The following is a 56,856-nucleotide window of genomic DNA, read 5'->3' as shown; positions in this document are numbered from 1 at the left end:
ACGAACTCGTCCGGCTCGACCGGCTCGGCCAGGTAGCCGTCGGCGCCCCGGTGCAGGCCGAGCGCCCGGTCGGCGGCGGTGATGGCCGCGCCGGAGATCTGGATCACGGGGATCGAGGACGTCGCGGGATCGCTCTTGATGCGCTCGCACACCTCGTAGCCGGAGATGTCCGGCAGCCGTACGTCGAGCACCACCAGGTCGGGATGGAGCTCGGCGATGCGCTGCAGCGCCTCCAGGCCGCCGGTGGCCTCGACCACCGCGTACCCGGCCCGGCGCAGCCAGCTCGACAGGATGTAGAGCTTGGTGGGGGTGTCGTCGACGACGAGGATCGTCGCCTCCGGCGGCGTCGCGTCACTCATCACGGCTCCCCAGTGCCTGGCGGATGGCGTTCAGCAGCACGTCCCTGCGCAGTCCCTGCTTGCCGAGCACGGCCTCGGCCCGCTCGGGACGCCGGTGCGCCTGCGCCAGAGTGACGATGATCACGGGGACGTCCCGCAGCCGCTCGTCGCCCGCCATGCGCTGCAGGACGGCCGTGCCGTCGAGGCCGGGCATGAGCAGGTCCAGCAGGGCCAGGTCGGGCGGCGCGGCGGCCATCGCGGCGAGCGCGGCGGCGCCGTCGGGCGCCTCGTCGATGTGCGCGGCGAACCCGGTGAGCATGCGCCGCACCCCGGCGCGGAAGTTCTCGTCGTCGTCGGCGACGAGGATCCGCTGCGCGACGGGCACGTCGTGCGACTCGTACGGCAGCCGCAGCACCGCCGTGGTGCCCTCCCCCAGCGTGCTGGCCAGGGTCAGCGTGCCGCCCATCGCCTCGGCCAGCCGCCGCGCGTACGCCAGCCCGAGGCCGGTGCCCTTGGCCCGGGTCTGCGCCGGCCCCGGCACCTGGTAGAACTCCTCGAAGACCCGTTCCAGGTGCTCGGCGGGGATGCCGATGCCCGTGTCGGCGACGGTGAAGACCGTCTCGCCGGCGGCCGGGTCGTGGGCCACCTCCAGCACGACCTCGCCCTCCTGGGTGAACTTCAGGCTGTTGGCCAGCAGGTTGCGCAGGATCCTGGTGAGCATGGCCTCGTCGGCCTGCATGGTGAACGGCGGCGGCGGGACGTTGACGCGCAGCGTGACCCGATCGGTGCTCTGCGCCGGCCCCATCGTCATGCGCAGCCGTTCGGCCAGGGCGACGAGGTCGACGGTGGTGAGCTGCGGGTCGAGCCGCCCCGACTCGGCCTTGCCGATGTCGAGCAGCTCGCTGACCAGGGTGAGCAGGGTCTCGGCCGAGGAGCCGATCAGCTCGACCTGCCGCGCCTGCTCCTCGCCCAGCGGCTCCCCGCCGGGGCCGGTCAGCAGCCGGACCAGGCCGATGATCGAGTTGAGCGGCGTGCGCAGCTCGTGGCTGACCGTGGCCCAGAACCGGTTCTTGGCGTCGCTGGCCTCGCGCAGCTGCATCGACTTCTCGTCCAGCTCGGCGTAGAGCGCGACGACGCCCCGGTTGGTCTCCTCCAGCTCGGCGGAGAGCTGGTTGTACAGCGCCATGACGCCGTGGTTGGTCTCCTCCAGCTCGGCGTTGAGCTGGCGGACCGCCTCCAGGGTCGAGGCGAGCTCGTGGTTCTGCTGGCGCAGCTCGTCCAGCGCGCTGACCGGGGCCAGGGCGTTGACCTTGGCGCGGACCTGCGCGGCCGACAGCGCGGACGCGCTCGCCGGCAGCCGCTTGCGCAGCACCACCCGGCCGCGCTCGCCGGCGTCGACCGCGTCCATGAGCCGCCCGGCCATGGTCACGCCCTCGTCCACGTGACGGGCGGCGGCGTCGGGGAAGCTCACCTCCATCACGAGGTCGCCGAGGTCGAGGGCGAAGACGACCACCATGCCGGCCGCGCCCTCGATGACGATCTCCCTGCCCAGCTCGCTCAGCGCGGTCGCCACCCGGATCTGGTCCTGCTGGGACATGCCGAGCGCGGCGGCGACCTCGCGGCCCACCTGGCGCATGGCGAAGACGTCCGGCTCGCCGGCGACGGTGACCGTGGCCAGCTGGGCCGCTCTCACGGCGCCCTCCCCATGAGGTCGCGCGTCACGGGGCCGTCCCGACGGCGAGCACGGCGGCGTCGTCCCTGCGCGTGCCGGCGTCCCGCAGCAGGGTGGCGGCCACGACGACGGGGGAACGGGCGGCCAGGCCGGGGAAGGAGATCGGGTCCCACCGGTCGGTGAGCCCGTCCGAGTGCATGACGAGCACGCTGTGCGGCGGGACGGCGTACTCGTACTCGCGCAGGCGGCTGCGCTGGTGCCCGGCGATGCCCGGCACGGAGATCATGCCCTGCCGGCCCTCGGCGTGCACGATCCAGCCCGAGACGTTGCCGAGCCCGGCGTAGCGGACCACACCCCGCTCGCGGTCCAGCCGGGCGACGGCCACGGCCCCGCCCCTGGTGCCCGTCAGCGCCCGGTGGACGCGCTCCAGCAGCTCCAGCACGGGCAGGTGGTGGTGCTGCTCGAAGACCCGTACGGCCTCGCGGGAGGCGGCGGCCGCGGCGGGCCCGTGGCCGAGGCCGTCGCAGAGCAGGGCGATCGCCGTGCCGCCGCCCTCCACGTACGCGAAGGCATCGCCCGAGACGACCTCCTCCCCGATGGGGCGGGTCAGCCCGCTCACCTGGGAGACGGGGGCCGGCGCGTCGGCGGCGGTGAAGCACATGGTCACCACCGTGCCACGTCCGGGCAGGGAATAGACCTCGTGCGCTGTGGCCATCCTGGCGATCCCGCCGAGGCCGACGCCGAGCGTGCCCGCGGTGGAGTAACCGTCGCGTACGGCGCTGCGCACGTCGCGCATGCCAGGCCCCTTGTCCAGGGCGATCACCTCGACGGCGGTCGCCGCCTCGGGATGGGCCCGGATCAGCATCATGCCCTCGACCGCGTGCTTGACCAGGTTGGAGGCCGCCTCGCTGACGGCGACGCCCACCCGCCCGCGGTCGTGCTCGTCGAAGCCGCACGCCTCCGCCAGGTTCGCCGCGGCCCTGCGGGCCGCCCCGATCGCGCTGGCGTCCTCGATCCGGACCCAGGACTCGTCCCCGGAACGGATCATCTCGCCCACTTGATCACTGTGACCCGCGTCCCTTCGCCGGTTTTGGACTCCAGGTCGAACTCGTCCACCAACCGGCGTGATCCGCTCAGCCCGAGGCCGAGGCCGCCGCCCGTGGACCACCCGTCGGTCAGGGCCAGGTCCAGGTCGGGGATGCCGGGGCCCTCGTCGGTGAAGTCGAGGCGCAGCCCGTCGCGTACGCCGTTGTTGACGACCTCGATCCGCACCTGGCCGCCGCCGGCGTACATCAGGGCGTTGCGGGCGAGCTCGCTGGCCGCGGTGACCACTTTGGTCTGGTCGACCAGCGACAGGCCGACCTGCTGGGCGCTGTTGCGCACCTGCTGGCGCACGATGACCACGTCGCTGTTGCCCGCGATGACGAGCTCGACGGCGGACGTCACTCCGGCACCGCTACCGGGTCGGCTCCGCCGCGTTCCTTGAGCATCGCGACACCCTTCTCCAGGTTGAGCGCGGTGCGGACGCCGCCGAGCGACAGCCCGAGCTCGACCAGCGTGATCGCGACCGCGGGCCGCATGCCCACGACGATGGTCTCGGCGTCCAGCATGCGCGAGATCGACGCGATGGTCGAGAGCATGCGCCCGATGAAGGAGTCGACGATCTCCACGGCGGTGATGTCGATGATCACGCCGCGGGCCCGGCTCTCGACGATCGCGTCCGCCAGGTCCTCCTGCAGCATGAGCACGCTCTGGTCCTGCAGGTCGATCTGGATGGAGACGATGAGGAGGTCACCGAGTTTGAGAACGGGGACACGTTCCATCAAACCCGCTCCAACCCGACGACGACGTGCTTGTCGGCCCGCTGCGTGACCTGCACCCCGCTCTTGCGCAGCGTGTAGGCGAGGGCGTCGGCCAGCGAGGCCTTGGTGACGATGTCGCCGAACTCGATGCCGAGGGTGACGATGGTGTGCGCGATCTGGGGGCGGATGCCGGAGATGACGCACTCGGCGCCCATGAGCCGGGCCGCCACCACGGCCTTGAGCAGGTGCTGCGCCACCTGGGTGTCGACGGCCGGCACGCCGGTGATGTCGATCACGGCGTGCTCGGAGCCGGTCTCCACCAGCCCCTGGAGCAGCTTCTCCATGACCACCTGCGTACGGGCCGAGTCGAGCGTGCCCACCAGCGGCACCGCGAGGATGCCGTCCCACAGCTTGACCACCGGCGTGGACAGCTCCAGGAGCTGCTCGGCCTGGTCGGTGATGATCTTCTCGCGGGCGCTGACGAAGGTCTCGAACGTGAACAGGCCGAGGTCGTCGATCTGCCGCGCCAGCCAGATGTAGCCGCGCAGGGCCGTGACGTCGTCCTCCGACTCGATCAGCCCGTAGACCGCCTCCTTGAGGCTGAACACCACGGCGGCGGTCTCCGCCGGCGTGAAGCCCTCCCTGGCCTGCTTCCGCGACAGGTCGGCGAGCAGGCCGCGCAGGTCGGAGGCGTCCCCTCCCTCACCGATGAACTGCAGCAGTGCCTGGTAGACCTCGCGCAGCCGCCCGGCCAGCACGCTGCGGTCGGCCCTGCCTCCTACGGTGGCGCCCGCGAGGTCGATCCAGCGCTTGAGGACGGTCTCCTCCTTGGCCCGCAGGAGTTCGTCCATGCGGAGCTGGCCGGCGTCGCCGTGAGCTGTCAAAGTGTGCTCCCGAAGATGGGGTGTTTGTCGTGAATCGACACGAAGGCTACCGGGCTTTGTGCCCTGCCTCCATGCGTTCCCGTCGGCGGCCCGCATGGAAGCCGTTATTTCGCAAGCGACGATCAAGCGGCATGCAAACGACGTTGCCTAGAAAACACCAGGAAGGTCGGAGAACAGGAAGAACGGGGAAAGACAGTGAGCTCCGGAACATGGCTGCCCCTGGCGATCGCAGGTGTGACGATGCTCATCACGGCCGGGGTCTGGGTGCCCGTCGCCGTCGCCGCGCGGGGCGGGCGGCGGCTGCTCGCCACCGGCGTCCCCGCGCAGGCCGTCGTCGAGTCCGTGACCGACACCGGGATGTCGGTCGACGAACGGCCGGTGGCGCGCTTCGTGCTCGCCGTACGCGCCGCGGACGGCGAGATCTACCGGGTCACGCACCGGCAGTCGCTGCCGCGCGTCCCGATGGGGATCCTCGCGCCCGGCACGGTGCTGCCGGTCAAGGTGGACCGGCGGCGGCGCGAGCGCGTACGGATCGACTGGGCGGACTGGCGGCCCGCGCCCGCCGCGTACCCGGCCCCCTACCCCTACAACGTGCCCCGGTAGCCGCCGGGGCGGGCCGTCAGACCCGCTCCAGCTCGATGACCACCACAGAGGCGGGCTGGAGCGCGGGCGCGGGCAGCCCCAGCTCGGCCAGCGCCGCCCCCGGCAGCCGCACCGGCTCGCTCGCCCACCACGGCATGAGCGCGGAGCCGGGCACCGGACCGGCCACGCGCACCTCGTAGCGGGCGGCCGGGTCCAGGCCGGGCAGCCGCAGCGGCGCGGGCGCCGACTCGGGCCGCGAGCTCAGCTGCGCGTAGCCGTACACCGCCCGCTCCGGCAGCACCACCCCGTGCAGCAGCGCCGACGGGTCAGGATGGTCGGCGCGGACCACCCGCCCGGCGTGCAGCACCGGCCGCAGCCGCTTGTGCAGCGCGATCCAGACGGCCAGCTCCTCCAGCTCCGCCTCGCTCGCCGAGGTGAGGTCCCACTCCACGCCCATGTGCCCGAACAGTGCGGTGCCCGCGCGGAAGGCCAGCGGCAGCGACCGGCCGGTGATGTGGTCATGCGGCGCGCCGACGTGCGCGCCCATGCGCTCCGGCGGCACCAGCAGCCCGGTCCAGCGCTGGATGGCCTGCCGGTCGAGCGCGTCGTTGCTGTCGGAGGCCCACACCCGGTCGGTACGGGCCAGCACCCCGTAGTCGACGCGGGCGCCGCCCGACGAGCACGACTCGATCTCCAGCCCCGGATGGCGGGCGCGCAGCTCGTCCAGCAGGCGATAGGCCGCGAGGGTCTGCGCGTGCACGCCGGGCACCCCGTCATGGACGGGCTCGGCGATGTCGCGGTTGTGGTCCCACTTGAGGTAGTCGAGGGCGTACTCGTTGATCAGCGCGTCGATCCGCTCCAGCAGGTAGGCGTACGCCTCGGGCCTGGCCAGGTCGAGCGTCTGCTGGTTGCGGTGCGGCGGCGGCAGCCGCTCCGCCTGGCCGAGCACCCAGTCGGGGTGGGCGCGGGCCAGGTCGGAGTCGGGGTTGACCATCTCCGGCTCGAACCACAGGCCGAACTGCATGCCGAGCCCGCGCAGCCGCTCGGCCAGCGGGTGCAGGCCGCCCGGCCAGACGCCCTCGTCGACGTACCAGTCGCCGAGGCCGGCCCGGTCGTCGCGGCGGTGGCGGAACCAGCCGTCGTCGAGCACGAACCGCTCGACCCCGGCCGCCGCGGCCCGCTCGGCCAGCTCCAGCAGCCGGTCCAGGCCGTGGTCGAAGTAGGTCGCCTCCCAGTTGTTGAGCGTGACCGGCCGGACCGGCAGCGGCCGGGCGGCGCGCAGGTGGTCGTGCAGCCGGGCGCTCGCGCCGTCCAGTCCCTCCGCCGACCAGGTGAAGTAGACGAGCGGCGTGCTGTAGCTCTCGCCCTGCCGCAGGACGATCTCGCCGGGCTCGGGCAGCTCGCCCGCGCCCAGCAGCGCCGCGCCCTCCTGCAGCCGCTCGGCGTAGTGGACGTGGTCGCCGCTCCAGCCGGCGTGCACCGCCCACACCTCGCCGGAGCGGAAGCCGAAGCCCGCGGCGCCCGCCACGAGCAGGCCGGTCCCGTCGTGCCCCGTCCGGCCGCGCCGGTTCTCCCTGCTCCACACGCCGTGCGCGAACGCCCGCCGCTGCGGCACCTTCTCCAGCGCCCAGCGCCCGGTGAAGTCCAGCAGCTCGCCGGCGCGCGCCGGCACCGGCAGCGCGCACACCAGCCCCGCCAGCCGGTACGGCGAGGCCGCCGTGTTGGTGACCGTGTGCCGCAGCGTCACCACGCCATAGGCGTCCATGCCCAGCTCGCTCACCAGCGACAGGCCCGCCCGCTCGTCGGCGGCGGTGACCGCCACGGTGCCGCCCCTGCCCGGCTCCGCCGAGACGTCCGTGCCGCCCAGGGTCCAGCGGACCGGCCAGTGCTCGCCGTCGCGGGAGCCCGCCAGGCCGGGGCGGCCGTACCAGCCGTCGCCCTGGGCGGGCAGCAGCGGCGGCGCCGTCACCAGGGACGCCAGCAGGGGAAGCAGCTCGGCCCCGTCGTCCGTGCCGGGCGCGGCGCCGAAGTGGCGTACGCGGGGCAGGCCGGGACCGGAGGCGTCGATCAGGAGGGCGACATCCGCGGCGGACAGCATCAGGAAGGACAAGCCGGGCTCCTCACGCAACAGGCTCAGGGGGTGTGACGCGCGGAAAGACGCTATCGAACCCGGCCCCGCCGGGGCGAGGGAAGACCCCTCCGGCGGGCGGTCGCCGGAGGGGCCTCGATCAGGGCGGGAACGGCGTCAGACAGAGATCCGCCCGGCGCCCGCGCCCGCGGTCACGATGGACTTGACGTTGCAGGGGGTGTCCAGCGTGTAGGAGTAGGGGATGGAGGCGACGCTGCCGCCGGCCTGGCCGCTGCCGGAGTTGACGAAGCAGTTGTTGCGCGCCACCAGGTTGCCCGGGCCGGAGTCGCCCTCGCCCCGGTGGTACGGGTCGTCGGTGTTCTCGAAGTAGTTGCCCTCGACCAGCACGCCCGCCTCCTGGGTGGAGGCCACGCCGTAGCTGCCGATGTTGCCGTAGAAGTTGTTGTAGACGTGCACCGGGTTGCCGAAGCGCACCCGCGGGTGGCGCTGGTTGGTGCCGTCGAACCAGTTGTGGTGGTAGGTCACCCGCAGGTGGCCGCGGTCCTCCGAGCCGTTGCCGTCGTCGTGGCCGAGCAGCATCGTCTTGTCGTGGGAGCTGACCCGGTTCCAGGAGATGGTGACGTAGTCGCTGGCCCGCTTGACGTCGACGGCGCCGTCGTAGCCGTTGCTGAAGCTGTTGTGGTCGATCCACACCCGGGTCGAGTACTGGACGTTGATGGCGTCGTCGTTCCAGTTCCTGAAGGTGAGGTTGCGGACGATCACGTTGGACGCCTGGGAGATGTTGAGCCCGCAGCCCGAGATGACGGCGCCGGAGTTGCCGATGATCGTCTTGTTGGAGCCGACCTTCAGCATGCCCGAGCAGGAGATCGTGCCGGAGACCCGGATCACCCCGGCGCCGCTCGCGGACAGGGCGCTGGTCAGCGCCGAGGAGGAGGTGACGGTGGTCGGGCTCGTGCCGCCGCCGCCCGTGGTGCCGCCGCCCTGCGTGGCCCAGCCGACCAGGCCGTTCGGCGTGCCGCCGCCGGGGGGCGGCGTGGTGGGCGTGGTCGTCGGGGTCGGGCCGGTGGTGCCGCCGCTCGTGGGCGCGAGCCTCCACTGCTTGGTGGCCACCGAGTCGCAGGAGTTCACCTGCACCAGCGCTCCGGAGGAGGTGGAGTTGTCCTTGGTGTTGAGGCACTTGCCGCCGTTGGCGTTGGCGATCCTGACGGTGCCGCCGGACTCGGTCACCGTCCAGGTCTGGGACGAGCCGCCGGTGCAGCTCTCCTGCTGCACGGCCTTGCCCGCGGAGGTGCTCGCGCCCTCCACACCGGCGCACTTGCCGCTGTGCGCGGCCTTGACCGTGTAGCCGGAGCCGCCGGCGGCCAGGTTCCAGACCTGGCCTGAGCCGCCGCAGCCGCTCTGGGTGAGCTGCACGCCGTCGGACGAACTGGCGCCCGGCACGGTGAGGCAGAGGCCGCTCGCGTCGTTCACGAGCGTGTACGCCCCGGGCGCCGGAGCGGCGGCCGCCGCCGACGCCATGACGACGCCGGTCACCGCGGAGGCGGTGAGGGTGACGACGCCCGCGAGGACCGCGCCCGTCCTGCCGATGGATGTGTGTCGCACGATTCTGCTCCTTGCTGGCCCGAGCAGACCCGTCAGGTCCGCGAATGGTGTCCCCCCAGCGAGCATTCGTTCACATACATGATCGACGTACGTGAGAGCGAACACGCCACAACATAGGTAAGCGCTTTCCCGCTGTCAATCGCGGCTGAAACTTTCATCACAGAAGCTTGTCGGGGCCGGTGATCCAGGCTCTCACCTGCGGCGACTCCGATCCGTACGCCGGTCGCGGCGCTCCGTGCGGTGGCCGGCCCTCCGGCGATCGTTTAGGTTAGGCTCACCTAAATTTGCTGGAGGAGTCGGGGATGAGCTCGCCGTTTCACATGTTCCACGTCCAGGTAGACCGGCTTGAGCGGCTGAGCCCGTCGTTCCTGCGGGTCACGTTCACCGGGGACGACCTCTGCCATTTCGCCGACAACGGCTACGACCAGCGGATCAAGCTCGTCCTGCCGCTGCCCGGCTGCGGGTTGTCGTACCTGCCGACCGGCCCCGACTGGTACGCGCAATGGCGGCAGCTCGACGACGCCAGGCGCAACCCGATCCGCACCTACACCGCGCGCCAGGTGCGGGCGCACATCAGGGAGCTGGACGTGGACGTCGTCATGCACCCCGACGGCGGGCCCGTCGCCCAATGGGCGGAGCGGGTCCAGCCCGGCGACGAGGCCGCCATCCTCGGGCCCGACGCCCGCTACGACGGGGAGCACGGCGGGCTGGAGTTCCGGCTGCCCGCCGGCAGCGCAACCGTGCTGCTCGCCGGCGACGAGACCGCCGTGCCCGCCATCTGCTCCGTCCTGGAGCGCCTGCCCGCCGGGGTCACCGGCGAGGCCCTGATGGAGGTGCCCTTCGCCGACGACGCCCTGCCCGTCGAGACCTCCTGCTCGGTACGCGTCGGCTGGCTCCCCAGGAACGGCGGCGAGCGCGGCGCACAACTCGTCCCCGCCGTCCGGGCCGCCGCCGGACGGCTGCTGACGTCCCCCGGCCCCGGCCTGAACGGCTTCAGCGAGGTGGACGTGGACGCCGAGGAGCTGTGGGAGGTGCCGCAGGAGGACGCCGCGGAACCGCTCTACGCGTGGCTGGCGGGCGAGGCGGGCGTGATCAAGACGCTGCGGCGGCACCTGGTGGGCGAGCGGGGGATGGATCGGCGGGCGGTCGCGTTCATGGGGTACTGGCGCGAGGGCCGCGCCGAGGGCGGCGGCTGACGCCGGGCCACTGTCTGCCGGGTCAGGCCGGGGGTGGGGCGCAGGCCGTCGTCACCATCTGGCGCTCCTGCTCGGTCGGGGGGCGTACCCAGGTGAGGCCCGGCCCGCCGGCGGCGAGCATGCCGGGCACGATCTCGCGCAGCGCCTCCTCCGGCGTCGCGTCGGGCCGCTTCTCGCGCGCCTCCGCGTACAGGTCGAGCACCCGCCCCAGGTCCAGCATCAGCGTGTTCCGCCCGGCGGGCGGCTCGGTGACCGTGACGGAGACGATCAGGGAGGCGCCGTCCGCGAAGCCCTCGACGCCGGCCGCGTCCGGCGGGCAGACGACCGCGCGTACGGCCTCGGCGAAGGCCGTACGGTCCATCCCGTCCACCTCGTCCGCCGGCCACTCGGCCCGCAGGTGCAGCACCCCGGGCCGCTCGGCGGCGGCGTACTCGGCCATCAGGCCCGCGACCGCGCCCTGCGGGTCGTGCAGGGCGGCCTCCCCCAGAGCCGCGAACCCGTCGGCGAGCAGCCGCAGCGAGATCAGCCGCGGCGGCGTACCGTCCACCGCGAGCACGTCACGCCCCCAGTCCGGCCGCAGCGCCTCGCCCGTGGCGTCGTACGCGCCCAGCCCCTCCACGAACGCGGCGTCCGCCTCCGGCGTCAGGCCCGGCTCCCGCTCCGGCGCCCGCCCGGCCGCGAAGCCGGGGCCGTCGGTCTCCGTACCGGCGGGCCGGTCACGGCGCAGCCACCAGACCACGATCCCGACGACGACGGCGGCCGGCACCGCGACTGCGATCCACACGTTGTGCTCCCCCTCGTACCTACCGGGGCAGCAGCGTAATGTGAGCGATCACGTCAAAAGCGGGAATTTCATAAAAACCCCTGACTGACCCTCCTTAAAACGCCCCGATAGGTTGTGCGCGTGTCGATGATTCAGGTTCCAGAAGAGATCCCCCTGAAGCTGGAGGACGGGTTCGACCGCATCGGGCGCGAGCTGGCGCTGCCCGCCGGCTTCCCGCCCGTCGTGCTGGACGAGGCGGCGTGGGTGGCGCAGGTGCCGCGGCTCAGCGGCAAGGATCTCACCGACCTGCCGTTCGTCACCATCGACCCGCCCGGCTCCATGGACCTCGACCAGGCACTCCACCTGGAACGGCTGCACGCCGGCTACCGGGTCTGGTACGCCGTCGCCGACGTGGGCGCGTTCGTCCGCCCGGGCGGGATCATCGACGCCGAGGCCCGGGCCAGGGGCGAGACGGTCTACATGCCGCAGGGCAAGATCCCGCTGCATCCCAAGGTCCTGTCCGAGGACGCGGCCAGCCTGCTGCCCGGCCTGCCGCGCCCGGCCGCCGTGTGGCGGATCGACCTCGACGCCGACGGCCGGACGATCGGCGCCGACGTGCAGCGCGCCCTGGTCCGCAGCCGCGAACGCCTCGACTACGCGTACGTGCAGGCCGCCGTCGACACCGGCACCGCCGACGGCGTGCTCGGGCTGCTGGCCGAGATCGGACGGCTGCGGCTGGCACTGGAACGCGAGCGCGGCGGCGTCACCCTCCCGACGCCCGAGCAGGAGGTCGTGCCCACCGGCGACGGTTACCGGCTGGAGTACCGCGTGCCGCTGCCGGCCGAGGCGTGGAACGCGCAGATCTCGCTGCTCACCGGCATGGCCGCGGCGGCGATGATGCTCGACGCCGAGATCGGCATCCTGCGTGTGCTGCCCGCCTCCCGGCCGGACGACCTGGCCAAGGTCCGCCTGGTGGCGGGGGCGCTGGGCGTGCCGTGGCCGGACGGCGCCGGCTACGGCGAGGTGGTGCACGGCCTGGATCCGAAGAACCCGCGGCAGGCGGCGTTCCTGCACGAGTCGCGGGTCCTGCTGCGGGGCTCCGGCTACGAGGCGTTCGACGGGGCGCCGCCGAAGGAGGCGGGGCACGCGGCGGTCGCGGCGCCGTACGCGCACGTCACGGCCCCGCTGCGGCGGCTGGTCGACAGGTACGCGACCGAGGTGTGCCTGGCGGTCGCGGCCGGTGAGCCGGTGCCCGCCGACGTGCGGGCGGGTCTTTCCGGGCTGCCGGAGCTGATGGCCGTGTCCGGGCGGCGCGCTTCGGCGGTGGACCGGGCGTGCGTGGACCTGGTGGAGGCGTTCCTGCTGCGGGGGCGGGTCGGGGAGGCGTTCGAGGCGGTGGTGATCGACGTGGACGAGCGGCGCGGCGGCGGGCAGGTCCAGCTCGTCGAGCCCGCGGTGATCGCCCGCTGCGACGGCACGCTGCCGCTCGGCGCGCAGGTCACGGTCCGCCTGACCAAGGCCGATCCGGCCACCCGCGAGGTCCGCTTCGCCCTCGACGGCTCTTGAGAGGACACGACGGCTCTTGGGAGGACACGACGGCTCTTGAGGGGGCGCGACGGCTCAGCGCGGATGTGAGCGCATGCCGTCGCAGACCACCTCGGCCATCGCGACCTTCCCGCCCCTCGCCCGCGCCCGCCGCTCGGCGGTGAGGCAGCCGCGCAGCAGGTCCTGCACGTCCTCCGTACGGAGGTCGCCGCGCACCGCCCCGGCCCGCTGGGCGCGTTGCAGCAGCCGGCCCAGCGCGGCGGCGAAGTCGGCCTCCAGCGTCGTCCCGCGCCGGAACGCGGGGACCGTGCCGCCCTCCAGCATCTCGCACAGCGCCTGGTTGACCGAGGCCTGCTCGACCACCGTACGGAACCAGCCGAAGAACGCCCGGCCCGGGTCCTCGGCGGTGGCGAGCGCCCGCGCGTCGGCCACGAACCGTTCCATCCGGCCGAGCAGCACCGCCTCGAACAACGCCTCCCTGGTGGGGAAGTGCCGGTAGACGGTGCCGACGCCGAACCCGGCACGGCGGGCGATCTCGTCGAAGGAGATGGTCAGGCCGTCGCTGGCCAGGGCCTCCTGGGCGATCTGCAGCACCCGTTCCCTGTTGCGGCGGGCGTCCGCGCGGAGCGGCCTGGCCGTGCTGTGATCGTCGCCCATGCGCTCCACCCGCCTTCACCGGCAACCGGAGGGATCTCTCCGATTCTACCGGCGGACTTCCCGGACATACAGCCCCGATGACACGAGAACACCCGCCCTCGGGAAGGACGGGTGTTCCGTGCACGGCGCCACCGGATCACGGCCCGGCGTCGACGCCGCCCGGTTCGGGCACGAGCGGTTCACGTGGTTCTCGCGGTTCGCGTGGTTCCCGTGGTCCGCGTGGTTCCGGTGGTTCGCGCGGCAACGGCACCGGCACCGGCCCGGACGACCGCACGGCGTGGGCGGCCTCCTGGCGGCCGGTGCGCGAGGCCCCGTGTCCCGCGCCGGTCCGGTCCCTGGCCAGGCGCGGGACGCCGGCGCGCTTGAGCCGGATGCGCTCGTGCCTCGGCACCGGCCGCAGCCCGATCACCCGCGCGCCCGACGGCACCTGCCGCAGGTCGTGCGTGATGAGGATCGTCGTCCGCCCGGTCATGAGCCGCCCCAGCGGCGCCATGACCTGCGCGGCCGTCTCCTCGTCGAGCCCGGTCATGGGCTCGTCGAGCACCAGCACCGGCGCGTCACGCAGGACGGCCCTGGCGATCGCCACGCGCTGCCGCTGCCCGCCGGACAGCAGCCGTCCGCGCTGCCCCACCGGCGTGTCGTACCCGCGGGGCAGATCCTGGACGAAGTCGTGCACGCCGGCCGTCTCCGCAGCCCGGATGATCTCCTCCATGGAGGCGGCGGGCCGCCCGTAGGCGATGTTGTCGCGTACCGACCCGGAGAACAGCATCGTCTCCTGGTGCAGCACGGTGACGTTCTCGCGCAGCGACTCGCGCGTCAGGCCGCGGACGTCGGCGCCGTCCAGCAGGACGCGGCCCTCGTCCGGGTCGTAGAAGCGCAGCAGCAGCTTGGCCAGCGTGGACTTGCCCGCCCCGCTGGGCCCGGTGATCACCAGCACCTCCCCTGGTTCGGCGACGAAGGACACCTCGTGCAGCGCGGGCCGCGAGGCGCGTCCCGGATAGGCGAAGCCGACCCGGTCGAACTCCACGCGGCCCCGGCCCTGACCGGCGGCGACGGCCGCGGGCGCGTCGGTGACGGCGGGCCTGGCCCGCAGCACCTCGATGATCCGGTCGGAGCCGGCGGCCGCCTCCGACACGGTGAGCGCCAGCTCGCCGAGCCCCTGGACGGCCGGATAGAGCAGGGCCAGGTACGCGGCGAAGGCCAGCAGGCCGCCGATGGTCAGCCGGCCGGCGGCGATCTCCCAGGCGCCGACGCCGAGGACGATGATCAGACAGACGGTCTCGATCACCTGCACGACCGGGCCGTACAGACCGGACAGCCACGCCTGCGACAGATTGGCGCGCAGCCAGGTCCGTCCCTCGCGGTGCAGCCTGCGCGCCTCGTCGCGCTGCCGGTTGTACGCCTGCACCAGCGGCTGGTTGGCCAGCCCCTCCTCCAGGACGCTGTTCATGGCGCCGTTGCTGTGCCGCTCGCGCGCGGCCGCGACGCGGAACCTCGCCGCGAACAGCTTCGACACCACCAGGAACGCCGGGATCAGGGCGAGCGTGACGAGCGCCAGGTCCCAGCGGACGAGGAACGCGGCCCCGGCGAAGAACACCACGCTGGCGGCGGTGGTGATCGCCTTGACCAGCCCGGAGCCGACGAGCTCCTCGATGGCCTCGACGTCGTCGGTGAGCCGGGCCATGAGGTCGCCGAGCCGCCGCTTCTCGGCGTAGTCGGGCGCGAGCGTCTGCAGGTGGCCGAAGACGCGGTCGCGGAGTCTCAGCAGGAATCGTTCGGCGCCGAGGGCGGTGATGTACGCACCGGCGAACGACGCCGCCCCCGCGACCGTGGCGAGCCCCAGCCAGCTGAACGCGGGGACCCAGAATGCCTCCAGGTTCCGGGTGGTGAGCACCTCGTCCGTGATGTGGCCGAACAGGCGGATCGCGGCGACCTCGCACAGCGCGGCCAGGACGGCGAACACCACTCCGGCCGCGAACAACGGCCGCAGCCCGCGGGTGTCCGGCCAGAACTCGCGAAAAGTCCGGCGAAGGGTGACCGCCGGGGCGAGTTCGCGGCCGGAGGCGGAAAAGGAGAGCCGGCGGCTGAGCCGCCGGCTCTCACGATGCACTGTCAGCACCCCCAGCCCCACCACCTACGCCGGCCGCAGGCCCAGCGGCGGCGCCAGTGGCGACGCCGGCAGCCCCATCCCTGCTGATACCCGACGTGTGTGAGCTGCGTGTTCGCCATGATTCCTCCCCCGTTGAACGGCTGAACACTTGACAATTCGGACGTTACCCGCCCAAGTCGCATAAATCACGACATTTCAGCCGAAACGGTGAAAGCTTGACCAGTAAAGCGCGCCAAGAACGGCGTTTCATCGTTCTTGTTAAATCCGCCGCAAACGAGTAAAAGAACCAAAGAAGCGTCACGCCGCCGCCAACGATTCTTCCCGAACATCGCCACAAGTCGGCCCCGCCCGCTACTTTCGGCCGATGGCCGGCCCCGCACGGGCCGCCACGATGGGACGCATGACGTTCCTCGGTGTGCTCCTCATGATCCAGGGCTTCGGCGCCCTCGTCGCCGTCCACGTCTTCGACCGCGACTTCGGCCTGCTCCACCTGATGTTCGACGGCGGCGCGCTGACAGTGGCCTCGATCGTCACCGGCGTGCTCGGGCTCGCGCTCGCCGTCGCGGGCATCGCCTCCGGCGACGAGTGAGGGCCCGGGAGCCGGCCCCCACCCGCCGCACCCGGCGGGTCAGGTCAGCGACGAGTACGCCACCACTCCGCGCCGCATCGCGTCGACCGCCTTGCCCGCCGTCTGCCGGATCCTGCTGCCCGGCGCCGCCGCGTTCTGGAGCTGCCCCAGCAGGTCCATGAGCTGCTTGATCCACCGGACGAAGTCGCCGGCCGCCAGCTCGTTGCCGTTGACGCCGTCCATCAGCACCGCGTCCAGCGTGTGCCCCTTCGTCCACCGGAACGCCGCCCACGCGAAGCCCAGATCCGGCTCACGCAGCGTCGACAGCTTGTGGTCGGACTCGATGCCCTCCAGCTCCCCCCACAGCCGCAGCATGGCCGTCAGCGCGTCCTGGGCCCGTCCGGCGGGGATCTTCGGCCGGCGCGCGTCGTCGGCCGCCCGCGACTCGAACACCAGCGCCGACACGCACGCCGCCAGCTCGGCCGGGTCCAGCTCCTCCCACAGGCCCTGGCGCAGGCTCTCGGCCGTCAGCAGGTCGAGCTCGGTGTAGAGGCGGCCGAGGCGGCGGCCCTCGTCGGTGACGGTCTCGCCGTCGAGGTAGCCGAGCTGCTCCAGCACCGAGCAGATGCGGTCGAACGTCCGCGAGATGACGTGCGAGCGGCCCTCCACCCTGCGGCGCAGCCCCTCGGTCTCGCGCAGCAGCTTGTAGTAGCGCTCGGCCCAGCGGGCGTGGTCCTCGCGCTCGTCGCAGCCGTGGCACGGGTGCTGCCGGATGCGCCGGCGCAGCTCGTTGATCTCGTCGTCCTCCACCGCGTGGTCACGCACGCGCGGCGGCTTGCCGAGGTCGCGGTCGCCGATCTTGGCCAGCAGCGTGGAGACCAGGTTGGCGCGTTCCTTCGGCGAACGGCCGTTGAAGTTCTTCGGGATGCGCAGCTTCTCCAGCGGCTCGACCGGCACCGGGAAGTCGGCCGGATCGAGCTTCTTGACCTGCTTGCCGATCGTCAGCACCAGCGGGCTCGGGCCCTGCCCGCGCGGGTTGCGGCCCGGGTCCAGGACGATCGCCAGCCCCGCCCGCCGGCCGCCGGGCACCCGGATCACGTCGCCCGGCTGCAGCGCCTCCAGCGACCGCACGGCCGCCGCCCGCCGGGCCGCGCCGCGCTGCTTGGACAGCTCGGCCTCCCGGTCCGACAGCCGCCGCCGCAGCGCGGCGTACTCGGGGAAGTCGCCCAGGTGGCACGTCATGGCCTCCTGGTAGCCCTCCAGCGCGTCCTCGTGCTTGCGGAGCTGCTTGGCCAGCCCCACCACCGCCCGGTCGGCCTGGAACTGCGCGAACGACTCCTCCAGCAGCGTGCGCGCCCGCTCGCGGCCGAACTGCCCCACCAGGTTGACCGCCATGTTGTACGACGGCTGGAAGCTGGAGCGCAGCGGATAGGTCCGCGTGCCAGCCAGCCCCGCCACTGACAGCGGGTCCATGCCCGGCTGCCACAGCACCACGGCGTGGCCCTCGACGTCGATGCCGCGCCGCCCCGCCCGGCCGGTGAGCTGGGTGTACTCCCCCGGCGTCAGGTCGGCGTGCGTCTCGCCGTTCCACTTGTCCAGCTTCTCGATCACCACGCTGCGGGCCGGCATGTTGATGCCCAGCGCCAGCGTCTCCGTCGCGAAGACCGCCTTGACCAGCCCCCGCGTGAACAGCTCCTCCACGACCTCCTTGAAGGCCGGCAGCATGCCCGCGTGGTGCGCGGCGAGCCCCCGCTCCAGGCACTCGCGCCACTCCAGGTAGCCCAGCACCGCGAGGTCCTCGTCGGGCAGGTGGGCGGTGCGCTCGTCGACGAGCTGGCGGATCTCGTGCCGCTCGCGGTCGGTGGTGAGCCGGATGCCCGCGTAGAGGCACTGCTGCACCGCCGCCTGGCAGCCCGCCCGCGAGAAGATGAACGTGATCGCCGGCAGCAGCCCCTCGGAGTCCAGCTTCTCGATCACCTGCACCCGGTCCGGCGGCCGGGCCCGCTGCGGCCGGCCGTAGCCGCGCCCCCTGCCCCGGCCCGCCATCAGCCGCTCGGCGTCCCTGGTCACCCGCATCAGGGTGGGGTTGATGCGCGGCGTCAGGTCGTCGTTGACGAACAGGTCGTAGACGCGGTTGCCGATCATCATGTGCTGCCACAGCGGCACCGGACGGTGCTCGTCGACGATGACCGTGGTGTCGCCGCGCACGTCGCCCAGCCACTCGCCGAACTCCTCGGCGTTGCTCACCGTCGCCGACAGCGCCACCAGCCGGACCGACTCCGGCAGGTGGATGATGACCTCCTCCCACACCGCGCCCCGGAACCGGTCGGCCAGGTAGTGGACCTCGTCCATCACCGCGAAGCCGAGCCCGGCCAGCGTGGCCGACCCGGCGTAGAGCATGTTGCGCAGCACCTCGGTGGTCATGACCACGATGGGGGCCTCGCCGTTGACGCTGTTGTCGCCGGTCAGCAGGCCCACCTTGGCGGTGCCGTAGCGCTTGACCAGGTCGTTGTACTTCTGGTTGGACAGCGCCTTGATGGGGGTGGTGTAGAAGCACTTCATGCCCTGCTGCAGGGCCAGGTGGACGGCGAACTCGCCGACGACGGTCTTGCCCGACCCCGTCGGCGCCGCCACCAGGACGCCGTCACCGGCCTCCAGGGCGCGGCAGGCGTCGAGCTGGAAGTCGTCCAGCTCGAAGTCGTAGAGACCTCGGAACGATGTGAGCGCGGCCCCGTCGTCGGCGTGCTTCTGACGGAAGGCCGCATAGCGTTCCGCTGGCGTTGTCATACCCGTCAGCCTACCGAAACCGCCATTCCGGTCCGTCCTTCCGTACGCGGCCGGGTGCGGGCGATCCGAGCCCGACGCCTTTACAAAGTAGATCTCAAACGAGGACGCGCAGCGCGCCCGGCCGGACCTCGCACTCGACGGGCACCGGCCCGACCCGCTCGCCGTCGGCGTAGGCCACCAGGCCGTCCGGATCGGCGGCCTCCAGGCGCACCTTCCGCGCCCGGCGCACCGACACCGCCGGATGCCCGAGGTGCGTGCCCCGGTAGACGCTCGGGAAGACGCGCAGGAACTCGCTCTTCGGCAGGGCCCCGACCGTCAGCACGTCGAGCAGCCCGTCGTCGGGCAGCGCGTCGGGGCACACCCGCATCCCGCCGCCGTACGAGCGGGTGTTGGCCACCGCCACCAGCGTCGCCTCCCGCTCGATCACCTCGTCGTCGTCGAGGACGAGCCGGAAGGGCACAGGCCGGAACGAGCGCAGCTCCTCCACCATGGCCACCACGTAGCGGGCCGACCCGGCCGGCCAGGTGAGCCGGTTGGCCCGCTCGTTGACCCGGGAGTCGAAGCCGCAGCACAGCACCCCGGCGAACAGCTCCTCGGCCCGCCCGGCACGCACGCGGGCGGCGTCGACCAGCCGCGACTTCATCCGCAGCACGACCCGGGCGGCCGCCATCGGGTCCTTGCACGGCACGCCGAGCGCGGCCGCGATGTCGTTGCCGGTGCCGGCCGGGATGATGCCGAGCGGCACGTCGGTGCCGGCCACGGCCTGCACGGCCAGGTGCACCAGGCCGTCGCCGCCGAACGCGACGAGCGCGTCGGGGCGCTCGGCGACGGCGGTGCAGGCGCGTTCGAGCGCGTCGGCGGCGTCGGAGCCGACGATGACCGACAGCTCAGCCCCGCCGGCGCGCAGCCGGCGCGCCACGGGCTCGAGCTGGCGCAGGGCCCGGCCGCCACGGGCGGCCGGGTTGACGAGCACGGCGAGTTGGGGGGACACGCCCGGAACCTATCGCCTATCGCGCGGAACCGGAATCCTCCGCCGGTTATCGCCCTGCGGGATCCCCGTCGACCGGCTTGTCACCGGCCGGCTTGTCACCGATCGTGGCGTCACCAGGCGCGGCGGCACCGGGCGCGGCGTCGCTGCGCGTGGCGTCACTGGCCGTGGCGTCGCTGGGCGTGACGTCGCTGGGCGTGACGTCGCTGGGCGTGACGTCGCTGGGCGTGACGTCGCTGGGCGTGACGTCGCTGGGCGTGACGTCGCGGAGTGGCGGGTCCTGGAGCGGCGGGTCGTCGAGGGGCCTGTCGTCGTCGGACAGCGGCGAGGCCTCGTCGTCGGACAGCCCGGCGAACTCGTCCGCCGGCCGCCTGCGCTCGCGCATGTACATGAACAGCTCGGCGGCCAGGAACAGCACGATCATCGGCGTCGCCAGCGCCATCATGGTGATGGGGTCGCCGCCCGGCGTGATCACCGCGCCGAAGACGAACATCAGGAAGATGACCAGCCGCCGGTGCTTGGCGATCGCGGCGTGCGAGACCACGCCGATGATGTTGAGGAACACCAGCAGCAGCGGCAGCTCGAACGACACCCCGAAGATCAGCAACATGATCAGCACGTAGTCGAGGTAGTCGTCGATGGCGATCGTCGCCACCGTGCCGTCCAGCGAGAAGCCCAGCAGGAAGGACAGCGAGGTGTCCATGATGAAGTAGCACAGCCAGGCGCCGAGGACGAACAGCGGGATCGCCAGCCCCAGGAACGTCAGCGTGTAGCGCTTCTCGGTGCGGTAGAGCGCCGGGGTGACGAACGCCCAGATCTGGTAGAGCCACGCGGGCGAGGACACCACGAGACCGACCATCAGCGCGATCTTCAGCGTGATGAAGAACGACGAGAAGATGCCGTTGTAGGTCAGGCTGCACTCACCGGTGAGCTGCCGCGCCTGGGCCGTGTGGCAGTAGGGCTCCTTGAGGATCTCCCACACCGGATCGGAGACGATCCAGCCCACGATCAGACCGACGGCCACGGCGGCGATCGCGATGAGCAGCCGGTTGCGGAGCTCCCGGAGGTGCTCCATGAGCGGCATCCGGCCTTCCGGGTCCCGCGACGGCTTCGGGCCCGACTTCTTCAGCAGCGCCATCTAGTGAGTCCTCGGGGACGAGGGACGGATGAAGGAAAGGCTCAGACGCGCTTGTCGGCCTGCGCCGAGGCACGCAGCCGGGCGGCCTGCTCCTCGAGCTGGCGGGCCTGCTCCTCCACGGACAGCGCCGGGGCGGGGGCCGGGATCTGCTGCGGGGGCGCGGGCTGGGCCTGCGGCTGGGCCTGAGCCTGGACGACGGTGGGGCGCTCGTCATCGTCGTCGTTCATCTTGCTGGTCTCGGCCTTGAAGATGCGCAGGGACCGCCCGACGCCACGGGCCAGGTCCGGCAGCTTCTTGGCCCCGAAGAGCAGGACCAATGCCACCAGGATCAGGATGATCTCCGGAGCTCCCAGGTTCATGTGACGTCCTTACAGGTAAGCCGAGTGCTGTCCAAACCTGATCGTACGCTGCCGACGGCCCTGCCTCATCCCCTGGAGTCCGCTTTCAGCCTGAATTGCTGGTTAATTCGAGCAACCTCCCTGTTCAGGGCACGGGCGGCGCCTATCACGCGGGCCGTCAGGACCCCCAGGGCGATCAGCCCGGCCGGCACGACGACGGCCGCCGGCAGGATCCACGTCATGACCCGTGAGCGTACAGGGCGAGGGCCCGCTCGGCCTCCGCGCGTACGGTCTCGGCCATCCGGGGCGGCGCGACGACCCGGCCGGTGTCGCCGAGCCGCAGCGCGAGCTTGACGATCCAGTCCTCGTCGCGGGCCCGCAGCGCCACCCGCAGCCGGCCCTCGCCGAGCTCGGCGACCTCCTCGCACGGGTAGTACTCGGCCACCCACCGCCCGGCCGCGCTCAGCTCCAGCTCGACCAGCTCGTCCGTGGGCGAGGGCCGGAAGACGCCACGGGTGACGTCGATCGGCTCGGCCTCGGCGGGCGGGTCGGCGGGCACGTCGAGCACGTCCACGCCGAGCATGCGGTCGAGCCGGAACAGCCGCATCGCCTCCGCCCGGTAGCACCAGCCCTCCAGGTAGGCGCGGCCGTCCACGACCAGCACGCGCGTGGGATCGACCTCGCGCGGCGTGACCTCGTCGCGGCCAGGCACGTAGTAGCGCAGCGACAGCCGCCGTCCGCCGGTCAGCGCCTCGCGGACGCGGGGCAGCGCGTCGGGGGCGGCGTCGACGTCCACGGCGACCTGGCTGCTGACGGTGGCGGCGCCCTCGCCGGCGGCCCGCTCCAGCTTGGCCGTCACCCGCGCGAGCGCGTCACCGGTCACGCCGTTGGCCTGGTCCCTGCCCGCGGGCAGGGCCAGCTCCGGCGTGGCGGCCAGCATGCGCAGCGCGACCAGCAGGGCGCTGGCCTCGTCGATGCCGAGCCGCAGCGGCCGGGCGATCGTGTCGGCGTTGTCGATGATGATCTCGCCGCCGTCCCAGGAGACGTCGATGAGGTCGCCCGGGGTGTGGCCGGGCAGCCCGCACATCCACACGAGCTGCAGGTCGTCGATGAGCTGCTTCTCGCTCAGGCCGAACACCGCGGCCACCTCGCCGACCTGCGCCCCCGGATGGGACATCAGGTAAGGCACCAGCGCCAGCAGCCGCGGCAGCCGGTCCGCGCTCCCGCTCATACGCTTTCCCCCTGTTTCCTGGCCGGCCCGCTCACGCCATGGCCCCCTTCAGTCTGCGGATGACCGCCTCGCGCGCGTCCGGCGGCTCGACCACCTCGACGTCGCCGCCGAGGCTGGCCATCCAGCCGGCCAGCCGCTCGGGGTCGGAGAAGGTCAGCTCCGCCTCGTCCCAGCCGTCCACGCCGGGGTGGACGGCCCTGGCGAGCTGGCGCACCCCCTCGCACGCCCCCTGGCGCACCCGTACGACGGCGACCCGCTCGTCCGTCGTCTCGTCGGGGAACCCGACCATGGCCCGCAGGTCGACGCCCTCAGGGACGCGTACCGCCCCCGGCTTGCCGACGTGCGCGACCTGGCCGGTGATGCGGCTGAGCCGGAAGGCGCGCGGCGCCTGCCGGTCGCGGTCGAACCCGGCGAGATACCAGCGGCCGCGCCGGCTCACCACGCCCCACGGCTCGACCGTGCGGGCGCGTACGCTCTCGCTGCCGGCGCCGCGGTAGTCGAAGCGCACCACGCGCCGGTCGCGCACGGCCTCCCACAGGGCGGGGAAGGCCGGGTCGCGGGTGTCGACGCGCAGCTCCAGCGCGCCGGTGCCGACCGGCTGGTCGGTGGCGACGCCGCCGGCGCGCAGCTTGAGCAGCGCCCCCGAGGCGGCCTCGGCCAGGCTGGCGCGCTGCCACACCTGGGCGGCCAGGCCGAGCACGGCGGCCTCGTCGGGCTCCAGGGTGATCTCCGGCAGCTCGTACGACTCCCGCTGGATGCGGTAGCCCGGCTCGTCCTCCCACGGGTCGCGGACGACGTCGATGGGGATGCCGATCTCGCGCAGCTCGTTCTTGTCCCGCTCGAACATGCGCTGGAAAGCCTCGTCGCCGTCGCGGTCGTAGCCGGGCACCGCCTGGCGGATCTGCTCGGCCGACAGCGGGCGCCGGGTGGCGAGCAGACAGATGACGAGATTGAGCAGCCGTTCCGTCTTCCGGCGCGACATCTGCCTCACTCCTCCTTCATCGACGCTACCCTGCCCCCGTGATCAGATGGCGCAAGGGCGAGGTCGTACGGATCCGACGCGAGTGGCCGGGAGCGGTGGAACTGGACGTCGCCGTCCCCGAGGGGGAGTGCCGGGCGCTTGCGTACCCCCCGCTGGTGGGGCGCCCGGAACCCGGCGACGAGGTGCTGCTCAACACGACCGCACTCGCGATGGGTCTCGGTACGGGAGGTTACGCCATGGTGGTGGCCGTCCCGAACCGTTTGCCGCAAGATCCTCAGGGGCCGGGGCACCTGGTGAAGGCCCGGTACACCCCGCTGCAGGCCACGGTGGCGGGCGCGGACGAGCAGGGCTCGCCTCACCACGAGGTCCTGCGCGAGGCCGACTCCCTGGACGACATGCCCGTCGTGGTGGCCGACCTGCACTCGGCGCTCGCGCCGATCCTCGCCGGCCTGTACGAGGCCGCGCCGGGCACGCGGGTGGCGTACGTCATGCAGGACGGCGGGGCGCTGCCCGCGTGGTTCTCGATGTCGGTGGCGCGGCTGCGCGACAGCGGCTGGCTGGCGGGAGTGGTGACGGCGGGTCAGGCGTTCGGCGGCGACCTGGAGGCGGTGACCGTGCACACGGCGCTGCTGGCGGCCAGGCACGTCCTGGAGGCCGACGTGGCCATCGTCGCGCAGGGCCCGGGCAACCTGGGCTCGGGCACCCGCTGGGGCTTCTCGGGCGTGCAGGCGGGCGAGGCGGTCAACGCGGCCGGGGTGCTGCGGGGGCGGCCGGTGGCGGCGCTGCGGGTCAGCGAGGGCGACCTGCGCGAGCGGCATCACGGGGTGTCGCACCACTCGCTGACCGCGTTCGGGCGGGTGGCGCTCTGCCCGGCCGACGTGCCGGTGCCCGATCTGCCGGGCGAGTTCGGTGCGCGGGTGCGCGACCAGGCCGAACTGCTGGCGGTGCGGCACCGCCTGGTGCCGGTGCCGGTGGACGGCCTGCACGAGGCGCTGCGGGCGGCCCCGGTCCGGCTCTCGACGATGGGCCGGGGCCTGGAGGAGGACCTGGCCTACTTCCTGGCCTCGGCGGCGGCGGGCAGGTTCGCGGCCTCGCTGCTGGTGTAGGCGTCCTTGTAGGTGAACGCCTCGGGGCTCGGGCCCTCGGTCCTGAGGCGTTCGAGCCGCTGCATGGCCTCGGCCAGCGTCGGGATGGTGCCCTCGGGGACCCACCACATCACCATGGTCGGCTCCGCCATGCGCTGGAACCACTCCCTGCGGCGGCGCAGCACCTCCAGGTGCGGTGAGCGGTAGACGTAGTTCCACAGCGACTCCAGCGACTCCCACACGGAGAAGTTGACGAGCAGGTAGTCGCCGTAGTCGTGGCGGACGGTCGCGGTGGGGTCGCTCTCGCTCTCCTTCAGCCGCCAGACGAACCCGGGGGCGGCGTCGGCGATGGCGTTGATCGGTTCGAGCAGGGCGACGAACTCGGCGAGCTCGGCGGAGTCGATGGGCGCGCGCAGATGGGCGAGGTTGAGCTGGGCGAGATGCATGACGCTCAGCACATCACCCCGATCCCTTCTATGTCAATCTTCATTTGTTTTAGAAAGGGCGACGCAGCACTCCCCCGGCCGCGCGTCCAGGCGCGCCCGCGCCGGGTCCTCGCCGAGCCCGCGCAGCAGCCCCTGGCACAGCGCCAGGTTCATCGAGCACACGAGCAGCGGCTGGTCCGTGGCCAGCACGTGGAACGGGCAGTTGCGCAGCCGCAGCAGCCCGTCCTCCTCGTACGGCTCATAGCCCCGCTCCCCCAGCACCCGCTCCACCGGCTCGCCCGCGTGCCGCGCGCCGATGCGCTCCCCCGCGCCGCGCGCCGCCTTCTCCGCCTGCTCCTCCGCGCCCAGCAGGTCCACCACGTCGGCCAGCACCGAGGCGAGGGTGACGTAGTCGCGGGGCGGCAGGCTCACCGAGCGCTCGCCCCTGGACCTGCGGTAGACCTTGGCCGGCCGCCCGCTGCCGGGCCCCTTCTTCGCCGGGGCCCGGAACCCGCTCTCCAGCAGCCCGGCCTCGACCAGCTTGTCGAGGTGGTGGCCGGCCAGCGTCCGCGACACCCCGGCCGCCTCGGCGGCCTCCCCCCGGCCCACGTCGCCGCCACCGGCCGCGACCGCCTCGTAGAGGCTGCGGCGTACGGGGTCGTTCAGCAGGGCCAGCGCGTCGAGGTCGTCGGTGCTCACGGTCGGGAGTCTACGTGCGCGTCCTCGCCCCGCCGGACGGCGCTCAGTAGACGGCCAGCACGTCCACCACGAAGACGAGGGTGTCGGAGCCCTTGATCCCGTACGCGGGGAAGCCGGGGGCGCCGTAGCCGTACGCGGGCGGGACGACCATCAGCACCCGGCTGCCGGCGGGGACGCCGGTCAGTGCCCGCTCCCACGCCTTGATGAGGCCGCCGTCGCCCAGCTTGAACGCCTTCGGCAGGCCGTTCGTCCACGTGGTGTCGAAGACGCGGCGGCTCGCCCAGACCGCGCCGGCGTACTGGGTGACGACGAGCCGGCCGGGCCGGGCCTTGGGGCCGGAGCCCCGTTCGAGCACCGTGGACGCGAACCGGGCCGGCGGAGCGCCGGCGGGCACCTGGAGCGCGGGGCGCGCGCCGGCGCTCACGCGCACGCCCGCCAGCGTGCCCGCGCGGCCCTCGACCGAGGCGCCCTTGTGGTGGGCGCCGAGGATGTCCACGACGTAGAACAGCTCGTCGGAGGGGCCCACGCCGCGCGGCGGGTTGGGGCCGAAGCCGTCGCCGGGCGGGACGGCGGCGATGACCCGGCTGCCGACCGTACGGCCCTCCAGAGCGCGGTCCAGGCCGGGCAGCAGGCCGCCCACGGGGAACGCGGCGGGCGCGCCACGGGTGAAGCTGGAGTCGACGAGGCGGTTGCGGCGGCCGTCCCAGACGTGGGCGGTGTACTGCACGATCGCCACGTCGTCCGGCTCCAGGCGGGCGCCCTTGCCGGTGGTCAGCTCGTCCACCTGCAGGCCGGACGCGGGTCTGCCGTCGGGGAAGTCGATCGTGGGCCGCGCGCCGAACGCCCCGGCCACCTTCAGCTCCAGCCCTTGAGCAGGCGCGCCGGTACACCCCGCGACCCCCGCCGCCACGAGCACCGGCACCAGCATCCGCGCAAGTACCTGCCCAAGCTTGGGCGCGGCGACATGGCGGAGCATCGGGCCCTCCCCTACGCGGCGAGCCCCGGGGCGGTCCCCGGGGCTCGCGATGCTACCGCGCCGACCCGCCACAAACCCCGCGAAACCCCCAAATGGCGGGCACCGGGGCCGGGCGGCTCAGTAGGCGCCCAGGACGTCCACGACGAACACCAGGGTGCTGTTGGCCGGGATGTTCGGCTGCTCCTGGTCGCCGTAGCCCAGGTTCGGCGGGATGCTCATGACGACCCGGCTGCCGACCGGCACCCCGGCGAGCCCCTGCTGCCAGCCCTGGATGACGCCGCTCAGCGGGAACTCGGCCGGCTCGCCCCGCTCCCAGCTCGAGTCGAACTGCTTGTCGGTGCCCCAGATCTTGCCCGTGTAGTGGACGGCGAGCGTCTGGTTGGGCTGCACCTTGGCGCCGGTGCCCTCGATCACCGTCTTGACCACGAGTTCGCCCGGAGGCTTCTCACCGGTCTTGGTGGTGAGCGTCGGCGCCTTCTCGCCGCCCGGGTTCTCGACCTTGACGCCCTTGATGGACTCCTTGGTCTCCTTGCCGGTGGCGGCCTTCAGCGCGGGCGGCTGCGTGCCGACCACGTCGAAGACGAACACCTTGGTCGGCTCGGCCGGAGAGGTCTGCTGCTGCCCCTGGGGGACCGAGTCGTTGGCCAGCACGGCCAGCAGCCTGCCCCCGTGCTTGACCTTGGTGAAGCCCTCCTGCAGCACCTGCGGGAGCTGCTCGTTGACCGAGATCGTCTCGGGGGCCTTGGTGTCGTACGACGAGCCCTGGACGGCGTTGGCCTTGCCGTCCCAGTCCCAGACGGTGAGGTTGACGATGACCTTGTCACCGGTCTTGATCTCGGTGCCGCTGCCCGGCTGGATCACCTCGTAGGACGACTTGGTGGCCGGCGAGCCGGACGGGAAGGTCACCGTGGGCTTGGCGCCGGGGTCCCCGGCGACCTTGACGCCGGTGGACCCGCCGGAGGCGGCGTCGTCGGAGCCGCATCCCGCGGCGAAGAAGATCAGCGGCATCGCTGCCAGAACGGCCAGAACGCGGCGCATGCGTTTCCCTCGGAAAAGACGTCAGATTCGCGTCACCCTACCCGAACCTCGGGTACGCCCGAGGTAAACGCACCGCCCGCGTCCTGCCCAGCCGGCGATTCACATTCCGGCGATCAGCTTGTCCACCCGCTCGTCCACGCTGCGGAACGGGTCCTTGCACAGCACGGTGCGCTGCGCCTGGTCGTTGAGCTTCAGGTGCACCCAGTCGACGGTGAAGTCGCGCCGCTTCTCCTGCGCCTTGCGGATGAACTCGCCGCGCAGCCGCGCCCGCGTGGTCTGCGGCGGCACCGACTTGGCCTCGAAGATCTTCAGGTCGGACGCCACCCGTTCCACCGAGCCGCGCTTCTGCAGCAGGTAGTAGAGGCCGCGCTTGCGGTGCACGTCGTGGTAGGCGAGGTCGAGCTGGGCCACCCGGGGCGAGGAGAGCGGCAGGTCGTACTTCTTGCGGTAGCGCTCGATGAGCTGGTATTTCGTCACCCAGTCGATCTCGCGCGAGACCAGGTCGAGGTCGCCGGTCTCGACCGCGCGCAGCGTGCGCTCCCACAGCTCCAGCACGCGGTGCGCGATGTCGTCGCCGCCGCGCCGGTCCACGAAGTCCTTCGCCTTCGACAGGTATTCCTGCTGGATCTCCAGGCTCGACGCCTCGCGCCCGTTGGCCAGGCGCACCCTGCGCCGCCCGGTCATGTCGTGGGAGACCTCGCGGATGGCCCTGATCGGGTTCTCCAGCGACAGGTCGCGCATCACCGTGCCGGACTCGATCATGCGCAGCACCAGGTCGGTGGCGCCGACCTTGAGCAGCATCGTGGTCTCGCTCATGTTGGAGTCGCCGACGATGACGTGCAACCGGCGGAAGCGCTCGGCGTCGGCGTGCGGCTCGTCGCGGGTGTTGATGATGGGCCGCGACCGGGTGGTGGCGCTGGAGACGCCCTCCCAGATGTGCTCGGCCCGCTGGGAGACGCAGTAGACGGCCCCGCGCGGCGTCTGCAGCACCTTGCCGGCGCCGCAGACGATCTGCCGCGTCACCAGGAAGGGGATCAGCACGTCGGCCAGGCGGCCGAACTCACCGTGCCGGCCGACGAGGTAGTTCTCGTGGCAGCCGTAGGAGTTGCCCGCCGAGTCGGTGTTGTTCTTGAACAGGTAGATGTCGCCGGCGATGCCCTCCTCGCGCAGCCGCTTCTCGGCGTCGACGAGGAGACCTTCGAGGATGCGCTCGCCCGCCTTGTCGTGAGTGACGAGTTCGATGACGTTGTCACACTCGGGTGTTGCGTACTCAGGATGGCTGCCCACGTCGAGATAGAGGCGGGCGCCGTTGCGGAGGAAGACGTTGCTCGATCGGCCCCAGGACACGACTCGCCGGAACAGGTAGCGCGCGACCTCGTCCGGGGACAGCCTGCGCTGCCCCCTGAACGTGCAGGTCACGCCGTACTCGTTCTCCAGCCCGAAGATGCGACGATCCATCACCTCACACTATGCCCATGGATCGGCGAGCGGGAGAGATCTTGCCGGGTGTTTTCGATGTCGGCCCCCGTATGGGGTGTTTCGTCCCTGCCGGCCGCGCCGTGCCCGCCCCTGAATGAGCACGGCGGCGCGCTCACGGGACGTAGATCTCCTGGACCTTGACGATCTTGCCCCGGTAGACCGTGATGAGGGCTGGCTGACGCTGCTTGCCGTGCCGCTTGACCAGCACCGACGCCGGGCAGCGCTTGGCGCCCAGACCGGTCGACCTGCTCACCGTGAGCGAGCCGCCCGCCTGCTTGCAGCCGTACGCCGACAGGAACTCCACGTTCTTCGCGATCGGCGAGGCGTAGGCCGTCGCGTCGCCCTCGCCCGGGCCCACGAAGTAGCCCTCGGTGTGCTTGTCCCGCTTCCACTTGATCGGCTGGTACTCGGCCACGCCGCCGCTGACGTGGGTGATCCAGCCGCGCAGGATCCCGTCGTGGCGGGGGCTGATGCGCTTGGTGAAGTCGTGCTTCGGGTCCGGCTGGAAGGTGGTGCCGAAGATCTTCGGCGCCTTGTAGCGCGGGTAGGCGGCGGTCGCGGCCTGGGCGGCGCCGCCGGCCGCCACCAGCGCGACGGCGGCCGCGCCGCCGGCGAGGAGGGTGCGCAACGATGTGTTCACGGACCTTGAGACCCGCACAGCACGCGTCCGGTTCGCCCCCAGCACAGTGATCCAGCTCACACCGCCCGCCCGGTCCGGCAGTCACCCGGAGCGGCAGCGTGAACGGCGAGGGCAACGCCCACGGCCCGGCAACGCGCACGGCGAGAGCGACGTACACGGCCCGGCAGCGCCCACGGCGAGAGCAACGCACACGGCCCGGCAAGGTGAACGGCGGGGCCGCGCGGGTGGCGGCCCCGCCGGGGAGCAGCGGGTGCGGGGTTACAGGGGTGAGGAGCCGTCGTCGACCGGGCCTTCGGGGCCCGTGGGCGGCGGAGTGTCCCCGGAGGAACCGGACGAACCAGCGGAACCCTTGGACGGCGGCTCCGAGGACTCGGACGACTCCGACGGCGACTCGGACGCCGGGGGCGGCGAGGCGGGCGGCTGGGTCGTCTGGGCGAGCAGCCGCTCCAGCCGGGCCCCGGTCAGCCGCAGGAACTTGCGGTGCTCACGGTTGCGGTCGAGCACCGCGACCTCGAGCTGGGCCACCGGCGGACGCTCCCCGCCCGGCTCGGTCAGCGCTGCCAGCGCCACCTCCAGCGCGTCGGCCAGCGACATCGACTCGCGGTAGCGCTCCTTCAGCCGCCCCGCGACCGCCTCGGCCTGCCCGCCCATGGCGGCGAAGCCGTGCTCGTCGAAGACCGACCCGTCGAAGGTGAGCCGGTAGATGGCGTCGCCGTCCTTGGTCTCGCCGACCTCGGCGACCACGACCTCCACCTCCAGCGACTTGATCGACTCGGTGAAGATGCGGCCCAGGTTGGAGGCGTAGAGGTTGGCGAGGCCGCGGCCGGTCACGTCGGAGCGGTCGTAGGTGTAGCCGTTGATGTCGGCGTAGCGGATGCCGCCGAGCCGCAGCTCCTCGAACTCGTTGTAGCGGCCCACGGCCGCGAAGCCGATGCGGTCGTAGATCTCGCTGATCTTGTGCAGCGCCCGTGACGGGTTGGGCGCGACGAACAGGATGCCGTCGACGTATTGGAGCACGACGACCGACCGGCCCCGCGCGATGCCCTTGCGCGCGTAGTCGGCCTTGTCCCGCATGATCTGCTCAGGGGACGCATATCCAAAAGGCATGGACACGGGCAGGTGGTCCTTTCTAGCGCAGCGGGGCGATGGGGCCGTCGGGCGAGATCATCCGGGCTTCGAGCATCTGGTCGACGTAGCCGGCGACCTGCTCGTCGGAGAGGCGGCGGAAGCCGTCGGCGTCGATGACGCCCACGACCGGCCAGATCTTCCTGGTCACGTCGGGGCCGCCGGTCGCCGAGTCGTCGTCGGCCGCGTCGTAGAGCGCCTGGATGAGCGTCATCGCCATGTCGTCGGCCGACGCGCCGTCGCGGTAGAGCTTCTTCAGTGAGCCACGGGCGAAGATCGAGCCGGAGCCGATCGCGTCGAACCGCTCCCGCTCGTAGGGCCCGCCCGCCACGTCGTAGCTGAAGATGCGGCCCTCGTCCTTGTCAGGGTCGTAGGCGGCGAACAGCGGCACCACCACCAGCCCCTGCATCGCCATGCCGAGGTTGCCCCTGATCATGGTCGCCAGGCGGTTGGCCTTGCCCGCCACCGACATCGTGCGGCCTTCGAGCTTCTCGTAGTGCTCGAGCTCCACCCGGAACAGCCGGGCGAACTCGATGCCGGTGCTCGCCGTGCCCGCGATGCCCATGCAGGAATAGTCGTCGGTCCTGAACACCTTCTGCACGTCACGCTGCGAAATCACGTTGCCCGACGTCGCCCGCCGGTCGCCCGCCATGATCACGCCGCCCGCGAAGGTCGCGGCGACGATCGTGGTCGCGTGCGGAACCTGGTCGCCGATCGGGGTGGCCAGAACCTCATCCCGCCGTGGCAGCAATTCCGGCGCGTACGAGCTCATGAACTCCGTGAACGAGGAGCTCCCGTTGTTCTGGAAAAGCTGGTTCACCAAGCCGACGGGCAGATCCCTGTGCGATGCCACGCGACTCCCTCCCAAACGTCACTGTCCCTAGGGCGACCCTACTGTTGTTGCGTCGCTGTCTGCACTTCCCACGATCAGCTCACGGCGAACCCTCCCCCGCCGCGGCCAACCTACCCCTGCGGGGGCCGATCATTGTCCGGATCGTTTCCTTACGGCCGCCACCGCCGGCCTGCCTCCGAGGCGCCTCACGGCGTACCAGGTGGAGGGCTTGTCGCCCGGATGCGGGGGTGTCCGCTCAGCGCTCCGGCGGCGGCATGCGGCGCCGCGGCGTGTGCCCGCGTGTGCCCACGTGTGCTCGGCGCGTTCGGCGGGGGTCCGCGGCCGGTCGCGGCCGTTGACAGCGCGGAAGGGGCACGGATCGGATCAGTGCCCGCGCGGAGGTCGGCAGCGAGGCTCCGGCCCGGCCGGAGCGCTTGCCCGTTCGCGTGCTCGTCTCATGAGGTGCCGCCTGGCCGGCCGCCCGTCGGGCCGCTCAGGTGCTCAGTGAAGGGTGCCGAGGGCGACGGAGCAGGGCCCGCCCTGGTGGGCGAGCGCGCGCTCGACGTCGTCCTCGGTGGTGCCGTGACTCTCGATCGTGATGGTGCCGTGCCGGGTCCTTATTCCCCGCCCTTCTGGACGTAGCTGCGCACGAATTCCTCCGCGTTCTCCTCGAGGACCTCGTCGATCTCGTCGAGGATCGCGTCGACGTCGTCGGTGAGCTTCTCCTGACGCTCCTGAACGTCCGGCGCCGCCGAGGCCTCGGTCTCCTCAACCTCGGCCTCGCGCCGTCCGGCCTGCTTCTGGCCGCCGGTGTCCTTGGTTGCCATGTCCTACCTCCGCTTGGGGGACTGCCTCTAGGCATATCTTCCCCGAACCGTCCGACATTTCGCGCCCAACCTTGCGCGATCTTGTATCGGTTGACTGGATAGCATCGCTATCCAATAATGAATCCCCTACGTACACGGAGGTTCAGAAATGTCCACTATGTCGCTGACCGTGGCAGGTGTGGTCCTCATCACAGTCCCGACGATCGTGTTCGGTGGTGTGTCGCTGCTGACGTTCTTGATGCGCGACGTTCCGGGCTACCGGGACAACCCGGTCCGGCGGGGCCTGTGGCGGGCCGGACACGCGCACGCGGGCGTCCTGGTCCTGTTCGCCCTGGTGGCCATGTTGTACGTGGACCAGACCTCGCTCCCCGAGGGCGTCAGGACGCTGACCAGGGTGCTGATCGTGGCGGCGCCCATCCTCATGCCGCTGGGGTTCTTCCTGTCGGTGGCCCGCCCGGGCGACACCAGGCCGAACAAGCTCATCTGGCTCACCGTCGCGGGCGGCGCCGGCCTGGCGGTGGGCACGCTGACCCTGGGCGTCGGCCTCCTGTGAGCGGCGGCCGGCCCGGGGCGTCAGCGGACGGTCATTCGCCGCCGGTGAGCGCGGCGACCAGGTCGGCGGCCGTGTGGCAGCGGTCGAACAGCTCGCCGACGTGCGCCTTGGTGCCGCGCAGGGGCTCCAGGGTGGGGACGCGCTGCAGGGACTCGCGGCCCGGGATGTCGAAGATGACGGAGTCCCAGGAGGCGGCGGCGACGGACTCGCTGTACTGGCGCAGGCAGCGGCCACGGAAGTAGGCGCGGGTGTCGCTCGGCGGGTGCTCGACGGCGCGTTGCACCTCCTCCTCGGAGACCAGGCGCTGCATGCGGCCCCGGGCGACCAGGCGGTTGTAGAGGCCGCGGTCGGGCCGGATGTCGCTGTACTGGAGGTCGACGAGCTGGAGCCGGGGGTGGGACCAGGCCAGGCCGTCGCGGCTGCGGTAGCCCTCCAGGAGTTCGAGCTTGGCGACCCAGTCGAGCTCGCGGGCGAGCTGCATGGGGTCCTCGGCCAGGCGGGTGAGCACCGACTCCCAGCGGTCGAGTATGTCCTTGTTCATCTCGTCCTGGGCGGTGCCGCGCTCCTCGACGAACTTGCGCGCCTGCTCCAGGTATTCCATCTGGAGCTGGACGGCGGTGAGCTTGCGGCCGTCGCGCAGGGCGATCTCGTAGCGGCACGTCGGGTCGTGGGAGACCGCGCGCAGGGCCTGGACGGGGCTCTCGACGGCGAGATCGCGGCTGAGGAAGCCCTCTTCGATCATGGCCAGCACGAGCGCGGTGGTGCCGAGCTTGAGATAGGTCGAGATCTCCGACATGTTGGCGTCGCCGATGATCACGTGCAGGCGCCGGTACTTCTCGGGGTCGGCGTGCGGCTCGTCGCGGGTGTTGATGATGGGCCGCTTGAGCGTGGTCTCCAGGCCGACCTCGACCTCGAAGAAGTCGGCGCGCTGGCTGATCTGGAAACCCTCGCCGCGCGAGTCCTGGCCGATGCCGACCTTGCCCGCGCCGACCACGACCTGCCGGCTGACGAAGAACGGCGTCAGGTGGCGCACGATGTCGGCGAAGGGCGTGGCGCGGCGCATGAGGTAGTTCTCGTGGCAGCCGTAGCTGGCGCCCTTGGCGTCGGTGTTGTTCTTGTAGAGCTGGATGGGCGCGTTGGAGGGGATGGCAGAGGCGCGCGTGGCGGCGTCGTACATGACCCGCTCGCCCGCCTTGTCCCAGATGACGGCGGCGCGGGGGTTGGTGCACTCGGGCGCGGAGTATTCGGGATGGGCGTGGTCGACGTAGAGCCGGGCCCCGTTGGTCAGGATGACGTTGGCCAGCCCGAGGTCCTCGTCGGTGAGCTGCGTGGGGTCGGCGACCTCTCTCGCCAGGTCGAACCCGCGCGCGTCACGCAGGGGGTTCTCCTCCTCGAAGTCCCAGCGCGCGCGGCGCGCGCGGGCCGCCGAGGCGGCGAGGTACGCGTTGACGACCTGCGAGGAGGTCACCATCGCGTTGGCGCCTGGCTGGCCGGGTACGGAAATGCCGTACTCGGTCTCGATGCCCATCACCCGACGCACCGTCATGCAACATCCTCTGTTCGTCCGGGTCTGTCTATCCGCCGTTTATATGCCCGAGCCTATGCCCTTCACAGTGCCCCAGGGCCACAAGGTTATGGCACCGACGCTTTTTCCATCTGTACGGCGGAAGCCGCCGAGCCGCCCGCCCGCCCGCGGGGCTTGAGTATGCGCTGGATGGGACGTTCGGCAAAGACGTACACCAGATAGGACAGGAGCACGGCTATCAGCGTGGCGCAGCAGGCGACGATCCACGGCGGCAGGTCGCCCCTGAGCACGGGGATGACGGCGACGGCGACGATGCTGTGGAACAGGTAGAGCGGGTAGGTGATGCCGCCGAGCGCGGTCAGCGTCCTCGACGGTTTGAGCCGCAGGAGCCCGGTGGCGGCCAGCGCCATGAGGGCGAAGACGATCGTGATCGCGATGATCACGCTGGTGTCGGTGACCGGCATGTTCTTGAACCCGGCGGCGTCGATGCGGCGGTGCACGCGGGCCAGGGCGCTGTCGAGCGACATGGCGTAGCCGGCGACGACGTAGATCCACGGCAGCCAGGCGTGGCCGTGCTTGTGGACGAGGTAGAGGCCCATGCCGGCGACGAAGTAGGGGGCGTAGTCGGGCATGACGGTCTCGGTGATCACCGGCGGGACGGCGACGTCGCCGTGCTGGAGCAGCTTGAGCGCGAGGGCGGCGGCCAGCCAGATCCCGCAGAAGGCCAGGACGCGCCCGTAGGTGACGCCGACGATCACGAGGATGGCCATGAGGAGGTAGAAGCGCAGCTCCGCCCAGAGCGACCAGTAGACGCCGCTGGCGTCGGTGACCTTGAACAGCCGCTGGAACATGGTCGCGTTCAGCAGGTATTCACCGGTGGACAGCTTGGGGTCCAGGGCCTTGGCGCCGGTGAGGCCGTAGAGCGCGGCGACGGCGGCGAGGCTGAGCCAGTACGCCGGGTAGAGCCGGACCAGCCGGGAACGGGCGAACGCCCCGAGCCCCTTCCCCCACACCGTCATGAGGATGACGAACCCGCTGATGATGAAGAACAGCTCGACGCCCAGGATCCCGAGCCCGGCCACGGGGGCCACGGCGGGGAAGAGCTCGGCGGGCCGGTCGCCCCACACGCTGGCGTACGCCACGAGGTAGTGGAAGGCGACGACCGCGAGGGCGGCGAGGAACCGGAGGAGGTCGAGCTCGGCCAACCGGCCGTTCTCCCGGGCATGCTTCGGCCGGTTGGGGGTGTGCACGCCCCTTTTGACGTCACAGCGATCACTTTGGTTCCCCTGGTTCCACTGTTCACATCCGTCACGGAGCGTCAGCGTGATAGGCCGGACCGATCGCGGGCCGCGGCGACGACGGCCTGCCCCAGGCTGAGGCCGCCGTCGCCGGGCGGCACTCGCCGGTGGGTGAGGACGCGGAAGCCGGCCGCGCGCAGTCGCCGCACGGTGCGCTCGACGAGGAGCACGTTCTGGAAGACGCCGCCGGACAGGGCGACCGCGGTGAGGCCGGTGGCGTCCCTGAGCGCGGCGCAGGCGTGGGCGACGGCGTCGGCGACGCCGTTGTGGAAGCGGCCGGCGATGACCGGGGTGGGCCGGCCCGACTCCAGGTCGCGGGCGGCGGCCCGGACGAGGTCGGCGCCGTGCACGGTGAACGGCTCCCCCGGCGTGAGGCGGGCGCGGTAGGAGCCGGTCTCGGCGGGGTCGGCGTGCTGTTCCAGCTCGTACGCGGCCTGACCGGCGTAGGTGATCCGGTCGCGCACCCCGAGGAGCGCGGCGACGGCGTCGAAGAGGCGGGCGGCGCTGGAGGTGAGCGGGGAGCCGGCGGCGAGGGCGAGCGCGGCGGCCCAGCGTTCGGCGTTGCGGCGTACGACGTCCAGCTTGGGCGGGCCGTCGCCGGGGCCGAGGTAGGCGGCGGCCATGAGCCAGGGCTCGCGGACCGCGGCGTCGCCGCCCGGCATGGGGACGGGCTCCAGGCGGCCGAGCCGCTCGAAACCGGCCAGGTCGGCGCGCAGGAACTCGCCGCCCCAGATCGTGCCGTCGGTGCCGTGGCCGGGGCCGTCGAAGGCGACGCCGATCACGGGACCCCGCTCGCCGTTGTCGGCCAGGCAGGAGGCGATGTGGGCGTGGTGGTGCTGGACGCCGACGTGCTCGACGCCGGGGATCGCCAGGGCGTGCCGGGTGGAGCGGTAACCGGGGTGCAGGTCGTGGGCGACGATCTCTGGGCACAGGTCGAACAGGGCGCGGAAGTGCTCGATGCCGGCCGCGTACGAGCGCCGGGCCTCGGTGTCCTCCAGGTCGCCGAGGTGCGGGGAGACGAATGCGCGCCGGTCGCGGGCCAGGCAGAAGGTGCTCTCGCGGTCGCCGCCGCAGGCCAGCACGGTACGGGGGACGAAGTGGCGCAGCGGCAGCGGCTCGGGCGCGTAGCCGCGGGCCCGGCGCAGCACGACGACCCCCGCGGCGGGCCCGTCGGCGGTGGGCCGGACCACGCTGTCGTCGGCGCGGACGTGGATGGGCCGGTCGTGGGTGAGGAAGGCGTCGGCGACCGCGCCGAGCCGGGCCAGGGCGTCGGCGTCGTCGTACGCGATGGGCTCGTCAGCGGTGCCGCCGGTGAGGGCGAGGGGTTCGGCGACCTCGGCGAGCAGCAGGTGGTGCAGCGGCGTGCAGGGCAGCATGACGCCGAGGCTCCGGGTCCCGGGCGCGGCGGAAGCTGCGACGGAGGGGGCGATCCGCCGGGCGTGGGGGGTGTCGCGGCGGGGCAGGAGGACGATCGGGCGGGCCCGGCTGCTGAGGAGCCCGGCGGCGTTCTCGTCGACGGCGCAGAGCAGGCCGGCCTGCGCGAGGTCGGCGGCCAGGACGGCGAACGGCTCGTCCGGGCGGTGCCCGCGCAGGCGCAGGGTGGCGGCGGCCGGCTCGCTGGAGGCGGCGACGGCGAGGTGGTAGCCGCCGAGGCCCTTGACGGCCACGATCCGGCCCGCGCGCAGGAGGGCGGCGGCGGTGGCGACGGGATCGCCCGGCAGCTCGCCGCCGCGCGCGTCGAGCAGCCGCAGCCGGGGCCCGCAGCCGGGGCAGCAGATCGGCTGGGCGTGGAAGCGGCGGTCGCCGGGGTCGTGGTACTCGGCGGCGCAGCCCGGGCACATCGCGAAGCCCGCCATGGTGGTCAGCGGCCGGTCGAAGGGGACGGCGCGGACGACGGTGAAGCGCGGCCCGCAGCCGGCGCAGGAGACGAACGGGTGCCGGTGGCGGCGGCCGGCGGGGTCGGCGAGCTCGCTCAGGCAGTCGTCGCAGGTGGCGAGGTCGGCGGGGACCACGGTGCGGCGTTGGCCCGAGGGGTCGGCGGCGGCGATGGTGAAGCCGCCGCGGCCGGTGGGCTCGGCGCGTACGACGGTGACCCGTTCGATCTCCGACAGGGCGGGGGCGTCGTGTTCGAGCGAGGTGAGGAACTCGGCGACGTGGTGGCCGGCGCCCTCGATCTCGATGTGCACGCCGTCGACGTCGTCGCGCACCTGGCCGGCCAGGCCGAGCCGCCGGGCGAGCGCGTGCACGAAGAGCCGGAAGCCGACGCCCCGCACGATGCCCTCGACGTGCACCTCGACGCGCTTGAGCCCCGCCTGGTCGAGCCCGCTCCAGTCAGACCCGGCCCGATCAGACCCGGCCCGATCAGAACCGGCCCAGTCAGAACCGGCCCGATCGACCCCAGCCTGATCGGGCCCGGTCCGGTGGAACCCGGACCGATCGAGCCCGGCCTGATCGGAAGTGGTCACATCGCCAAGTGTGCGCCCGCGGAGGCGGGTCGCGCATGCCTATCGCGCGTGTCGCCGGGCACGAGGTCCGCTCGGCGTCCCGGCCGAGGCAAAAGGAAACGGGAGGGCCCGGAGTCCCTCCCGCTTGTCCTTCGTGCCGGCGTCAGGTGCCGTGGCCCTCTCGGGAAGGGGTCACAGGTACTGGCCGGTGTTGGCGACGGTGTCGATCGACCGGCCGGCCTCGCTGCCCTGCTTGCCGGAGACCAGCGTGCGGATGTAGACGATCCGCTCGCCCTTCTTGCCGGAGATGCGAGCCCAGTCGTCGGGGTTGGTGGTGTTGGGCAGGTCCTCGTTCTCGGAGAACTCGTCCACGCAGGCCGTGAGCAGGTGCTGCACCCGCAGGCCCTTCTGGCCGGTCTCCAGGAACTGCTTGATGGCCATCTTCTTGCCCCGGTCGACGATGTTCTGGATCATCGCTCCGGAGTTGAAGTCCTTGAAGTAGAGGACTTCCTTGTCGCCGTTGGCGTAGGTCACCTCGAGGAAGCGGTTTTCCTCGCTCTCGGTGTACATGCGCTCGACGACGCTCTGGATCATGCCCTGGATGGTGCCCTGACGGGAGTCGCCGTGCTCGGACAGGTCGTCCGGGTGCAGGGGCAGGTCGGGACGCAGGTACTTGGAGAAGATGTCCTTCGCCGCCTCGGCGTCCGGCCGCTCGATCTTGATCTTCACGTCCAGGCGGCCGGGCCGCAGGATCGCGGGGTCGATCATGTCCTCGCGGTTGGAGGCGCCGATGACGATGACGTTCTCCAGGCCCTCGACGCCGTCGATCTCCGACAGCAGCTGAGGGACGATGGTGTTCTCGACGTCGGACGAGACTCCGGAGCCGCGGGTGCGGAAGATCGAGTCCATCTCGTCGAAGAACACGATGACCGGGGTGCCCTCGGAGGCCTTCTCACGAGCCCGCTGGAAGACCAGGCGGATGTGCCGCTCGGTCTCGCCGACGTACTTGTTGAGCAGCTCCGGGCCCTTGATGTTGAGGAAGAAGCTCTTGCCGGACTGACCGGTCTTCTCCGCGACCTGCTTGGCCAGGGAGTTGGCGACGGCCTTGGCGATGAGCGTCTTGCCGCAGCCGGGCGGGCCGTAGAGCAGCACGCCCTTCGGAGGCCGCAGCATGTGCTCGCGGAACAGGTCGGCGTGCAGGTAGGGCAGCTCGATGGCGTCCCTGATCTGCTCGATCTGCCGTCCCAGGCCACCGATCTCCTCGTAGGAGATGTCGGGGACCTCTTCGAGCACGAGCTCCTCGACCTCGGACTTGGGTATGCGCTCGTAGACGTAGCCCGAGCGGGGCTCCAGCAGGAGCGAGTCGCCGGCCCTGACGGGCTGGCCCTGCAGCGAGTCGGCCAGCCGCACGACGCGCTCTTCGTCGGCGTGCGAGATGACCAGGGCCCGCTTGCCCTCGTCGAGCAGTTCTTTGAGCATCACGATCTCGCCGACCTCTTCGTAGCCGAGCGCCTCGACCACGTTGAGCGCTTCGTTGAGCATGACCTCCTGGCCACGCCGCAGCGAATCGACGTCGACGGCGGGGCTGACGTTCACCCGCAGCTTGCGGCCGCCGGTGAACACCTCGATCGTGCCGTCTTCTCTGGCCTCCAGGAAGGTGCCGAAGCCGGACGGCGGCTGCGCCAGCCGGTCGACCTCCTCCTTGAGAGCGACGATCTGGTCCCTGGCCTCCTTGAGTGTGGCCACAAGGCGTTCGTTCTGGCCGGTCACGGCCGCGAGATTCGCCTGTGCCTCATGGAGGCGCTCTTCGAGGACTCTGGCCTGACGGGGTGACTCGGCCAGCTTCCGCCTCAGCGCGGTGATCTCCTCCTGCAGGAAGGAGACCTGTGTTGAAAGATCAGCGACCTCCCGTTCGCGCTGCGCGGCTCGAGCCTCAGCATCATCGCGAGCTGCCACGCCCGTCACCTCCTTCCCAGTCGAGGGCGACTACTAAGGACCTTACCTATCTCGGGCCCCTCCGTAACCTGGCCGGGCAGTGTTCGTAGAGTGACATTCAGTGTTCGGCGATTAATCCTCAATAGTGCGTTTAATACTGCCAGCACAGGAACACGACGATCTGTTCCCGTGTCACGCACCAACGCACCCTCGTGGCCAAATTGTCATAGTTCTTCGGTCGTCCCCTTCGGTCGGCGGCGTCTCGGCGGGGGCGTCACTCCGTCCGCCATGCGGCGGGCGGAGACGAGGAACCCCGTGTGGCCGATCATCCGATGATCAGGTCTCACCGCGAGTCCTTCGACATGCCAGTCGCGAACCAGGGTCTCCCACGCATGCGGCTCGGTGAAACACCCGTGATCGCGAATGACCTCGACGGTCTTCGACAACTGCGTGGTCGTGGCCACGTAACAGCAGATCACGCCGCCCGGCGTCAGGGCCTTGGCGGCGGCGTCGACGCACTCCCACGGCGCGAGCATGTCGAGGATCACCCGGTCGACGTCGGCCTCGTCGATGGAGTCGTTGAGGTCGCCGACCACCAGCCGCCAGGTGTCGTCCATGGGGCCGCCGTAGAAGTTCTCGACGTTCTTGCGCGCCACGTCGGCGAAGTCCTGGCGGCGCTCGTAACTCGTCACGTGGCCGTCGGGGCCGACCGCGCGCAGCAGGAAGCAGGTGAGCGCGCCGGAGCCGACCCCCGCCTCGATCACACGGGCGCCGGGGAAGACGTCGGCCATGCCGACGATCATCGAGGCGTCCTTGGGGTAGATGACGGCCGCGCCGCGCGGCATGGCGAGTGTGTAGTCCTGCAGGAGGTGGCGGAAGGCGAGGTATTGGGTGCCGCCGGAGGACCGCACCACGGAGCCCTCGGGCTGCCCGATCAGGTCGCTGTGCGGGATGGCGCCCTTGTGGGTGTGGAAGACGCCGTCCTCTTTGAGCGTGATCGTGTGGCGCTTGTTCTTGGGGTCGGTGAGCTGCACCTGATCCCCCACGCGGAAAGGCCCATGCCTGCGGAAACCCATGGCCGCAAGGTTATAGGGCTTTCGGGCGGCTCCGGACGCACGATAAGTATGGGTGATGCTCGCGCGCCACGTGATCTCCTCGGGTCCCCTCGTCCTGCGGCCTCCTTCCGACTCCGACGCCGAGGCGATCACGCGAGCCTGCGACGATCCGGTGACGGCCCGGTTCCTGCCGCTGCTGCCCTCTCCGTACCGGCTGTCGGACGCGCGCGCCTACGTCGAGCAGGCCCGCGCCAAGTGGGAGGCCGGCGGCGCCGAGTTCGCGATCACCCAGGACGGCCAGTACGCCGGCTCGATCGGCGTCCGGCCGCCCGACCGCTGGCGGGTCGCCGAGCTCGGCTACCTGGTCGCGCCATGGGCCCGTGGCAAGGGCGTGGCCTCGACGGCCGCGCGGGCGGTCGCCGACTGGCTGTTCGACCAGGGCGTACGCCGGGTCGAGCTGGAGGCCGAGGTGGAGAACGTGGCCAGCCTCCGGGTGGCCTACAAGGCGGGCTTCCGCGAGGAGGGGAACCGGCGCGAGGCCAAGCTGCTGCGCGACGGCCGCCCCGCCGACCTGGTGACCTTCGGGCGGCTGCCGGGCGAGGCGGCGCCGCCGGTGGAGCCCTACCTGCCGTTCTTCGACGGCGGGGAGCTGTCCGACGGCGTGGTACGGCTGACGCCGATGACCCCGGAGGACGCGGGCGACTTCCACCGGATGCTGGCCGATCCGGTCGTGGCCGCTTACAAGGTGGGGCCGCCGAGCTCCCTCCAGGACCACGAGCGGCGCTGCCGCTACACCGGCTACTGGTGGGTGTCGGGGCAGCGGATCGAGCTGGCCGTGCGTGACGCCGGGTCCGGGGCGTTCGCCGGGCACGTGCAGCTCACCCAGGTGACGCCGGCGCTCGGGCAGGCGATGGTCGGCTACTCGCTGATGCCGGGCTTCCGGGGCAAGGGGTTCATGACGCGGACGGTACGGCTGCTGGTGGACTGGGCGTTCGAGCGTACGCCGCTGCACCGGATCGTGGCCGGCACCGAGGCCGGCAACGTCGCCTCGCACCGGGTGCTGGAGCGGGCCGGGTTCAGCCGGGAGGGCGTGCACAGGGAGATGTTCCCGAAGGGCGGCGGGAGGCGCGTGGACGACCTCGCCTGGGCCCGCGTCCGCCCCTCCTGACGCCGCCGCTCCAGGCGCCGGCCGGACGGCCGGAAGCGGAGAAATCCCGATTTCCTGTTGAGGGCTAGTCAACGGCCACGTCGGGGGTGATAGTCGGGGCAGCCGCTTTCGAGGGTCGCGTGATCGGCTCGCGCGATCTCGCCTCCGACCGGCCGAGGGATCGCCGCGATGCCATACAACCGTGTCGACGTCTCCATGCGCGAGCTCATCTCCGCCTGTTCAGGACTGGAGGCCGCGGACCTGGTCGACCGGCTGGCGCGGGCCGCCGCGGCGGTCGCGAACACCTCGTACGCGGGCTTCGTCCGCGCGGACCCGCTGCGCGAGGAGGCCCGGTCGATGTACGCGCACACCCCGCCCGGCGACCCACTGCGGGTGCGGAGCTGGCTCGCGGAGTCGGGGGTGCTGAAGGAGCTGGCGTCGGCCGTGGAGCCGGTGCGGATGGCGTACGACGCCCGCGTGGGCGAGCCGGGCTTCCTCGCGACGCCGGTGCCCGCGGTGTCGTGCGACCACCTGTACGTGTGGGTCGCGGGGCGGGACTTCTGCGACGCCGACGAGCACCTGCTGAGCAGGTATGCGATCGCGGCCGGGCGGGCGCTGGAGGCGGCCAGCGGCCTGGAGGCGGCGGTGCGGCTGTTGCGCGGCGTACGGGCTTTCCGCCCGGCCTGAACCCTGGCTCCGGAGCACACCACGGACGGCCGCGCCCGCTCGACGAGCGGGACGTGGCCGACCGGCGCTCAGCGAGCAGGACGCGGCCGGCACCCGCTCAGCGGCGAGGCCCGGCCGGCGCCCGCTCAGCCGCGGTGTGCCTCGTAGCGCAGGGTGCGGGAGACGCCCACGCGCACGGTGGTGCCGGGCGCGATGGTGACGGGCTCGTTGGGCGGGATGTCGTAGAAGTTGGGGTCGCCGGGCGGCTGGATCTGGGTGCCGTTGACCGAGCCGAGGTCGACCAGGTTGACGTCCCAGCCGTCGAGCGCCACCCGCAGGTGACGGCGCGAGACCGAGCCGTCGGGGCTGGTCACCTTGGCCGGGCGGGCCGTGCCGCCGGCCACCTCGGGGGCGCGCTCGGGGTCGCGGCCGAGCAGGTAGTCGCTCTCCAGCGGCAGCGCGGTGCCGTCGTCGAGGATGAGCACGCCGAGCGAGGGCCGCGGGCCTTTGTAGGGGACGAGGGTGCGCTGGACCAGGGCGATGCCGCAGACGGCGCAGTAGGGGACGCGGGGGTCGTTGAAGTGGTCGTTCTTGCAGTCGACACCGTAGACCAGCGGCCGGTCGCCGTGCTCGGGCTGCTGCTGCTCCTGCTGCTGCTGCGGCGGCGGGCCCGGGTGGTCGAAGTGGTCGGGCTGGCCGAGCGGCGGGGGCGGCGCGGGCTGGTCGCCGAAGTGCTCGGGCCCGCCGAAGGGCGGCGGCCCCTGCTGGTCGGGCAGGCCGTTGCCGGAGGGCGGCTGCTCGTCGTAGGACGGGTAGTGGGCCGGCTCGGGCAGGGACGGCGCCGACTCGCGCGAGGGGTAGGGCGGCGGCTGGTCCTGCGGCGGCCCGTAGGGCGAGTGCTGGTCGTGCGAGGGGTAGGGCTGGTCCTGCGACGGGTAAGGCTGGTCGTGCGACGGGTAGGGCTGGTCCTGCGGGGTGTGGTAGGGCGCCTGCTCCATGGCCGCAGGGACGGGCTGGGGGCCCGAGGGCGGGCTCGGCACGGCCGGCGGCTGGTCGGCCAGCGGGTAGGGCGGCCGCTCCACCGGCTGGGATTGCGGCTGCGGCTGGGGCTGGTGCTGCTGTTGCTGCTGGGCCGGCGGCTGGATGAGGTCGGCCTCGATGTGGAAGGCCGTGGCCGGCATCTCGCTGGTCAGCGGCCGGGACTGCGCGGGCGCGGCGGACGACCGCCCGGCGGGACGGTCGGCGAGGTCGGCGAGGTCGCTGACCAGGCCGCCGCCGTGGACCACGCCGCCGTCGAGGCGTACGGCGGGATGCGGGGAGCCGGCGCCGGGCAGGCTCAGCTCGACCCGCTCGACGGTGCCGGTGACGAGCCGGTCGGCCCAGGTCAGGGAGTCGCTGCCGGACAGCCGCGTCTCGCCGGCGGAGGTGACGACGCTCGCCGAGGCCGAGCCGCTGACCAGCACGGCGACGCCGCCGGTCACCGGGCCCGCGACCGCGCACGCGGCCGGGTCGCCCGCCATGTTGGCCGCCAGCACCTGCGCCGCGCGGCGGGCCAGTGCCCGGCCGTCGCCGCCGGAGGCCGCGGTCTCGCGCAGCGCGTCGAGCAGGCCGTCCGCGGTGGCCTCGCCCGGATCGCACACCAGCAGCAGCCCGCCCAGGTAGGCCACGAGTCCGTCACCAGGAAGCGGGCGCACCACTCCGAAGCCTTGGTCGGTCATGCGTCCTCCCTCATGACGACCGTGCCGCGCTCATAGGTGCCCTCGCTGCGCTCGGTCACTCAACTCTCCTCCCCGGATGCCGGCGTTGTCACGGCGCCCGCACTGCGGTGCCGGCCACCAGCCATACGCATACCCAGACGACGGAGCCGTGCCGCGCCCCCGTCGTCTCGATTCGATGAACCGGTGGACCGCAACTAACCCCTCAACTGTGCAAGTTTGGCCAAACAGCACACTATCGGCCAGTCATCGCATCGCAGAAATCGCCCAGGTCCGCGCCCGAACCCGGAAACCGCTGGACACGACCCTATCCGGGGGCCGCGGCTTAAACGAGTGGGACAAATCAGACGCCGGTGAACACCCGGTTCACATCGGCGGTGGACAGCACGCCGTAGACCTCGCCGCCCGGCTCCACGAGGAGATATTCGCTGCCCGGCGCCTCGCGCATGGCGTCGATGAGCGGCTCGCCCGCGAGGTCGGCGGCCAGCATCATGGCCGGGTCGATGGACTTGGCCAGGGAGGCGGCGCTCACCCACGGACGGCGGTGCTCAGGGGTGGCCTGCACGGCGGCCTCGCTGACGATCGCCACCGGCCGGCCGTCGTGGTCGACCACGACGATGGCGCCCGCGCGCCGCTCACCCGCCTGCCGCAGCGCCTCCGACAGCGGCGTGTCACCGCTCACCGGCACCGCCCTGCGGGCCAGGGCCCGCGCGTTGACCCGCGGGATGCGGGCGCGGATCCTGGCCACGCGCAGCGACTGCGAGGCGCCCATCCAGATGAAGGAGGCCAGCACCAGCGGCCAGATCACGTCGGTGATGTCGGCCTGGCCGCCGCCCATGAGCGCCGACGCGACGGGCACGGCGACGAGCAGCACGGCCAGCACCCGGCCGCCCCATGCGGCGACGATCGTGCCGGTGCCGGGGTTGCCGGCGACCTTCCACACGCCGGCGCGCAACATCCGGCCGCCGTCGAGCGGCAGTCCGGGCAGCAGGTTGAAGACGCCGACGATGAGGTTGGCGAACCAGAGCTGCAGCACCAGCACCTCGACGATGCCGCCGTCGTTGATGAGGTAGACGTCGGCCAGCCAGCCGAGCCCGGCCAGGCCGAGCGACAGCCCCGGCCCCGCCGCGGCCACCAGGAACTCCTTGCCCGGCGTGGGCGGCTCCTTCTCGATCTCCGAGACGCCGCCGAGGAGGTAGAGGGTGATGCGGCGCACCGGCAGGCCGTAGGCCTTGGCGAGGACGCTGTGCGCCAGCTCGTGCAGCAGCACCGAGACGTAGAGCAGCACCGCGAAGACGAGCGCCACGCCGTAGGCGGCGGCCTCGCTGATGCCGGGCAACATCCGGCCGAAGTAGGGGCCGAACATCACGGTGATGAAGCCGGCCACGAGGAACCAGGTCCAGGACACGTAGACGGGGATGCCGAACAGCCTCCCCATCGGGACGCCGGAGAACTCCTGCCGGGGGCTCTGCTCGCTCACCGCTCTCCTCGTACGTCTTTTCCGGCGGGGCCGCGTGCGGTCGGGCCCCACCGGTGTGGTGGTCTCGCTGCCTTGATGCTACGCGGCGCGGCAGGCGCTCATCGTCGCGCCGGGGGTCAATCTGTCGGGGTCGTGACCTAGAGTGCGTCCATGACGCTGACCGAGCCGGTGATCATCGGTGCGCTGTCCCCCTCCCGCGCGGGCGATTTCATGACCTGCCCGCTGCTCTACCGCTTCCGGGTGATCGACCAGCTCCCCGAGCGGCCGTCCCCGGCGGCGGTGCGCGGCACGGTGGTCCACGCGGTCCTGGAGCGGCTCTACGACCTGCCGGCACCGCGCCGGTCGGTGGCGGCGGCGCTGGAGCTGCTGGAGCCGCAGTGGCGGCGGCTGCTCGACGACGACCCCCAATACGCCGAGATGTTCTCCGGCGAGGAGGAGCAGGCCGAGTGGCTGGCGCAGGCGCGCGGCATGCTGGAGCGTTACTTCACGCTGGAGGACCCCACCCGGCTGGAGCCGGCCGAGCGCGAGCTCTACGTCGAGGCGGTGCTCGACGGCGGGCTGATGCTGCGCGGCTACGTCGACCGGCTCGACGTGGCGCCCTCCGGCGAGGTCCGGGTGGTCGACTACAAGACCGGCAGCGCTCCGGGGCCCGACTTCGAGGCCAAGGCGTTGTTCCAGATGAAGTTCTACGCGCTGGTGCTGTGGCGGCTGCGCGGCCGGGTGCCGCGACTGCTGCAGCTCGTCTACCTCGGCGGCCAGGGCGAGGTGCTGCGCTACGCCCCCGACGAGGCCGACCTGCAGGCCACCGAGCGCAAGGTGATGGCGCTGTGGACGGCGATCGAGCGCGCGATGCAGAGCGGCGAGTGGCGGGCGCGGCGCAGCCGGCTGTGCGACTGGTGCGACCATCAGGCACTGTGCCCCGAGTTCGGCGGCACCCCTCCCCCGGTGCCCGACCGGCAGCCGGGCGACACCGTCCGCAGCAGCCGCCGGGCCGCGACCGACGAGCTTTAGCAGGACTAATCCTCCCCGGGGAGGAGGAACCGAACTCGCGGGCGGTCCTACAGTGAAGCCGTGCGCATCGACCGAACCCGGCTCCACGACTCGGTTCTCGCCGCCGTGGTGGCTGTCGTCTCGGTGGTGCTCCACACCCTCGACGACCCGCTGATCCCGGCGTCCGGGGGGCTGCGGCCGCCCGACGGCGTCGGCGTGGCGCTGGTGGCCGTGGCGGGCGTGCCCGTGGCCTTCCGGCGGCGCCGGCCGCTGACGGCGCTGTGCGCGGCCCTGGTGCCGGGCCTGCTGCTGACGGCGACCGGCTACGGCGCGGGCGTGCCGGGCCTGGCCGGGCTGGTGCTGCTCTACTCGGTGGCCTCCCACCGGGGGCTGGCGATGGCGCTGGCCGGGCTGCTGGTGTCGCTGTCGGCGTACGCCATGGGGGCTCTGGCCGGCCCGTTGCGCGCGGCGGCCTGGACCGATCATGTGGCGGTCGTCATCCTGGTGGCGGCGGTGTGGGGCGCGGGGCGCAGCCTGCGGCTGCGGCGGGCCTACCTGGAGGAGCTGAAGGATCGGGCGGCGCGGCTGGAGCGGGCGCACGCGGCCGACACCCGGGCGGCGCGGGCCGAGGAACGCTCGCGGATCGCGCGGGAGCTGCACGACGTGGTGGCCCACCACGTCAGCGTCATGGTCGTGCAGGCCGCGGCGGCGCGGCGGGTGCTCGCCGCCGATCCCGGGCTGGCGGGCGAGGCGCTGTCGGCCATCGAGCACACCGGGCGCACCGCGATGGCCGAGATGCGCACGATCGTGGGGGTGTTGCGCGCCGACGCGCGGGCCGAGCTGGGGCCGCAGCCGGGCGTACGGGACCTGCCGGCGCTCGTGGAGCAGATGCGGGAGGCGGGGCTGCCGGTCCGGCTGCTGGTGGAGGGCGAGGCGCGGGCGCTGCCCGCCGGGGTGGACCTGGCGGCGTACCGGCTGGTGCAGGAAGGGCTGACCAACAGCCTGCGGCACGCGGGGGCCGGGGCCCGCGCGGTGGTCACCGTCCGGCACGAGCCGCGCGAGCTGGACGTACGCGTCGTGGACGACGGTACGGGCGGCACGGCCAAGGATCCCTCCTCGGGGCAGGGTCATGGTTTGGTGGGCATTCGCGAAAGAGTGGCACTCTATGGTGGAATCCTGAACATCGGTCCGCTACCGGGGGGCGGTTTCGAGGTGCGGGCGAGGTTCCCGTTGAAGGACGGCCAATGACGATCAGAGTGCTGCTGGTGGACGACCAGCCGCTGCTGCGCACCGGTTTCCGCCTGATCCTCGAGGCCGAGCCCGACATCACGGTGGTGGGGCAGGCCGGCGACGGCAAGGCCGCGATGGAGCAGACCCGGGCGCTGCTGCCCGACGTGGTGCTCATGGACATCCGGATGCCGGGGGTGGACGGCATCGAGGCGACCCGCCGGATCGTACGGGAGGCGGCGCCGTCGGCGCACGTGCCGAAGGTGCTGGTGCTGACCACGTTCGACCTCGACGAGTACATCGTGGAGGCGTTGCGCGCGGGCGCGTCGGGGTTCCTGCTGAAGGACGTGCCGCCGGACGAGCTGGTGCAGGCGATCCGGGTGGTGGCGGCGGGCGAGGCGATCGTCGCGCCGAGCGTGACCCGGCGGCTGCTCGACCGGTTCGCGGCGCGGCTGCCGTCGGCGTACGAGCAGGCGGCCCCGGCCCGGCTCGACCGGCTGACCGAGCGCGAGCTGGAGGTGCTGCGGCTGATCGCCAAAGGCATGTCCAACGCCGAGATCGCCGCCAAGCTGGTGGTGAGCGAGACGACGGTGAAGACGCACGTCGGCAACGTGCTGACCAAGCTGGGGCTGCGCGACCGCGTGCAGGCGGTGGTGCTGGCCTACGAGACGGGCCTGATCACGCCGGGCGCCCTGTCCTGACGCCGGGCGGCCGGACGGCCCTCCCTCGGGGACGCCCGGCGCCGTACGGTCTCAGCTCTGCCCGGCCTCAGCTCTGCTCCGCGGCGGCCGTGGCCGCCGGGGTCTCCACGGCGTTCTCGGGGAAGTGGCAGGCGACGCGGTGCCCGCTCGCCACCTCGCCCAGCGGCGGCTCGACCGTCTTGCAGATCTCCTGCGCCTTCCAGCAGCGGGTGTGGAAGCGGCAGGCGGGCGGCGGGTTGAGCGGGCTCGGCACGTCGCCGGCCAGCCGGATGCGCTCGCGGCCCTTGCGCGCCTTGGGGTCGGGCACGGGCACGGCCGACAGCAGGGCGTTGGTGTAGGGGTGCATGGGCGAGCTGTAGAGCCGCTTGCGGTCGGCGATCTCGACGATCTTGCCGAGGTACATCACGGCGACCCGGTCGCTGATGTGGCGCACCACCGACAGGTCGTGGGCGATGACGACGTAGGTGAGGTCCAGCTCGTTCTGCAGGTCCTCCAGCAGGTTGACGACCTGGGCCTGGATGGACACGTCGAGCGCGGAGACCGGCTCGTCGGCGATGATGAGCTTGGGCTTCAGCGCGAGCGTGCGGGCGATGCCGATGCGCTGGCGCTGGCCGCCGGAGAACTCGTGCGGGTAGCGGTTGTAGTGCTCCGGGTTGAGGCCGACCAGGGAAAGGATGTCCTGGACCGCCTTCTTGATGCCGTTCTCGGTCTGCACGCCCTGGATGCGGAACGGCGCGCCGACGATGGCGCCGACCGTGTGACGAGGGTTCAGCGACGAGTAGGGGTCCTGGAAGATCATCTGCATGTCGCGCCGGAGCGGCCGCAGCCGGCCCTGGCTCATGTGCGTGATGTCCTGGCCCTCGAAGACGACCTTGCCCGCGGTGGGCTCCAGCAGCCGGGTGACCAGGCGGCCGGTCGTGGACTTGCCGCAGCCCGACTCGCCCACCAGGCCGAGGGTCTCGCCCTTGAAGACGTCGAAGCTGATGCCGTCGACCGCCTTGACCGCGCCGACCTGTCTCTTCAGCAGGCCCTTGGTCACGGGGAAGTGCTTCTCCATGTCCTGCACGGAAAGAAGCGGCTCACTGGCGTAGTTGGGCTCGGTCACTGGGTCTCCAGCACTGGCTTGATCTCGTTCTCCCACAGGCCGCGCCGCTCGTCCCGGCTCATGTGGCAGCGCACCAGGTGGCCGCCCTCGGTCTCGGTCAGCGCGGGCACCTCGGTCTCCGCCTTGCCCTGCGTGCGCTCGGCGTACGGGCAGCGCGGATGGAAGGCGCAGCCTGGGGGCACGTTGATGAGCGAGGGCGGCGAGCCCTTGATCGGCAGCAGCCGCTCGGTGGGCTCCCGGTCGAGGCGGGGCATGGAGCCCAGCAGGCCCCAGGTGTAGGGGTGCTCGGGGCGGTAGAAGATGCTGTCGGCGGGGCCGTACTCGATGCACTTGCCGCCGTACATGACGAGGATGTCGTCGGACAGCTCGGCCACCACGCCCAGGTCGTGGGTGATGATGATCAGCGCGGAGTTGAACTCGCGCTGCAGGTCGACCATGAGGTCGAGGATCTGGGCCTGGACGGTCACGTCGAGCGCCGTGGTGGGCTCGTCGGCGATGAGCAGCTCGGGGTCGCACGACAGCGCCATGGCGATCATCGCGCGCTGGCGCATGCCGCCCGAGAACTCGTGCGGGTAGCTGTCGACGCGCCGGGCCGGCTCGGGGATGCCGACGCGGCCCAGCATGTCGATCGCGTGCTTGCGGGCGACCTGCTTGCTGACGTCGTTGTGGATGCGGTAGGCCTCGATGATCTGGTGGCCGACCGTGTAGTAGGGGTGCATCGACGACAGCGGATCCTGGAAGATCATCGCCATCTTCTTGCCGCGCAGGCCGCGTACGTGCTCGGCGGAGGCGCCGTTCAGCTCCTCGCCGTCCAGCCAGATCTCGCCGGAGATGCGGGCGCGGCCGCCCTTGTGCAGCCCCAGGATGCCGAGGCTGGTGACGCTCTTGCCGGAGCCGGACTCGCCGACGATGCCGAGCGTCTTGCCGCGTTCGAGGTCGAACGTCAGCCCGTCGACGGACTTGACCAGACCGTCGTCGGTCGGGAAGTGGATCTTCAGGTCCTTGACCTCAAGGAAGCTCACGACAACCTCACCCTCGGGTCGACCACGGCGTAGAGCAGGTCGACGACCAGGCTCGCGACCACCACGAACAGCGCGGCGACCAGCACGACGCCCATGACCTGGGGCAGGTCCTGGTTCCTGATCGCCAGAATGGCGTACTGGCCGAGCCCCGGCAGAGTATAGGTGGTCTCGGTGAGGACGGCGCCGCCGATCAGCAGCCCGAAGTCGATGCCGAAGAGCGTGAGGATCGGCGTCAGCGCGGCGCGCAGGCCGTGCTTGACGATCACCTCCCGCTCCTTCAGTCCCTTGGCGCGGGCGGTGCGGATGTAGTCCTCCCCCATGGTCTCCAGCATGCCCGCCCGGGTGAGCCGGGCGTAGGTCGCGGCGAACAGGAAGGCCAGCGTGATCCACGGCAGCAGCAGGTCGTAGGCCCACAGCGCCGGGTTCTCCGCCAGCGGTGTGTACGCGCCGCCCGGCGGGGTCCAGCCGAGGCCGTAGCTGAAGATGACCAGGGAGACCATGCCGGTGAAGAAGATGGGCAGCGACACGCCGGCGAGCGCGGTGCCCATGGACAGCCGGTCGAAGAAGCTGCCGCGGCGCAGCGCCGACAGCACGCCGATGGCGACGCCGCCCAGCACCCACAGGATCGCCGCGCCGATGGCGAGGGAGAAGGTGACCGGCATGCGGTCGACCAGGTCCGGCCAGACGGGCTGTCCGCTGATGAAGGAGTAGCCGAAGCAGGGAGCGGGACACTGCTCGACGCCGGCGCCGTAGTCGTACTGGGCGCCGGTGAAGATGCCCTTGACGAACCTGCCGTACTGCACGACGACCGGGTCGTAGAAGCCGAGCCGCTCGGCGACCAGGTGGACGGTCTCCGGGGTCGCCGCGCGCCCGACGTAGCGCGAGGCGAGGGCCTCGGGAGTCGCCCCGGCCCACTGCGGCACGACGAAGAAGATGCCGAAGGTGACCATGCTGACCACGATGAGCATCGCGAGCGCGCCGATCAGACGCCTGATGATGTATGTGAGCACCGCTGCCGGCCGAGTGGCCGGCCCGCCCCGGGCCGGCCACTCCTGCCTTCACCTGCCTTCGCTAGATCCCCGAGCCTCGCCTGGTCACTCCGCGCCGAGCAGCACGTAGTCGTACATCTGCTGGCCCTCGTTGTAGGCGATGTTGGTCACGCCCTGACCACGCATGAGCAGGGCCTTGGCCCAGACGACGGGAAGGATGGAGGCGTCCTCCATGACCTTCTTGTCGACGTCCACCCACAGCTTGGCGCGGGCGGTGGCGTCCAGCTCGCCCGCGGCCTGGTCGATGAGCTTGTCGACCTCGGCGTTCTTGACGCTCAGGTTGTAGTTGCCCGCCGGGCGGATGGTGCGGCTGTCGACGATGGCCTGCATGAAGCCGTAACCGTCGGGCCAGTCGGAGCCCCAGCCGTGCGTGGCCAGGCCGATGCCGTTCTTCTTGACGTAGTCGACGTTGCCGGCGTAGTCGGAGAAGTAGCTGGAGGCCGGGAAGCCCTTCAGCGTCAGCTTGATGCCGGCCTTGGACAGCGCCTGCTGCATGGCCTCGGCGAGGGCCTTCTCACGCGGGCGGTCGGCGCGGAACGTCATCGTGGTCTCGAAGCCGTTCGGCTGGCCGCAGGCGGCGAGGGCCTGCTTGGCCTTCTCGACGTCGCCCTTGTTCTCCGGCGTCTGGTACAGGTCGAACTTCTCCTGGCCGACGATGCCGGGCGGCATGACGTTCGTGGCGATCTCGCCGCCGGCCACCGGGCCGCCGTAGGCGGTCTGGTTGGCGACGCGGTCCGCGGCGAACATGACGGCCTTGCGGCACTCGACGTTGTCGAGCGGCTTGTTGTCCGGGATGACCGAGATGTACCACAGGCGCTGGATCGTCGGGTTGTCGGTACGGGCCTTCAGCGCCGGGTCCGGCAGGACCTTGCCGAGCGCCGCGGGCTGCATGCCGGTGCCGGGGATGTCGAGCTGGATGCTGCCCGACATGAGCTGGTTGTCCAGGTCATCGGCGTTGACGTTGAGCTGGACCTCCCACTTGTCCGGCAGCGCGGGCCGGTTGGGGTCGGTGGAGGCGTCCCACTGGTCGTTGCGGACCAGCGTGAAGCGCTTGCCGGTCTCGTTGGTCTCGAACTTGTACGGGCCCGAGGAGATCACGTGCTCGCGGTACTTCGCGCCCGTGTCCTTGTCCTTCGGCACCGGCGCCGTCATCGGCATCTGGACGATGTAGTCCATGGACGCGAACGGCTTGACCAGGTGGAAGACCACGGTGGTGTCGTCGGTCGCCTCGACGGCCGACTTGTAGTCGACGTCGGGGGTCTTGTAGACGCCCTTGAAGTCCTTCGGCCAGGCCAGCAGCTCGTTGAGGTACGAGGGGCCGTGCGGGAAGGTCTCCTTGTCGTACGAACGGGCCACCGCGTAGGCCACGTCCTTGGCCGTGATCGGCGTGCCGTCCTCGAACTTGAGGCCCGCGCGGAGCTTGTAGGTCCACGTCTTGCCGTCCGGGCTCGGCTCGCCCAGGCCCTCGGCGAGGTCGGGGACGACCTGGTTGCCGTCGGGGCCCGGACCAGTCTTGTACGTCGTCAGCGTACGCCAGTAGAGGCGGCCGAAGTTGAACGAGTACCCGTAGTAGGTGTCGGCCGGGTCGAGGCTGTCCCAGTCGGAGGAGTGCGCTGCCTTGATCGTGCCCCCCTTCTTCGTCGAAGGGTTGTACACACCGGTGAGCGAGGCGTTGAACGCGGGTTGCGCGGCACCGCCGGACGCCGACTGCGCGGGTTGCTGCGGCGTGCCGCCACCTCCGCCACAGGCGGAGAGCACCATGGCCAGCGCCGCTGTCGCGGCCGCCGCCAGTGCGGATTTCCTTCTCATTGACTAACCCCTTGGTAGTGAGATGGGGGATGGAGCGTAGGCGAAGATCAGTGCGCGCGGGGGTCGAAGGCGTCCCTCAACCCGTCGCCGAACAGGTTGAACGCCAGGACGGTGATGAAGATCGCCAGGCCCGGGAAGAGCACGAAGTGCGGCAGCGTGTAGAAGCGCACCGCCTCCGACAGCATGCCGCCCCAGGTCGGGGTGGGCGGGTTGATGCCCACGCCCAGGAAGGAGAGCGAGGCCTCGAACAGGATGTTGGTCGGGATGAGCAGGGTGGCGTAGACCAGGATCGGCGCGAGCAGGTTGGGCAGCACCTCGCGGAAGAGGATGTAGCCGTGGCGCGCCCCGAGGCTGCGGGCGGCGTCGACGAACTCCCGTTCGCGCAGCGACAGGGTCTGGCCCCGGACGATGCGGCCGATGCTGGGCCAGCTGAAGAAGCCGATGATGAAGATCAGCATGGCGATGCGCAGGCCGTTGCCCTCCAGGCCGAACCCCTTGTCGGGGACGACGCCCGCCAGCGCGATCGCGAAGACCAGCAGCGGGAAGGCGAGGAAGACGTCCATGATCCGGCCGATGACCTGGTCGACCCAGCCGCCGAAGTAGCCGGCGACCACGCCGAGGACGGTGCCGATGACGACCGACACCAGGGTGGCGAGGAAGCCGATGAGCAGCGAGATCCAGGCGCCGGCCACGATGCGGCTGAAGATGTCACGGCCGTTGACCGGCTCGACGCCGAGCAGGTATTCGCTGCCCATGTTGCCGAAGGAGCCCTGGGGCAGCAGCGTGCTCTGGTCGATGGCCTCCTGGTGGAACTCCAGGGGGTCGTGCCCGAAGACCGAGATGATGGGCCCGGAGAAGATCGCCACGAGGATCAGCAGCACGACGACGACGCCACCGCCCAGGGCGACCTTGTCCCGCCTCAGCCGCATCCAGGCGATCCTGGTGAGGGACCGGCCCTGGATGTCCTTGCCCGCTCCCGCGAGCACCGACTCCGGTTGCGCTTCTGCGGCGGAACCGGGAACGTCAAGCGGCGCGGTCATGCGAAATTGCCCCCTGGATCCAGACGACGCTGTCTATTTGGACTGGACTTAGACCGCGAGTCGCGACCTCAGGAGGCAGAATCTATGGCCTGAGCTGCTATGACCAGCCCCTCAGGCCGCTATGTGGCTAATCTGTGATTGATGCGAAACTCATTCGTATTGATCTTGATCTGAATGTCGTGGCCGGGTCCCGGTTGCGTCTCGGATTCGTGACACAGGCCGCGTCAGCTGATGCCGCGCCGCTTGAGAAGCTCCTCGATGTCGGAGAAGTCGTCGTCGGCGGGAGCCTTGCGCTGCCGCCCCGCGACGGCCGGCTTGGGCGCGGCGGCCGATGCGGCGGGCTTGGCCCCGCCCGGCTGGGCCGGCCGCTGCGCGGGCGTCTCGCCCGTGCCCTTCCCCTCGCCCGTGTCCTTCCGCCCGGCGGAGAGCCTGCGTCCGCGCATGAACCCCGACACCACGAACAGCACCGCCGACAGCCCCGCCACGGCGACCCCCGCCCACACCGCCGGGTTGAGCACCAGGCCGGTGACGAACCCCACGGCCGTGGTGCCGATGGTCCACAGCGCCGGCAGCGCGTTGGTCAGATAGGCCGCCACCGGCAGCAGCGCCCACGCCGCCACCCGCAGGCCCGACGCCGCTCCCCTGCGGCGGAACGCCAGGAAGCTCAGGACCAGGCCCGCCACCGTCGCACCCGCGCAAAGCGGAAACCACGCGATCTGGTCGAAGTTCATCCGGCCACTCCTTCGTCTCGGCTCCTGCCTCCATCCTGGCATGCGAACGGCCGTTCGCTCTCCTCCGAGAGAACCAGCCGTCCCCTAGGGGAACGCCCTTCGTCCCCTGTGCTCCGTTCAGGGGCAGAGGGCATCCTTCCCCACCGAACGGGCGTAGCGGCCCTTGTAGGGACGCTCAGGGCCGAATGGGACGCCCAGGACCGGACGTCCGAGAACCGGGCGCGGGGGCCGGGATCAGGCGGGCAGGAGGGCGCGGAGGTCGGCGACGGTGACGGCGGTGAGGGAGGGGACGACCAGGCGGCCCGGGGCCGGCTCGATCGGCAGGATGCTCGGGACGGCCACCACCGCGCAGCCGGCCGCCGTCGCCGCGGCCACCCCGCTCGGGGAGTCCTCCAGCACGACGCAGCGCACCGGCTCCACCCCCAGCAGCCGGGCCGCCGTGAGGTAGGGCTCCGGGTCGGGCTTGGTGTGCGTCACGTCGTCGGCCGTGACGATGACGTCGAAGCGCTCACGCCCGACGCCCTTGAGCACGGCGTCGGCGATCTCGCCCAGCGAGGAGGTGACCAGCCCGGTGGGCACCCCCTCGTCGCGTACGGCGTCGAGCAGCTCGGCGGCCCCCGGCATGAGCTCGACCCCGGCCGACAGCCTGGCCACCATGCCGTCGACCATCCACGAGCGCACGGTGTCGGGCGGCACCTCGGCGCCCGAGACGGCCAGCATGTAGCCGATCGTGCGCTCCATCGACCCGCCGACCAGGTGGGCCTGGTGCTCGGGGGTCCACGCGGCGCCCAGCCGGGCCATCACCCCGGTCTCGATCTCCAGCCAGACCCGCTCGCTGTCGACCAGCAGACCGTCCATGTCGAAGAAGACGGCTTCCATGCCCATGTGCCTCATGCCCTCATCTGCCCGTGCCGCCGCTGTCAGACGTTGAAGTATTTGGCCTCGGGGTGGTGCGCCACCAGCGCG

The 56,856-nt window shown here is 71.8% G+C and carries 53 protein-coding genes (2 of these 53 running past the window's edge); 11 read left to right on the top strand and 42 right to left on the bottom strand.

The window, feature by feature from the left end; genetic code table 11:
- The 6 genes in view from BMW85_RS29180 to BMW85_RS29155 are tightly spaced (at most 25 nt apart) and all read right to left on the bottom strand, a layout consistent with a single transcriptional unit that may run on beyond the window.
- On the bottom strand, positions 1-359 hold the beginning of the coding sequence (locus BMW85_RS29180; protein WP_091087672.1) for a fused response regulator/phosphatase. 1,264 nt of this gene lie to the left of the window's left edge; the window shows 359 of its 1,623 coding nt (coding positions 1-359); it begins with the start codon at positions 357-359; its stop codon lies off the left edge, out of view.
- The gene (locus BMW85_RS29175) at positions 352-2,031 is read right to left on the bottom strand and encodes an ATP-binding response regulator (RefSeq protein WP_091087669.1); all 1,680 of its coding nucleotides are present in this window, start codon (positions 2,029-2,031) and stop codon (positions 352-354) included. The genes BMW85_RS29180 and BMW85_RS29175 overlap by 8 nt, the downstream gene beginning before the upstream one ends.
- Before the next feature lie 25 nt (positions 2,032-2,056).
- Positions 2,057-3,058, bottom strand: a complete 1,002-nt coding sequence (locus BMW85_RS29170; protein WP_245775134.1) for an ATP-binding protein — start codon at positions 3,056-3,058, stop codon at positions 2,057-2,059.
- Positions 3,055-3,456 (bottom strand): anti-sigma regulatory factor, encoded by a 402-nt coding sequence (locus BMW85_RS29165; protein ID WP_091087665.1) that lies wholly within the window; start codon positions 3,454-3,456, stop codon positions 3,055-3,057. Before BMW85_RS29165 ends, BMW85_RS29170 begins: the two co-directional genes overlap by 4 nt.
- Positions 3,453-3,833, bottom strand: coding sequence for an STAS domain-containing protein (locus BMW85_RS29160; RefSeq protein WP_218155964.1), 381 nt, complete (start codon positions 3,831-3,833; stop codon positions 3,453-3,455). Before BMW85_RS29160 ends, BMW85_RS29165 begins: the two co-directional genes overlap by 4 nt.
- Entirely contained in the window at positions 3,833-4,696 is an 864-nt protein-coding gene (locus BMW85_RS29155; protein ID WP_342743448.1) for an STAS domain-containing protein, read from the bottom strand. Before BMW85_RS29155 ends, BMW85_RS29160 begins: the two co-directional genes overlap by 1 nt.
- Positions 4,697-4,891: 195 nt before the next feature.
- Here BMW85_RS29155 and BMW85_RS29150 point away from each other — a divergent pair, with 195 nt between their 5' ends.
- Entirely contained in the window at positions 4,892-5,299 is a 408-nt protein-coding gene (locus BMW85_RS29150; RefSeq protein ID WP_143082429.1) for a DUF3592 domain-containing protein, read from the top strand.
- Positions 5,300-5,315: 16 nt separating this feature from the next.
- On the opposite strand, the gene BMW85_RS29145 is transcribed toward BMW85_RS29150, so the two are convergent.
- Positions 5,316-7,376 (bottom strand): alpha-galactosidase, encoded by a 2,061-nt coding sequence (locus BMW85_RS29145; protein WP_177240939.1) that lies wholly within the window; start codon positions 7,374-7,376, stop codon positions 5,316-5,318.
- Positions 7,377-7,523: 147 nt separating this feature from the next.
- Entirely contained in the window at positions 7,524-8,969 is a 1,446-nt protein-coding gene (locus BMW85_RS29140) for a pectate lyase family protein (RefSeq protein ID WP_091087654.1), read from the bottom strand.
- A gap of 302 nt (positions 8,970-9,271) precedes the next feature.
- On the opposite strand from BMW85_RS29140, the gene BMW85_RS29135 reads away from it, so the two are divergent.
- Complete coding sequence (locus BMW85_RS29135; RefSeq protein WP_091087652.1) at positions 9,272-10,165, top strand: siderophore-interacting protein; 894 nt, start codon at positions 9,272-9,274, stop codon at positions 10,163-10,165.
- A 22-nt stretch (positions 10,166-10,187) separates the two neighbouring features.
- Here BMW85_RS29135 and BMW85_RS29130 read toward each other — a convergent pair whose 3' ends face one another.
- Entirely contained in the window at positions 10,188-10,949 is a 762-nt protein-coding gene (locus BMW85_RS29130; RefSeq protein WP_091087646.1) for a hypothetical protein, read from the bottom strand.
- Positions 10,950-11,075: 126 nt separating this feature from the next.
- Between BMW85_RS29130 and BMW85_RS29125 the strand changes: the two genes are divergently transcribed.
- Positions 11,076-12,494 carry an RNB domain-containing ribonuclease gene (locus BMW85_RS29125; protein WP_091087793.1) on the top strand — a complete coding sequence of 473 codons (1,419 nt, stop codon included), beginning with the start codon at positions 11,076-11,078 and terminating at the stop codon, positions 12,492-12,494.
- Positions 12,495-12,548: 54 nt separating this feature from the next.
- Here BMW85_RS29125 and BMW85_RS29120 read toward each other — a convergent pair whose 3' ends face one another.
- Positions 12,549-13,130, bottom strand: a complete 582-nt coding sequence (locus BMW85_RS29120) for a TetR/AcrR family transcriptional regulator (RefSeq protein WP_091087790.1) — start codon at positions 13,128-13,130, stop codon at positions 12,549-12,551.
- Positions 13,131-13,266: 136 nt separating this feature from the next.
- Positions 13,267-15,240 (bottom strand): ABC transporter ATP-binding protein, encoded by a 1,974-nt coding sequence (locus BMW85_RS29115; RefSeq protein WP_245775126.1) that lies wholly within the window; start codon positions 15,238-15,240, stop codon positions 13,267-13,269.
- Positions 15,241-15,604: 364 nt separating this feature from the next.
- Between BMW85_RS29115 and BMW85_RS29110 the strand changes: the two genes are divergently transcribed.
- The gene (locus tag BMW85_RS29110) at positions 15,605-15,829 is read left to right on the top strand and encodes a hypothetical protein (RefSeq protein ID WP_218155963.1); all 225 of its coding nucleotides are present in this window, start codon (positions 15,605-15,607) and stop codon (positions 15,827-15,829) included.
- A 39-nt stretch (positions 15,830-15,868) separates the two neighbouring features.
- On the opposite strand, the gene BMW85_RS29105 is transcribed toward BMW85_RS29110, so the two are convergent.
- The 7 genes from BMW85_RS29105 to BMW85_RS29080 form a co-directional block, all read right to left on the bottom strand.
- The gene (locus tag BMW85_RS29105) at positions 15,869-18,595 is read right to left on the bottom strand and encodes a DEAD/DEAH box helicase (RefSeq protein ID WP_091087640.1); all 2,727 of its coding nucleotides are present in this window, start codon (positions 18,593-18,595) and stop codon (positions 15,869-15,871) included.
- A gap of 94 nt (positions 18,596-18,689) precedes the next feature.
- Positions 18,690-19,586 (bottom strand): diacylglycerol kinase, encoded by an 897-nt coding sequence (locus BMW85_RS29100; RefSeq protein WP_091087638.1) that lies wholly within the window; start codon positions 19,584-19,586, stop codon positions 18,690-18,692.
- 46 nt (positions 19,587-19,632) lie between these two features.
- Positions 19,633-20,721, bottom strand: a complete 1,089-nt coding sequence (gene tatC, locus BMW85_RS29095; protein WP_245775125.1) for a twin-arginine translocase subunit TatC — start codon at positions 20,719-20,721, stop codon at positions 19,633-19,635.
- Positions 20,722-20,762: 41 nt separating this feature from the next.
- Positions 20,763-21,080, bottom strand: coding sequence for a Sec-independent protein translocase subunit TatA (gene tatA, locus BMW85_RS29090; RefSeq protein ID WP_091087635.1), 318 nt, complete (start codon positions 21,078-21,080; stop codon positions 20,763-20,765).
- Positions 21,081-21,145: 65 nt separating this feature from the next.
- Positions 21,146-21,301: a hypothetical protein gene (locus BMW85_RS49805; RefSeq protein WP_177240932.1), complete on the bottom strand. Its 156-nt coding sequence runs from the start codon at positions 21,299-21,301 to the stop codon at positions 21,146-21,148.
- The gene (locus tag BMW85_RS29085) at positions 21,298-22,290 is read right to left on the bottom strand and encodes a helix-turn-helix transcriptional regulator (RefSeq protein WP_091087633.1); all 993 of its coding nucleotides are present in this window, start codon (positions 22,288-22,290) and stop codon (positions 21,298-21,300) included. The genes BMW85_RS49805 and BMW85_RS29085 overlap by 4 nt, the downstream gene beginning before the upstream one ends.
- Before the next feature lie 31 nt (positions 22,291-22,321).
- Positions 22,322-23,272 (bottom strand): helix-turn-helix transcriptional regulator, encoded by a 951-nt coding sequence (locus BMW85_RS29080; protein ID WP_091087631.1) that lies wholly within the window; start codon positions 23,270-23,272, stop codon positions 22,322-22,324.
- Between the two features lie 38 nt (positions 23,273-23,310).
- Here BMW85_RS29080 and BMW85_RS29075 point away from each other — a divergent pair, with 38 nt between their 5' ends.
- Entirely contained in the window at positions 23,311-24,378 is a 1,068-nt protein-coding gene (locus tag BMW85_RS29075) for a DUF3866 family protein (protein WP_091087629.1), read from the top strand.
- Here BMW85_RS29075 and BMW85_RS29070 read toward each other — a convergent pair.
- The 9 genes from BMW85_RS29070 to BMW85_RS29030 form a co-directional block, all read right to left on the bottom strand.
- Positions 24,324-24,815, bottom strand: a complete 492-nt coding sequence (locus BMW85_RS29070; RefSeq protein WP_091087626.1) for a DUF3291 domain-containing protein — start codon at positions 24,813-24,815, stop codon at positions 24,324-24,326. The two genes, BMW85_RS29075 and BMW85_RS29070, sit on opposite strands and share 55 nt — an antisense overlap.
- A 21-nt stretch (positions 24,816-24,836) precedes the next feature.
- Positions 24,837-25,481: a helix-turn-helix transcriptional regulator gene (locus tag BMW85_RS29065; RefSeq protein ID WP_091087624.1), complete on the bottom strand. Its 645-nt coding sequence runs from the start codon at positions 25,479-25,481 to the stop codon at positions 24,837-24,839.
- Between the two features lie 43 nt (positions 25,482-25,524).
- A complete protein-coding gene (locus BMW85_RS29060; protein WP_091087621.1) occupies positions 25,525-26,457 on the bottom strand; it encodes an FKBP-type peptidyl-prolyl cis-trans isomerase in 933 nt (310 codons plus the stop codon).
- 117 nt (positions 26,458-26,574) lie between these two features.
- Positions 26,575-27,495, bottom strand: coding sequence for an FKBP-type peptidyl-prolyl cis-trans isomerase (locus BMW85_RS29055; protein WP_091087620.1), 921 nt, complete (start codon positions 27,493-27,495; stop codon positions 26,575-26,577).
- Between the two features lie 99 nt (positions 27,496-27,594).
- Positions 27,595-28,953 (bottom strand): Pup--protein ligase, encoded by a 1,359-nt coding sequence (gene pafA / locus BMW85_RS29050; RefSeq protein ID WP_091087617.1) that lies wholly within the window; start codon positions 28,951-28,953, stop codon positions 27,595-27,597.
- 133 nt (positions 28,954-29,086) lie between these two features.
- Positions 29,087-29,614: a hypothetical protein gene (locus BMW85_RS29045; protein WP_245775124.1), complete on the bottom strand. Its 528-nt coding sequence runs from the start codon at positions 29,612-29,614 to the stop codon at positions 29,087-29,089.
- Between the two features lie 258 nt (positions 29,615-29,872).
- On the bottom strand, positions 29,873-30,721 hold the full coding sequence (prcA, locus tag BMW85_RS29040) for a proteasome subunit alpha (protein WP_091087787.1): 849 nt from the start codon (positions 30,719-30,721) through the stop codon (positions 29,873-29,875).
- A 22-nt stretch (positions 30,722-30,743) separates the two neighbouring features.
- Complete coding sequence (prcB, locus tag BMW85_RS29035; RefSeq protein ID WP_245775133.1) at positions 30,744-31,511, bottom strand: proteasome subunit beta; 768 nt, start codon at positions 31,509-31,511, stop codon at positions 30,744-30,746.
- Between the two features lie 677 nt (positions 31,512-32,188).
- Positions 32,189-32,398 carry a ubiquitin-like protein Pup gene (locus BMW85_RS29030; RefSeq protein WP_091087610.1) on the bottom strand — a complete coding sequence of 70 codons (210 nt, stop codon included), beginning with the start codon at positions 32,396-32,398 and terminating at the stop codon, positions 32,189-32,191.
- 148 nt (positions 32,399-32,546) lie between these two features.
- On the opposite strand from BMW85_RS29030, the gene BMW85_RS29025 reads away from it, so the two are divergent.
- Complete coding sequence (locus BMW85_RS29025; protein ID WP_091087608.1) at positions 32,547-32,951, top strand: hypothetical protein; 405 nt, start codon at positions 32,547-32,549, stop codon at positions 32,949-32,951.
- Between the two features lie 31 nt (positions 32,952-32,982).
- Here BMW85_RS29025 and dop read toward each other — a convergent pair whose 3' ends face one another.
- The 5 genes from dop to BMW85_RS29000 form a co-directional block, all read right to left on the bottom strand.
- A complete protein-coding gene (gene dop, locus BMW85_RS29020; protein ID WP_091087606.1) occupies positions 32,983-34,497 on the bottom strand; it encodes a depupylase/deamidase Dop in 1,515 nt (504 codons plus the stop codon).
- An 86-nt stretch (positions 34,498-34,583) separates the two neighbouring features.
- Complete coding sequence (locus tag BMW85_RS29015) at positions 34,584-35,726, bottom strand: acyltransferase family protein (protein WP_091087603.1); 1,143 nt, start codon at positions 35,724-35,726, stop codon at positions 34,584-34,586.
- A 68-nt stretch (positions 35,727-35,794) separates the two neighbouring features.
- Positions 35,795-38,239 (bottom strand): carbamoyltransferase HypF, encoded by a 2,445-nt coding sequence (hypF, locus tag BMW85_RS29010; protein WP_091087600.1) that lies wholly within the window; start codon positions 38,237-38,239, stop codon positions 35,795-35,797.
- A gap of 171 nt (positions 38,240-38,410) precedes the next feature.
- Entirely contained in the window at positions 38,411-40,183 is a 1,773-nt protein-coding gene (gene arc / locus BMW85_RS29005; protein ID WP_218155962.1) for a proteasome ATPase, read from the bottom strand.
- A gap of 194 nt (positions 40,184-40,377) precedes the next feature.
- Positions 40,378-41,229, bottom strand: coding sequence for a tRNA (adenine-N1)-methyltransferase (locus tag BMW85_RS29000; RefSeq protein ID WP_091087596.1), 852 nt, complete (start codon positions 41,227-41,229; stop codon positions 40,378-40,380).
- 55 nt (positions 41,230-41,284) lie between these two features.
- Between BMW85_RS29000 and BMW85_RS28995 the strand changes: the two genes are divergently transcribed.
- Together BMW85_RS28995 and BMW85_RS28990 are read left to right on the top strand one after the other, a co-directional pair.
- A complete protein-coding gene (locus BMW85_RS28995) occupies positions 41,285-42,376 on the top strand; it encodes a GNAT family N-acetyltransferase (RefSeq protein ID WP_091087785.1) in 1,092 nt (363 codons plus the stop codon).
- Positions 42,377-42,544: 168 nt separating this feature from the next.
- The gene (locus tag BMW85_RS28990) at positions 42,545-43,042 is read left to right on the top strand and encodes a hypothetical protein (protein ID WP_091087593.1); all 498 of its coding nucleotides are present in this window, start codon (positions 42,545-42,547) and stop codon (positions 43,040-43,042) included.
- A gap of 125 nt (positions 43,043-43,167) precedes the next feature.
- Here BMW85_RS28990 and BMW85_RS28985 read toward each other — a convergent pair whose 3' ends face one another.
- Together BMW85_RS28985 and BMW85_RS28980 are read right to left on the bottom strand one after the other, a co-directional pair.
- On the bottom strand, positions 43,168-44,739 hold the full coding sequence (locus BMW85_RS28985; RefSeq protein ID WP_091087591.1) for an FHA domain-containing protein: 1,572 nt from the start codon (positions 44,737-44,739) through the stop codon (positions 43,168-43,170).
- Positions 44,740-45,079: 340 nt separating this feature from the next.
- On the bottom strand, positions 45,080-46,216 hold the full coding sequence (locus tag BMW85_RS28980; protein WP_091087588.1) for a site-2 protease family protein: 1,137 nt from the start codon (positions 46,214-46,216) through the stop codon (positions 45,080-45,082).
- Positions 46,217-46,366: 150 nt separating this feature from the next.
- Between BMW85_RS28980 and BMW85_RS28975 the strand changes: the two genes are divergently transcribed.
- From BMW85_RS28975 to BMW85_RS28965, 3 genes are read left to right on the top strand one after another with little or no spacing between them, the layout of a single operon-like run.
- On the top strand, positions 46,367-47,227 hold the full coding sequence (locus BMW85_RS28975; protein ID WP_091087585.1) for a RecB family exonuclease: 861 nt from the start codon (positions 46,367-46,369) through the stop codon (positions 47,225-47,227).
- 60 nt (positions 47,228-47,287) lie between these two features.
- Entirely contained in the window at positions 47,288-48,454 is a 1,167-nt protein-coding gene (locus BMW85_RS28970) for a sensor histidine kinase (protein ID WP_091087583.1), read from the top strand.
- Positions 48,451-49,134, top strand: a complete 684-nt coding sequence (locus BMW85_RS28965; RefSeq protein WP_091087580.1) for a response regulator — start codon at positions 48,451-48,453, stop codon at positions 49,132-49,134. Before BMW85_RS28970 ends, BMW85_RS28965 begins: the two co-directional genes overlap by 4 nt.
- Positions 49,135-49,201: 67 nt before the next feature.
- On the opposite strand, the gene BMW85_RS28960 is transcribed toward BMW85_RS28965, so the two are convergent.
- From BMW85_RS28960 to metH, 8 genes are all read right to left on the bottom strand, one after another.
- The gene (locus BMW85_RS28960) at positions 49,202-50,239 is read right to left on the bottom strand and encodes an ABC transporter ATP-binding protein (RefSeq protein ID WP_091087578.1); all 1,038 of its coding nucleotides are present in this window, start codon (positions 50,237-50,239) and stop codon (positions 49,202-49,204) included.
- Positions 50,236-51,261, bottom strand: coding sequence for an ABC transporter ATP-binding protein (locus tag BMW85_RS28955; protein WP_091087576.1), 1,026 nt, complete (start codon positions 51,259-51,261; stop codon positions 50,236-50,238). The genes BMW85_RS28960 and BMW85_RS28955 overlap by 4 nt, the downstream gene beginning before the upstream one ends.
- The gene (locus BMW85_RS28950) at positions 51,258-52,271 is read right to left on the bottom strand and encodes an ABC transporter permease (RefSeq protein ID WP_091087574.1); all 1,014 of its coding nucleotides are present in this window, start codon (positions 52,269-52,271) and stop codon (positions 51,258-51,260) included. The genes BMW85_RS28955 and BMW85_RS28950 overlap by 4 nt, the downstream gene beginning before the upstream one ends.
- Positions 52,272-52,355: 84 nt before the next feature.
- Positions 52,356-54,119 carry an ABC transporter substrate-binding protein gene (locus BMW85_RS28945; protein ID WP_245775123.1) on the bottom strand — a complete coding sequence of 588 codons (1,764 nt, stop codon included), beginning with the start codon at positions 54,117-54,119 and terminating at the stop codon, positions 52,356-52,358.
- 47 nt (positions 54,120-54,166) lie between these two features.
- Complete coding sequence (locus BMW85_RS28940; protein ID WP_091087569.1) at positions 54,167-55,159, bottom strand: ABC transporter permease; 993 nt, start codon at positions 55,157-55,159, stop codon at positions 54,167-54,169.
- A 224-nt stretch (positions 55,160-55,383) separates the two neighbouring features.
- Positions 55,384-55,890, bottom strand: coding sequence for a cellulose synthase (locus BMW85_RS28935; protein ID WP_091087567.1), 507 nt, complete (start codon positions 55,888-55,890; stop codon positions 55,384-55,386).
- Positions 55,891-56,124: 234 nt separating this feature from the next.
- Positions 56,125-56,784: an HAD family hydrolase gene (locus BMW85_RS28930; RefSeq protein ID WP_245775122.1), complete on the bottom strand. Its 660-nt coding sequence runs from the start codon at positions 56,782-56,784 to the stop codon at positions 56,125-56,127.
- A gap of 26 nt (positions 56,785-56,810) precedes the next feature.
- Positions 56,811-56,856, bottom strand: partial view of a methionine synthase gene (gene metH / locus BMW85_RS28925; protein WP_091087565.1) — the final stretch only. 3,419 nt of this gene lie beyond the right edge of the window; only the last 46 of its 3,465 coding nucleotides appear in the window; the start codon falls outside the window, past its right edge; its stop codon occupies positions 56,811-56,813.

Source organism: Nonomuraea wenchangensis, assembly GCF_900111685.1.
GTDB classification, from domain to species: domain Bacteria; phylum Actinomycetota; class Actinomycetes; order Streptosporangiales; family Streptosporangiaceae; genus Nonomuraea; species Nonomuraea wenchangensis.
Note: the sequence above shows the minus strand (reverse complement) of the source record. Positions and strands in the feature narration are given on the sequence as shown.

Excerpts from the sequence above, each read along its gene's own strand:
- BMW85_RS28975 (WP_091087585.1), top strand. The coding sequence starts at position 46,367 with ATGACGCTGACCGAGCCGGTGATCATCGGTGCGCTGTCCCCCTCCCGC.
- BMW85_RS29000 (WP_091087596.1), bottom strand. The coding sequence starts at position 41,229 with ATGGGTTTCCGCAGGCATGGGCCTTTCCGCGTGGGGGATCAGGTGCAG.
- pafA (WP_091087617.1), bottom strand. The coding sequence starts at position 28,953 with ATGGATCGTCGCATCTTCGGGCTGGAGAACGAGTACGGCGTGACCTGC.
- prcB (WP_245775133.1), bottom strand. The coding sequence starts at position 31,511 with ATGAGCTCGTACGCGCCGGAATTGCTGCCACGGCGGGATGAGGTTCTG.
- tatC (WP_245775125.1), bottom strand. The coding sequence starts at position 20,721 with ATGGCGCTGCTGAAGAAGTCGGGCCCGAAGCCGTCGCGGGACCCGGAA.
- BMW85_RS29080 (WP_091087631.1), bottom strand. The coding sequence starts at position 23,272 with ATGTCGCGCCGGAAGACGGAACGGCTGCTCAATCTCGTCATCTGTCTG.
- BMW85_RS29085 (WP_091087633.1), bottom strand. The coding sequence starts at position 22,290 with ATGAGCGGGAGCGCGGACCGGCTGCCGCGGCTGCTGGCGCTGGTGCCT.
- BMW85_RS29025 (WP_091087608.1), top strand. The coding sequence starts at position 32,547 with ATGTCCACTATGTCGCTGACCGTGGCAGGTGTGGTCCTCATCACAGTC.
- BMW85_RS29110 (WP_218155963.1), top strand. The coding sequence starts at position 15,605 with ATGGCCGGCCCCGCACGGGCCGCCACGATGGGACGCATGACGTTCCTC.
- tatA (WP_091087635.1), bottom strand. The coding sequence starts at position 21,080 with ATGAACCTGGGAGCTCCGGAGATCATCCTGATCCTGGTGGCATTGGTC.
- BMW85_RS49805 (WP_177240932.1), bottom strand. The coding sequence starts at position 21,301 with ATGACGTGGATCCTGCCGGCGGCCGTCGTCGTGCCGGCCGGGCTGATC.
- BMW85_RS29030 (WP_091087610.1), bottom strand. The coding sequence starts at position 32,398 with ATGGCAACCAAGGACACCGGCGGCCAGAAGCAGGCCGGACGGCGCGAG.
- BMW85_RS28935 (WP_091087567.1), bottom strand. The coding sequence starts at position 55,890 with ATGAACTTCGACCAGATCGCGTGGTTTCCGCTTTGCGCGGGTGCGACG.
- BMW85_RS28985 (WP_091087591.1), bottom strand. The coding sequence starts at position 44,739 with ATGACCGACCAAGGCTTCGGAGTGGTGCGCCCGCTTCCTGGTGACGGA.
- BMW85_RS28930 (WP_245775122.1), bottom strand. The coding sequence starts at position 56,784 with ATGAGGCACATGGGCATGGAAGCCGTCTTCTTCGACATGGACGGTCTG.
- BMW85_RS29170 (WP_245775134.1), bottom strand. The coding sequence starts at position 3,058 with ATGATCCGTTCCGGGGACGAGTCCTGGGTCCGGATCGAGGACGCCAGC.
- BMW85_RS28940 (WP_091087569.1), bottom strand. The coding sequence starts at position 55,159 with ATGACCGCGCCGCTTGACGTTCCCGGTTCCGCCGCAGAAGCGCAACCG.
- BMW85_RS28990 (WP_091087593.1), top strand. The coding sequence starts at position 42,545 with ATGCCATACAACCGTGTCGACGTCTCCATGCGCGAGCTCATCTCCGCC.
- BMW85_RS29105 (WP_091087640.1), bottom strand. The coding sequence starts at position 18,595 with ATGACAACGCCAGCGGAACGCTATGCGGCCTTCCGTCAGAAGCACGCC.
- BMW85_RS29135 (WP_091087652.1), top strand. The coding sequence starts at position 9,272 with ATGAGCTCGCCGTTTCACATGTTCCACGTCCAGGTAGACCGGCTTGAG.
- dop (WP_091087606.1), bottom strand. The coding sequence starts at position 34,497 with ATGACGGTGCGTCGGGTGATGGGCATCGAGACCGAGTACGGCATTTCC.
- BMW85_RS28945 (WP_245775123.1), bottom strand. The coding sequence starts at position 54,119 with ATGAGAAGGAAATCCGCACTGGCGGCGGCCGCGACAGCGGCGCTGGCC.
- BMW85_RS29120 (WP_091087790.1), bottom strand. The coding sequence starts at position 13,130 with ATGGGCGACGATCACAGCACGGCCAGGCCGCTCCGCGCGGACGCCCGC.
- BMW85_RS29145 (WP_177240939.1), bottom strand. The coding sequence starts at position 7,376 with ATGCTGTCCGCCGCGGATGTCGCCCTCCTGATCGACGCCTCCGGTCCC.
- BMW85_RS29160 (WP_218155964.1), bottom strand. The coding sequence starts at position 3,833 with ATGGAACGTGTCCCCGTTCTCAAACTCGGTGACCTCCTCATCGTCTCC.
- BMW85_RS28965 (WP_091087580.1), top strand. The coding sequence starts at position 48,451 with ATGACGATCAGAGTGCTGCTGGTGGACGACCAGCCGCTGCTGCGCACC.
- BMW85_RS29125 (WP_091087793.1), top strand. The coding sequence starts at position 11,076 with ATGATTCAGGTTCCAGAAGAGATCCCCCTGAAGCTGGAGGACGGGTTC.
- BMW85_RS29060 (WP_091087621.1), bottom strand. The coding sequence starts at position 26,457 with ATGCTCCGCCATGTCGCCGCGCCCAAGCTTGGGCAGGTACTTGCGCGG.
- prcA (WP_091087787.1), bottom strand. The coding sequence starts at position 30,721 with ATGCCTTTTGGATATGCGTCCCCTGAGCAGATCATGCGGGACAAGGCC.
- BMW85_RS29055 (WP_091087620.1), bottom strand. The coding sequence starts at position 27,495 with ATGCGCCGCGTTCTGGCCGTTCTGGCAGCGATGCCGCTGATCTTCTTC.
- BMW85_RS28995 (WP_091087785.1), top strand. The coding sequence starts at position 41,285 with ATGCTCGCGCGCCACGTGATCTCCTCGGGTCCCCTCGTCCTGCGGCCT.